Below are 54920 nucleotides of genomic sequence, written 5' to 3' on the forward strand. Positions count from 1 at the left end.
AGTGTCACGCCACTCTCGAGCCGCACCCGCACTTCACCGCCAGGTGGGGTAAACCGCAGCGCGTTATCCAGCAGATTCGACAAGGCCCGGCGCAACATACCGCGATCGCCCATCGTATGGGCGCTGCCCTCGCGCACCAGCCTCACCTGTGCGTCCTCCGCCAGCAGGGTAAAGAACTCCAACAGTGCGTCGACCTCATCGCCCAAATCCAGAGCTTCACGGCTGGGCATCAGCAAGCCGTGGTCAGCTTTGGCCAGGTACAGCATGTCGTTGACCAGTTGCGCCATCCATTGCAGCTCTTCCAGGTTGCTGTGCAGCGCCTCGCGGTAATCCTCCAGCGGGCGCGGTTGGGTGAGGATGACTTGGGTCTGGGTCAGCAGGTTGGACAGCGGTGTGCGCAGTTCGTGGGCGATATCCGCGCTGAAGGCGGACAGGCGCTGAAAGGCGTCGTCCAGGCGCGCCAGCATGGCGTTGACGGCCTGGGCCAGTTCCGCGAGTTCCACCGGCATTTGCTCTTGGGGTAAGCGTTGTGTGAGGGAGTGGGCGGAGACGCTGGCGGCCACTTCACCCATGCGCCGCAGTGGCCGCAACCCGCTGCGCGCAGCCCAGGCGCCGAGCAGGGCGGTGGCCAGGGCCGAGAGGCTCACGGTCAGCCAGATCAAGCGTTGCATGCGTTGTAGAAAGTGCTGGTGGTGAGTGATGTCGAGGATCAGGGTCAGCTGTGGCGAATCCAGTTGGCTGGGCGTCAAGGGTGCGATGAAGACGCGGTAGTCGGTGCCTGCGTATTGCAGGCTGTGCAGGCCGGGTGCTTGGGGCAAGGGAAGGTGTGGCGCGCCGTCCAGCCAACGTTGACCCGCCCCGGTGATGCGCAAGGTGAGGTCGGGCTGGTGATCGAGTTCGGCACGCAGTTGAGGGGTGCGCTGGGCGAGGTCTTCCCGTGAGGTGACACCCTGCAAGGTGCTGCGCAGGGCCACCAGTTTGCTTTCGAGCTGTTGCTGGTCCAGCTCCATGAAGTGCGCCTCGCTGGCCCGGTTGAACAACACCCCGGCGATCAACGAGACCACCGCCGTGCAGGCGGCAAACAGCAGCGCCAGGCGGCTGGTCAGGGACAGGCGCTTGATCACGTGAACCGTTCCTCCAGCACGTAACCCATGCCTCGCACGGTGTGGATCAGTTTGTTGGGGAAATTGTCGTCGACCTTCAGGCGCAGGCGGCGAATGGCGACTTCGATGATGTTGGTGTCGCTGTCGAAATTCATGTCCCACACCTGGGAGGCGATCAGCGTCTTGGGCAGCACTTCGCCCTGGCGGCGTAGCAGCAGCTCCAGCAAGGCGAACTCCTTGGCGGTGAGGTCGATGCGCTGGCCGCTGCGCTCGACGCGGCGGCGGATCAAGTCCAGGCTCAGGTCGGCCAGTTGCAGCGTGGTGTCCTGCGGCGTGCTGCTGCCACGGCGCAACAAGGTGCGCACCCGCGCCAGCAGTTCGGAAAAGGCGAAGGGTTTGACCAGGTAATCGTCGGCGCCCAGCTCCAGGCCATGTACTCGGTCTTCTACGGCATCGCGAGCGGTGAGGAACAGCACCGGGATGTCCAGGCCGGCACTGCGCACCGCCTGCAGGATTTGCCAGCCATCGCGGCCGGGCAGCATCACATCGAGGATCAACAAGTCATAGTCGCCCGTTAGCGCCAAGTGCTGGCCACAGGTGCCGTCGGCCACCAGTTCGGTGGTAAAGCCCGCTTCGGCCAGGCCCTGACGCAGGTAATGACCGGTTTTGGGTTGGTCTTCGACGATCAGCAGTTTCATGTAGGGCTCTTGGTCAAGGTGGACGCCGGCCTTTATACCCTGGGCTCCGGGGTATGGGCGCAAGCTGACAAAGTTGTAATCTAGCAGTCAGCTGACTGGCAGCGAGGCCATCTTAAAGTGTTGCCCAAGCTGGATACCTATTTTGGAGAGTGAAAGATGGCGTTGCGTACACCCCAGTTATTGGCGGGCTGCCTGTTGGCGTTGAGTTTCAATGCACTGGCGGATGCGACTCACACCTACGCGTTCGGACAGCCGGCCCCGGCGGATAAAGCCACGCGCACCGTTGAAGTCACGCTGCGGGACATTGCCTTTGAGCCCAAGTCCCTGGACGTCAAGGCCGGTGAAACCGTGCGCTTCGTGCTAGTCAACAAAGGCCAGTTGCTGCATGAGTTCAACCTGGGTGACGCGGCCATGCATGCCGCCCACCAGAAAGAGATGTTGCAGATGCAAGCCAGTGGCATGCTCACCGCCACCGGCATGGGCAAGATGGATCACAGCGCCATGGGCCACGGCGACATGGGCGGCATGAAGCACGACGATCCCAACAGTGTGCTGGTGGAGCCGGGCAAGACGGCCGAGCTGACCTGGACGTTCAAGCAGGCCACGGGCCTTGAGTTCGCCTGCAACCTGCCTGGGCATTACCAGGCAGGCATGGTCGGCAAACTGACCGTTGAGTGAGGCGTTTGTTAAGGGCGGGGGCAAAGGCTGGTAGACTGGCGCGGTTTATTTAGCCAGGTTTCCGCCATGCATCCCGCAGCCGAACATTCGCCGCTGGGCAAGTCCAGTGAATACATCAGCACTTACACGCCTTCGTTGCTGTTCCCGATTCCACGCGCCGCCAAGTGGGCCGAGCTGGGCCTGAGCGCCGAGACCCTGCCGTACAAGGGCGTGGATTTCTGGAACTGCTTCGAACTGTCCTGGCTGTTGCCCTCGGGCAAGCCGGTGGTAGCCATCGGTGAATTCAGCATTCCGGCCGACTCGCCAAACATCATCGAGTCCAAGTCGTTCAAGCTGTACCTCAACTCGTTGAACCAGACCGCGTTTGCCGACACGCAAAGCCTTGAAGCCACCCTGCGCACCGACCTCAGCGCTGCGGCCGGCAAGCCCGTGAGCGTGCGCATTCGCAGCCTGGCCGATATTGAGGCCGAAGGCGTGATGGCGCTCCCGGGCGTGTGCATTGACGACCTGGATATCAACGTCAGCAGCTACGAACACCCGCGCCCGGAACTGCTGCGTTGCGATGATTCGCGCGTGGTGGAGGAGAGCGTGCACAGCCACCTGCTCAAATCCAACTGCCCGGTGACCAGCCAGCCTGACTGGGGCAGTGTGGTGGTGGAATATCGCGGTGCGGCGCTGGATCATGCCAGCCTGCTGGAATATATCGTCAGCTTTCGCCAGCACTCGGATTTTCATGAGCAGTGTGTGGAGCGGATCTTCTTGGACTTGCAGCGCTTGCTCAAGCCGGAGAAGTTGACGGTGTATGCGCGGTATGTGCGCCGGGGTGGGTTGGATATCAACCCGTACCGCAGCACTGAGAACACCCAGTTCCTGAACGTGCGCCTGGCGCGCCAATAAGCCTTCATACAAAAAACTGTGGGAGCTGGCTTGCCTGCGATTGCGATCTTTCAGTCATTCATCAAGTGACTGATACACCGCTATCGCAGGCAAGCCAGCTCCCACATTTGGTTGTGTGTTTGGCTTGGGATTGGGTTAGATGCCGATATTGCCCAGGGTGATCATAATATTGCGCAAGGTCCCAGAAATGACTGGATGTTCAGCATCAAACTCTATGGCCGCTTGATTCACATCGTCGGAAATACTGGGTGTCTGTGTCGCCGGTTCCAATTCAAGTTGCATTTCGAACTTGGCAATCAGCGCCTCCAGCGCTTCACGTTTCTCTACTGGCAGCGGTGGGTCCTGTTCCAACTGCCCGCGCAGGATCTCGACCTGTTCTTCCAGTTTTTTGCGATCAGGCATGACGTTCTTTCCTTTTATCGATAGGCACTGGCATAGACCGCGGCGCGCCGTGAAAGGTCTACGGGCTGACCTGTAGATTAATCCACTGGGGCCAACTGTGCATGATCTCGATCAGGGCTTCTCGCCCTTGAGCTGGCGCAGGCGGATGTCGGCCAGGCAGGTGCCGAGTTCGCCCAGGTGGTCGATCACCGAGTGCACGCCCAGGCCATAGAGTGCCACCGTGGCCTTGCCACGCTTGTGTTCGCGTTGCTGCTCGGTCAGCGCCTGCCATTGCTGGGGCGACAGGCCGCAGAGCGAACCGCATGAGGCCAGGCCGATGGTCCACAAACCGGCGTTCAGGCCCGATTGCAGCAGGCGCGGCTCGCCGCTGACCAGTACGCAGCCTTCCAGGCGTTCGATGTTCAACTCCATCAGGGCTTGCCAGCAGGCGTGGGGCGCGGGCCAGCGAATGGAGGAGGGTGAGGCGGCCTTGAGCCAGCCAGGCAGGCCGGCGCACAGTGGCGTGGTCACGGCGGGAGGCAGTTCGTCCAGCCAGGCGCAGGGCACGCCTTGTTCTTTGAGGCTGCGCAGGATTTTCAATGCGCCCGGCGTGGCCTCGGCATCCGCGCACGGTGAGTCGGTGCGCGCCAGGGAACCAAAATCCACCAGGCAACCACTCAGGCCAAATAACACGGCGGTCAATGAGGGGGCTGCGGCGACGGCAATCTCGGCGTGTGGCATCTGAACGTCCCTGAAATAGCTGCCACGCTATCGGGGCGGCATGACAAGGGGATGACACTGTCGATATTTGTAGGAATTTTGTGCATTTTACGTAAGACGATTCTAGGTAGCTGCCTAAATCGGCACTTCCGTCATATACTGACGGCCTTATTCAGGGCATAGCGCCCATGACAGACCATTCAAGGAGCAAAAGCTATGCGCTGGAGCCAGTACTTCGCTCAGCTATCGGTGTGTGCCACCATCCTGTTGGCGCCTTTCGCTGCCCAAGCGGCCTCGGAAGATGACCCATGGGAAAGCGTCAACCGCCCCATCTTCACCTTCAACGACACCGTTGACACCTATGCCCTCAAGCCAATCGCCCAGGGCTATCAGTTCGTCACCCCACAATTTGTGCAGGACGGCGTTCACAACTTCTTCCGCAACATCGGTGATGTCGGCAACCTGGCCAACAACGTGCTGCAACTCAAGCCGCACAATGCAGGCGTCGACACTGCGCGCCTGTTGGTCAACACCACGTTTGGCGTCCTGGGCTTTATCGACGTCGGCACCAAAATGGGGCTGCAGCGCAGCGATGAAGACTTCGGCCAAACCCTCGGCTACTGGGGTGTGGGCAGTGGCCCGTACGTGATGATCCCGTTGCTGGGCCCAAGCACCTTGCGTGATGCGCCGTCCAAATACGTCGACAGCTACACCCAACCGTACCGCTACATGAACGACATCGGCTGGCGTAACAGCACCTTCGGCCTCAACGTCGTCGACGTGCGCGCCAGCCTGCTCGACAGTGAAAAGCTGATCAGCGGCGACAAGTACACCTTCATTCGTAACGCTTACCTGCAGAACCGCGAGTTCAAGGTCAAGGACGGCAAGGTCGTTGACGACTTTTAAGCTGTGACGTTTTGAAATGAAAAAGGCGACCTTTATAGGGTCGCCTTTTTTGTGCGCGCTGATCGTTCCCCACGCTTCGCGTGGGAACGCATCCCGTGACGCTCCGCGTCACCCTTGCGCAGGGGCTGGATGCTGCGTTAGCGCATTTTCAGAATCTTGAGGCCCAGATGCTGGTCATCGCCTACTGCCTTGGTCCACACCACCTCGGTATCCGCTTCAAGACCCCTGAGCGCAGCGTGTTCTGAATCAATGCGCACGGTCAGCAGGTCACCCACCGTGAACTGGCGAGGTGCCTGCACTTGCATGCCGGAACTGGAGAGGTCCACGCAGGTACCGGCGATCTCCTGCCCGGCATGGATCAAAGACACATCGGCATCTATTCGCATGCGGATGAAATCGCGTTTTTCGGCGTAGTCGCGCTCGTGTTCGCTCACAGCATCCATCCTTACTTTGCGTTGTGGTTGTGAGGGTTCTTATAACTCCCGGTGATTTGCGGTGTAAAGACGCCCGGCGACCATCGGCATGAGCTTGAAACCCCTCACGGATGGGAGTACCGTCTGCGCCTTAGAAGGGCACCTCTGCTTTACCGTTGTGCATGGGCCAAATCCCAATGCTTTGTAGGACAGAGAGGCTAGAAAGCGAATCCAGTACGTGAGCCCGGCCATTGCCGAGCCGCCTACGCCAACCTAATTCTGGCGCCGTTTGCCCACATGCAAAAAACCAGTGCCACGCTGCTGATAATCGATGACGACGAAGTAGTGCGCGCGAGCCTCGCGGCCTACTTGGAAGACAGTGGCTTCAGCGTCCTGCAGGCCAGTAATGGCCAACAGGGTCTCCAGGTATTCGAGCGCGACAAGCCCGACCTCGTGATCTGCGACCTGCGCATGCCCCAGATGGGCGGCCTGGAGCTGATTCGCCAGGTGACCGACCTTGCCCCGCAAACGCCGGTGATTGTCGTGTCCGGTGCCGGTGTCATGAACGATGCCGTTGAAGCCTTGCGCCTGGGCGCCGCCGATTACCTGATCAAGCCCCTGGAAGACCTGGCTGTGCTGGAGCACTCGGTGCGCCGCGCCCTGGACCGTGCACGCCTGCTCCTGGAAAACCAGCGCTACCGTGAAAAGCTCGAGACCGCCAACCGCGAACTCGAAGCCAGCCTGAACCTGCTGCAGGAAGACCAGAACGCCGGTCGCCAGGTGCAGATGAACATGCTGCCGGTCAGCCCCTGGACCACCGACGAATTCAAGTTCGCCCACCAGATCATCCCGTCGTTGTACCTGTCGGGTGATTTTGTCGACTATTTCCGCGTCGATGAGCGGCGCGTAGCGTTCTACCTGGCCGACGTTTCCGGCCACGGCGCGTCTTCAGCGTTTGTGACCGTGTTGTTGAAGTTCATGACCACACGGCTGTTGTTCGAGTCCAAGCGCAATGGCACCTTGCCGGAGTTCACCCCTTCCGAGGTGCTGGGCCACATCAACCGAGGCCTGATCAGCTGCAAGCTGGGCAAGCACGTGACGATGGTCGGCGGCGTGATCGACGAAGAAACCGGTCTTTTGACCTACAGTATTGGCGGTCACCTGCCGATGCCTGTTTTGTACACTCCTGACAGTGTGCGCTACCTGGAAGGGCGTGGCCTGCCCGTAGGCTTGTTTAACGAAGCCACGTACGAAGACCACATCCTGGAATTGCCGCCGACCTTCAGCCTGACGCTGCTGTCCGACGGAATTCTGGACCTTCTTCCAGAGCCTACACTCAAAGAGAAAGAAGCCGCCTTGCCCCAAAAGGTCAAGTCGGCGGGCGGCAGCCTGGATGGCCTGCGGCAGGTTTTTGGATTGGCCACGCTAGGGGAGATGCCGGATGATATCGCCCTATTGGTGTTGAGCAGGAATCTTTGATGAGTACCGGAAGAATCCAATTCGCCGAGCAAGACGGGACCTTCGTCCTGAAGTTTGTCGGTGAAGTGCGCCTGACCTTGTGTTCGGCCCTGGATGCGACGATCGAGCGGATCTTCACAGCGCTGAACTTCTCGGCGATCGTGATCGACCTGACCGAAACGCGCAGCATCGATAGCACCACCCTGGGCCTGTTGGCCAAGTTGTCCATTCTGTCGCGGCAGAAGGTCGGCCTGTTGCCGACCGTGGTCACCACCCACGAAGACATCACCCGTCTGTTGCAGTCCATGGGCTTTGATCAGGTGTTCAACATCGTTGACCGCCCGATCCCGTGCCCGGAATGCCTCACCGACCTGCCGTCCCAGGACCAGTCCGAGGAAGTGGTGCGGGTCAAGGTGCTGGAAGCGCACAAGATCCTGATGGGCTTGAATGAGTCCAACCGCGAAGCCTTCCACGACCTCGTCAACGCCCTCGAGCGGCACTGACGGTCTCCCTGCCCAAACACACACACAGTCCAATGTGGGAGCTGGCTTGCCTGCGATTGCTTAGTGTCAGTCGATGAAGTGTTGGCTGGCCCACCGCTATCGCAGGCAAGCCAGCTCCCACAGGGGGCGGCGGTGATACCGAGGCAAAAAAAGGGCAGCACCCTCACAGGTGCCGCCCTTTTTGCCGCTATCTGCCTTTACAGCTTGGCCGACAACAACGCCTCCAGCTTCTCTTGGTCCCGAGCAAACTGACGAATCCCCTCCGCCAGCTTCTCAGTCGCCATCGCGTCCTCGTTGGACTCCCAACGGAACTGCGCTTCAGTCATATGCACCCGCGCTTCACCGGCATGCCCTGGCGCCAACTTGCGCTCCAGCTTGCCTTCATCGGCTGCCAGCTTCTCCAGCAGGTCCGGGCTGATGGTCAGGCGATCACACCCGGCCAGCTCTTCGATCTGGCTGAGGTTACGGAAGCTCGCACCCATCACCACCGTCTTGTAGCCGTTAGCCTTGTAGTAGTTGTAGATGCGGGTCACCGACTGCACGCCCGGGTCATCGGAACCGGTGTAATCGTTGCCGTTGGCCTTCTTGTACCAATCGTAGATACGGCCCACAAACGGCGAAATCAGAAACACACCCGCTTCGGCACAGGCCACGGCCTGGGCAAACGAGAACAGCAGGGTCAGGTTGGTCTGGATGCCTTCTTTTTCCAGCTTCTCGGCGGCGCGGATGCCTTCCCAGGTGGAGGCGATCTTGATCAGCACGCGGTCACGGCCAACGCCGGCTTTGTCGTACAGGTCGATCAGACGGTGCGCACGCTTGAGAATAGCGGCCTCGTCGAATGACAGGCGCGCATCCACCTCAGTGGAAATACGGCCCGGCACTACTTTGAGAATCTCTTGGCCCACCGCCACCGCAAAGCGGTCACTGGCCAGGCCCACATCGCCGTTGCAATCCTGCACACACTCATCCAGCAGCTTGGCGTAGCCAGGAATCGACGCAGCCTTGAGCAGCAGGGAAGGGTTGGTGGTCGCGTCTTGCGGCTTGAGCTTGGCGAGGGTGGAAAAATCGCCGGTATCGGCTACGACGGTGGTGAATTGCTTGAGTTGTTCCAGCTTGGAAGTCATGGGCGTGCTCTGTCCTGTGGGTCTAGTGACATTACCCGAGCGCTGGCAGGCGCTCAAGGGCGCAAATGCGTTAGGTCGTTTGCGAGGGCAATAACCTGGAAACAGCCGTTTGAATCACCGGCCGTGGTGCTCAATTGGAGGGCAAAATCGATGGCAGGTTCAACCCAACTGCCCGATAACCACCCCAATCAAACTGTGAGAGCTGGCTTGCCTGCATGACGCCAGCCCGGCCACTGACATTCAGCTGACACACATCAGTCAAACTGTGGGAGCTGGCTTGCCTGCGATGACGCCAGTCCAGCCACTGACATTCACCTGACACACATCGCTCAAAACTGTGGGAGCGGGCTTGCTCGCGAAAGCAGCCTGTCAGCCCCAAATACCCCCACTGACACCCAACCCGTCACCGCCCCTCCAACAAAGCCCCCGCCTGATCCAACAACGCCAACGGATCACTCGCCTTATGAATATCCACCGACAACAACTGCCGAAACTTACGCGCCCCCGGAAAACCGGTCCCCAGCCCCAGAACATGGCGCGTAATGTGATGCATCGCGCCACCTGTCGCCAAGTGCTCGGCTATATACGGACGCAACTGCGCCAACGCCTCAGCGCGGGTGATCACAGGCGCGGTGCTGCCAAACAACAGCTGATCCACCTCCGCCAGCAAATACGGATTGTGATAAGCCTCCCGCCCCAACATCACCCCATCAAACGTCTGCAAATGCTCCTGGCACTGCTCCAACGTCTTGATCCCACCGTTGAGATTAATCTCCAGCTCTGGAAAGTCCCGCTTCAACTGCGCCGCCACGTCATAACGCAACGGCGGAATGTCCCGGTTCTCCTTGGGCGACAACCCCTCCAGAATCGCAATCCGTGCATGCACGGTAAAACTGGTGCAACCGGCATCCTTCACAGTCCCGACGAAATCACACAGCTCGGCATAACTGTCCCGGCCATTGATACCGATACGGTGCTTCACCGTCACCGGGATCGACACCGCATCGCGCATGGCCTTCACACAATCCGCCACCAGGGCAGGGTGCGCCATGAGGATCGCGCCGATCATGTTGTTCTGCACCCGGTCGCTGGGGCAGCCAACGTTCAGGTTCACTTCGTCGTAACCGGCGGCTTCGGCCATACGGGCGCAGGCGGCCAGATCGGCCGGAACGCTGCCGCCCAACTGGAGGGCCAGCGGGTGCTCGGCTTCGTTGTGGCGCAGGAAGCGGTCGTGGTCGCCGTGGAGGATAGCGCCGGTGGTGACCATCTCGGTGTAGAGCAGGGCGTGTTTGGAGAGCAGGCGTAGGAAGAACCGGCAGTGGCGGTCAGTCCAGTCCATCATCGGGGCGACGGAGAAGCGGCGGGAGAGTGGGGCGGTTTGTAGGGACATGGGGGATCTGAGTTGGCAAGGCGAATGGGGCGCAGTTTATCAGGAACGGATCTTGGGTGCCGGTGAGGCAAGTTTTGCGCGCATTACCACTTCGAACGAGGGCGTTGCCGTGTGTGGAATACACCAAGGATCTGCAGTCGATCACCCCGCACTCTATACGGGATCAGATAGGACCAGTTGGGGACTGCCCATTCGCGGGTATGTTTCACCCGACCTTCGCGTCCTATAGAAGGAAACTGAGCCAGCCTGTCGACGCTGGCGAAAATGGCATCCGAGAAGTCGTCAGCGGCTTTTGGATTTTCGAGAGCGATATAATTCGCTTCGTCTTCCAGATTTTTGAGTGCTTTTTCAAGCCACTCAACCCGCATTCCGGCTCCAGCGCCTAGCGCGCATGGCTGCCACTTGGTCATCGGTGGCGAATTTTCCTTCGTCGGCTTCCTTTACTGCCAGCTCGATTTGGGCGGTCAGCGTTTTCTCGTGCTCGATGTAGTCGCGAAGAACGTCCATCGCCAGGTAGCTTGCTGTCTGGCCGTTGGTTTTGGCCAGGTCGGCGAGAGAGTTGGACAGGTCTTCCGGCAGGTTTAGGGATATCCCAGTCATGGCGGTCTCGATGGTGGACGGTTGTGGGGCATCTTACACCTTGATGTGCTTGGTTGACTCAGCAGTCCGTCGTGAGGTGTATCTGGAAGTGAATTGCTTTTCGCTGCCTACTCAAAATTAGGTACCGTAGTCTGGCTTCGATATCTGCCCATGAGTGACGCGGTTCACGTCATCGGCTTTCGTGAAGCCAACAAACTGGGGGGGCAAAAATAATGACCAGAAACTCCCGTTCTGAAAGGGTTGATGCAGTGAACCCGGAATGGCCGGCTGAGGACTTTTCTAAGGCCAAACCAGCGAGCGAGGTGCTTGTGGGATTGTTTGGTAAAGCTCAGGCGAAGGAAATGCTCAAGCCCAAGCGGGGCAATCGGCAGTAACCAAAGAGCACTTCAAAGTTCGTTTTGACGCTGACGTGCTGGAGCGATTCTGCGCTTTCGGGCTAGGCTGGCAAAACGCGAATGAATGCCGCTTGGCCGATTGGCTCAAGACGCCCACGCCAGATGAGCTGAAGGCCTAAGGCAATAAGCCACGGATTTGGCTTATTGCTGTCTCGTGATTAGCTTTTTTCAGCGATAGCATCAATAAATCTGTCCCTTTTTTGTTTAGGTGCCTGATCAAGTTTGAGACCGTGTTATTGCGTTGGCGAGCTGTTCGGCGTTGTTGCGCAATTCAATGAATTTTTCGTTTAGCTCGACATGACCTGGATTCCAAGAAAGGACGCCATCGACATAGCTTTGACCAAGAATGAGATCATTTAATGAGCCCATTCCGCCATAGGCTGATAGTAGATAGTCAATCCCAGAGTAATCAGAATCCAGCAATAGTGCCCTTGCCTTACGCATCCAAAAGCTCCAGTGGGTGTCTCCATCGCTTTCGAGCACGATTGCAAGCTGATCAAGAATGCAGATCAACTCTTCAGTTTTCGGTCCCATTTCTCGACATCGTCCAAAGTGAAACGCGGCATGGGCGGGATGATCCGCTGTTGAGTGTTTCTCGCCGCTAGCAACATAAGCTACTGTTTCGCCATTAGAGTGTCCACGAGCTGTTTTCGGCCGTTATCTGCCTGATGCCGAAGGCGGATAGTCAGGGCGGAGGTATGGATCGAAAGGAGTCCAGTGGTACATAAGTGGTACGAGCTAAAGCTGGGTTAACTGTAGGCCTTTGTTTTAAAGGCTCTTTGGTTTAGTAGTTCCAATCCATCATCGGTGTAACGGATAAAGCAATCTCCTGGAACAGGTCCAAACTTCTAGGAAATATCCCACGCTTTTCTCAGCTTGCCCCTCGGACCTCCCCTAGCTAACCTCCTCAAGCCGCTGGCAATCCAGCGGCCGGATGTGGAAGTCCGACCAAGCTGAAGGCGCTCAAACGCCCATAAACACCTACCGGCGTTTTTTTACGTCTGTATGATTGCTTATGGCGGCTGTGCGCGGGGCACTTCGGTGCGCCGGGTCCTTTAGCCCTGGTCTTCCACACCTGCGTACAGCTGCCACCCCTCATGTGGAAGTGAGATAGGCAGTTCCTTAAACGCTAAAGGAGCTTCGCCATGTACAAGGTCACACCTAATCCGCCTTATGCTTCAAACGCTGCATCTTCTGATCCCAAGCTTCAAGCCGCAGCCCAGCGAGCAATCCATCATCACTTGCCCCCATCCGACGACGCTGCACCCGCCGAAAGCCCAAGCGACAACCTATTCCTCGTAAACCCAACTATCGACCCTGAAACCCTCCTGGCCAACGCCGCCGAAAACCTCGCAGCCGCCAACGAAATGGCCGCCACCTTGGCATTCGATCTCGACGACTCCCAGCGCGCCATCGCCCTGGGCATTCAGCAGTTAATCGAGTTGAGCTCGCTGCTCGTTGACCGAGCCCAGGAACAAGTTGCGCCTCTAACCGCTCCAGTCAAAGCCTGACAACCAACCCCGCCGCCTTACCCAAGGCGGCAACCTGAACTCATGCTGTCCCCCAGCAAAGTTTCATAATTCCCTGCGCCGTTGAGGTCTACGATCCCCTACTGAGAGAGGACCCCAGCGCCTCCAGCCCACAGGGAGTTGAAACCATGATCTCGAACCTCGTCAAAGTTGTGATGATCACCGGCACGTTGCTGTTGAGTGCTTGTTCATCTTCGCCAGCCGTGAGCAGTGACCCGTGCTTTTCAGGTGGATGCCAGGCATTTGGGGACCATAGCCCCAGCAAAGGAGCGAAGATGAATTTTGGTGGCAGTGGGCTGGGGAGTAGTTATGGGGAGTATGGTTCGGGGCTGTTGCATGATGATTGATGGGGGGCAAGCACTAATGCCTGCCAGTTAAGCGTCATCGCCTTCTGTAGGAGCGAGCTTGCTCGCGAAAAACGTCAACGATAACGCGGGCTTCCTGAAGAAACGCGGCGTCTGTAAGTTTTTCGCGAGCAAGCTCGCTCCTACAACTGGAAGCCCCACCTACAGTTTGATCCAGTAGGGCGTTAGTGGCCGCCTTTCATTCGCCGGGCGATCAGGTAGAGACCCAGGCCCACCAGCGCTGTTGCGGCGCCGATGTAGCCGGTGCTGGTCCAGCCGAGGCCGGCAGTGATGGCCATACCACCAAACCACGGCCCCAGCGCATTCGCCAGGTTGAACGCCGCATGGTTCGACGCTGCCGCCAGGCTCGGCGCTTCGTGGGCGATGTCCATCAGGCGAATCTGCAACGGTGCTGCCAGCGCAACCATAGTGCCCACCAACCCCATGCTCAGCAGCACCCCCCACAGCGACGAGGCGGCGAAGGGGAAGAACAGCAGCACGGCCATCGACCATACCAATATCAAACCCACCGCCCGAAACTGCATGCGATCAAACAGCTTGCCACCGGCAATGTTGCCGATGATGCCGCCCACGCCAAAGGCGGCGAGGCCGAAGGGGATCCATTGCGGCGAGACTTTGGTCACTTCCAGCATGGTCGGCGCCAGGTAGCTGAATACGCAGAACATCCCGGCAAAGCCAATCGCGCCGATGGACAGGGCCATCCATACCTGGGGTTTGGTGAAGGCGCGCAGTTCTTTGCGTGGGTCGCTGCGTTGTTCGTCGTGGCGGTGGGGCACGAATTGCCAGACCAGGGCGATGGTGAGCAGGGCGATCACGCTGACCAGGGCGAACGCCGAGCGCCAGCCCAGGTGTTGGCCGAGGAAGGTGGCGATGGGGTTGCCCAGCAGCATGGCCAGGGTGAGGCCCATCATCACGCGGGCTACGGCGCCGGCGCGTTTGTCGGTGGGCACCATGCTGGAAGCGACCACGGCGGCGATACCGAAGTAGGCGCCGTGGGGCAGGCCGCTGATAAAGCGGAAGGCCACCAGCGAGCCGAAGGTAGGGGTGAAGGCGGTGGCGAAGTTGCCCAGGGCGTACAGGCCCATCAGCAACAGCAGCATGTGTTTGCGCAGCAGCTTGGCGCCGAGGATGGCCAGCAGTGGGGCGCCGACCATCACGCCCAGGGCGTAGGCGCTGATGGCGTGGCCGACTTGAGGTTCGCTCAAGCCCAGGTTCTGGGCGATGTCGGGCATCAGGCCCATGATGGCGAATTCGCCGGTGCCGATCGCGAAGGCGCCTACGGCCATGGCCGCTTCCATTTTCGCGGCGCTGCGCGCGGGCAGTACGTGCCCGGGTGTTTGCTGGATAGTCATGGTTACTCTGTGTGAAAGGTGTGCACGAAGGACGGTCGCCGATGCTACGCAAGCCGCGACGAAGGTGTCTAGAACCGCCATTTTCGGCAGAGTTCCACGCCTGTGACCGCAGGTCGCGGCTGCCAGGCTTGACAGGGGCGCATTAAAAGCCGCGATTTAGGCCTGTCAATTGGCCAAACGGCGCATAAACGCTGTTTAGCGTGATATTCTGCGCGCCGTCTTGGTCTAGTCTTTCTCTGGTGCGTACACCCGTATACGTCCCAGCGGTTGGCTGTTGCCCAGGTAGCTGAGCCAATAATGATAAGAAGTCAGCGCAGAAGGGACATAACAGTGAGGTCGATCCATCGGCCTTGTGTGCCCACCCTGCAGCCTTTATGTGACTGTGCAGACCCCGCGGTACGTTGCCTGACGTAGCGTGAACGAGGGTTACTCATGACCAGGGGCGGTAGGGCGGATGGCGTTTTATCATAGGTGCTACTGATGTTTAAAAAAGTAAACACTGCCCTGCTGGGGCTGGCTTTGTCGATGGGGATCACGTCCGTTCACGCGGAAGAGGCAAAGAAAGTCGATGTGCTGCTGATCGGCGGCGGCATCATGAGTGCGACCCTGGGTGTCTGGCTCAATGAGCTGGAACCGGACTGGTCGATGGAGATGGTCGAGCGTCTCGATGGCGTGGCCGAAGAAAGCTCCAACGGCTGGAACAACGCCGGTACCGGTCACTCGGCCCTGGCTGAGCTGAACTACACCCCGGAAGACAAGAACGGCAACGTTGAGATCCCTAAAGCGGTCGAGATCAACGAAGCGTTCCAGATCTCCCGTCAGTTCTGGTCCTGGCAGGTTCAGCAGGGCGTGTTGAAGAACCCGCGTTCGTTCATCAACTCCACTCCGCACATGAGTTTTGTGTGGGGCGATGACAACATCAAGTTCCTGAAAAAACGCTACGAAGCCCTGAAGGCCAGCCCGCTGTTCGCTGGCATGCAGTACTCCGAAGACCCGGCGCAGATCGCCAAGTGGGTTCCGCTGATGATGGAAGGGCGTGACCCCAACCAGAAAATCGCGGCCACCTGGAGCCCGATCGGCACCGACGTGAACTTCGGCGAGATCACCCGCCAGTTCGTCGCTCACCTGCAAACCACGCCGAAGTTTGACTTGAAACTGTCGAGCGAAGTGCAGGACATCACCAAGAACGCCGACGGTTCGTGGCGCGTGAGCTACAAAAACCTCAAAGACGGCACCAAGACTGAAACCGACGCCAAGTTCGTGTTCATCGGCGCCGGCGGCGGTGCCCTGCACTTGCTGCAGAAGTCGGGCATTCCTGAAGGCAAGGAATACGCAGGCTTCCCGGTCGGTGGTTCGTTCCTGGTGACCGAGAACCCGACCATCGCCGAGCAGCACCTGGCCAAGGCCTACGGCAAGGCTTCGGTAGGTTCGCCTCCGATGTCGGTTCCGCACCTGGACACCCGTGTGCTGGATGGCAAGCGCGTGATTCTGTTTGGCCCATTCGCGACCTTCTCGACCAAGTTCCTGAAGGAAGGCTCGTACCTGGACCTGCTGACCAGCACCACCACCCACAACATCTGGCCAATGACCAAAGTTGGTATTCGTGAATACCCACTGGTCGAGTACCTCGCCGGCCAACTGATGCTGTCCGATGACGACCGCTTCAAGGCACTGCAAGAGTACTTCCCGAACGCCAAGCAGTCCGACTGGCGCCTGTGGCAAGCCGGCCAGCGTGTGCAGATCATCAAACGTGACGAAGAGCAAGGCGGCGTGCTGAAGCTGGGTACCGAAGTGGTCAGCTCTGCCGACAACACCATCGCAGGCCTGTTGGGTGCATCGCCAGGCGCGTCCACCGCGGCTCCGATCATGCTGACCGTGTTGCAAAAGGTGTTCAAGGACAAAGTAGCCAGCCCGGCCTGGCAGGAAAAACTGCACCAGATCGTGCCAAGCTACGGCACCAAGCTGAACGACAGCCCTGAGGCTGTTGCCAAGGAATGGGCCTACACTGCCGGTGTGCTGCAACTGACCCCGCCACCTGCGATCCCGCAGCTGGCTGCTCCAAAGGCTACCGAGGCTGCCAAGCCTACGGCTGAGCCAAGCAAGCCGGTTTCTGACTTGGCGCTGTAAGCAACATCTACGAAAAAGCCCGCTGAACCGGTGACGGTCAGCGGGCTTTTTTGTGTGTATTCAGAGGGTGAACCCCTTTTTGAGTTGTTCATGCAGATGAAGCGCCAAATGGTTTGCGCTATCGGACAACAAGTAGATGTGGTGGCGCGGCAATTCAGGTAGACGAACGCCGGGGATATTTTGAGTCAACCCAACGGTTATTCGACTTTCTTCAATCAGGCCAACGGCCAATCCGCAGAACACTGCGGCTTCTACCGCAGTAGAACTGGCACTTTCCAGCAGGACTCGATAGTAGGCGCCATGCTCTTTCAACGCCCGTATCGCCGAGGCTCGATAGGGGCAGCCGGTTAATTGCACTGCGATAGGTAGCGGCGCCTGTTCTGGTGTTTTGAATTGGTCGGAAACAACCCATACAGGCTGTATCGAACCCAACTGTTCTCCCTGCTCCAAGGGCTGAGCACTGACGATCAATGCCAAATCAATCTGTTCCCGGCTGAACATGGTGAACAGTTCGCCACTGGATCTGGCTTCTATTTCCAACTCAAGCAAGGGATTGTCAGCGATAAGCTGCGGCAGGAAATCGCGCATGAAAGCCGGCGCATAAGAATCGGGAAGCCCCAGGCGAATCCTTCCTTGCATGCGCTGGGAGGTTAAGGAGGCCAGTAAGCGGTCGTGGCTCTTGAGAAAGTCAGTGGTTTCGCTGAGTAGTTTCTTGCCATACATCGTCAGCTCAACACCTTGGTTACTCCGGCTGAACAGGCGTTGGCCGACTAAGTCTTCCAGCTTTTGAATCTGCGTCGTAACGGTCGAAGCGCTCCGATGCACATGGCTCGCTGCTTCATTGAAGCGACGGAAGCGGGCGACCGCATGGAAGGTTCGCAGCAGATCGATATTGAGTTGCTTGCTCATGATTCCTCTTTTGAGGATTAGTGGTGCGGGTTATTCAAATATACAAAATCATGCATGCTGATTAGGCTTTGGGTCAAACAGGTTCGTATGTGCTTTCGCGCCTGACAATAAGAAAAAGGAGCCCATATATGGATATCAATGAGTTGGTAGCGTCATCGCTGAAAAACAACCACGGATATGACGCCCAGATCTGGACGATTGAAAATGCCGAAAAGTACGCATCGACATCTACCGATCTCAAGGATCGAGATCGACAGGTCAGTGAAGAAATCCTTGGTTTGATGACCTCGTTGAATTTGGAGGGTGTGAACCGAGTTGACCTCTGTGCGGCACCCTGCGGCAATGGAGCATTAAGTGAGATTTTACGCGCCGTGGCGGATGATTTGGTCGGTCTGGTAGGTCAAGACCGTTTGCATTACGTCGAATTGGGGCCAGAGCCGATCAAGACGTCCGTGCTGCTTCAGCATCTGCTTGAGAACGGGGTGGAAGCTGCACATTACACGGCGGTTGATATCAACCGGGCCTCACATGACGTAATGCGTCGAGCGGTGGAACCACTGCTGGCAGCGCCTGAGAACTTTCGTTACTTGGCCACCGATTTCCGCGCGTTGTGCCGGGACGATATTGAATGTGGGCAAGACGTGACATTAGTCACGATGCTGGGGTTTCAGGAGGGAAATGAACTGCCCGAAACGATCGGCCAAATCATTCGCAGAATAGGTGGGACACGGACCTATGTCTTGTCAGAAATGCAGCTGTCCATCCCGGATGATGATGCGCATATTCATCGCTTTTATCGGCATCACTGCATGACTCGCTTTTCTGAGCTGGTGGGTTTGAAGCTCGGTTTTGACAAGGTCGGCAGCAATCATGAAGTCGTCGTTTCAGACATTGAAGTCGATGATGACTGGTATCGCGTAGCGGCAACCTTGCTTCCTGTTCTCAGCGGTAAAGATGAAGGTTATTTGTTGACCAATGTGTGCTTGAAGTACACCCGCGAGCAATTTAGCCGCGTGCGTCAGGATTACGGTGGATGTCGCGTCATTGGTGAGTATTGCAGCGGTGACGGCAGCGTTCTCTACCAGTTATCGGAGTACCGAATGGATCACGGTATAGCCAATTGAGAGAGGAAGTCACGATGAAACAGCAAAGTGAGCTACCCGTATTCGCACAAGGGGCTGCACGCCTGAAGTCAGCCCTGCAAGCATCACTGGTTCCCGCATCCCGATGTAAGCATCCCGGGGCCCTGCTCGACACGTTGCAACACTGGAGTGACAGTTATTTGCGCAGTGATGGCCCATGCCTCACAGGTCATCGCAGCTTAGCGAACCTGGGGTACATGAGGTCGCCACTAGTAATTGCCCAGCCCGAGCAGCTGACGGCAGTGGCTCAGGTCTCGGGGCTGTTCAATGAGCAGGGCATCGCCGAGTTGAGGCGAGCGTGTTATCAGCTGGAGGCGGGGTCCAGCACCAGCGACTGGATTATCTCTAACCGTACCCGTGCGGCAACGCGGTCATCGACGCTTATCCGGGAGATGATGGACAGTCGGGCGTTCCTGCTGGCGGTGTCAAAAATTGCAGGTGTGCCGCTGGTTCCGCACCCTTTCTTGCGCGCCCGTTCCCAGGTCAATTACTTCTACCCGCCCCAGGCTCAGCACGATAGGGCACAGATCGGTATGTGGCATACCGATGGAACCAGCTTTGTGCTGAACATAGTGCTGTCTGAGCCCAGCGAGTACGAAGGTGGAGAGTTCGTTTATTTTGAGGGCCCTGTGGAGCGCTTTGATGTCGCAAGCCTCAATGACAACGTGCGAAGCTGTGGTGTGAAAGCCAGTGGCGATGCGGTGTATATCTACGGCAGTCGAGTGTTTCATGGCGTGCGCCCACTCACTCAAGGCCGGCGCATGTCGTTGGTGTTGTCGTTTCACTGTCCTTACAGTCAGGCGGATGTAAATAAGTTCTGGCACTTGGCATCTGACGATGGCGTGCTGCGTACCATCAGGCCTTGGTTCCAGCTCAAGTGTGACCTGATACGACCCGCCAGCGAGCAATATCGGCGTTTGGGGATTGACCCCATCACGTTTGGCGAACTCGTGCCGTTGCAATTGCAGGGGGCACGATGACGGCTCGTATTGGCTACACGCGTTTGTTACTGCTGCAGGTCGTCTTTGTCCTGTCTTGGAGTTCCGGCTTTATAGGTGCCAAGTTAGGCGCGCAGAGTGCTGGAGCCTTCAACCTTTTGTTCTGGCGTTTTTTGTTGGTTTCGTTATGCCTGGCGCTGTTTTTGAACAGACGGTTGCTGAGGGTTTCCTGGCAGCAGATCCGTCATCACGCGGTTGTCGGGTTCCTGTCGCAGTTCCTGTATTTGAGTTGCCTCTACGTGGCGATCCAGAACGGTCTACCGCCCGGGATCGCGGCGATCATTGCGGCGTTGCAGCCGTTGATGACCGCGGCATTGTCGACGGGCATGGCGTCCGAGCGCAGTGGCGGCTGGCAGTGGTTGGGGTTGATGATCGGCTTTGTCGGTGTGTCGATTGTGATTGCCGGGCAGTATGGCGGTGGCGGGCAGGGTGTCGGGCTGGTCATGTATCTCTTGCCTCTGGTGTCGGCACTTGGGCTGACACTGGCGACTTTGTACGAGCGTCGCTCGGTGCAGGCCCAGGACAGCGGGTTGGTATTGCCGCTGTTTATCCAGTCGCTGTTGACCTTGATAGGTTTTACCGCGGCCGTGATCTACACCGACACCCTGAGTATTCCCCATGACACCAACGTACTGATCTCGATTGTGTGGCTGACGGTGTTCTCCACCTTCCTCGCCTATTTGAGCCTGTGGATGCTGCTGCGGGTGATGACTGCCACCCATGTGGCGGCGCTGGTGTACCTGGAGCCGCCGGTGACTCTGGTGTGGGCCGCGTTGATGTTTGGTGATGTGATCCACGCATCGACCTACGCGGGCATTGCTGTAGTCGTGGCGGGGTTGGTGCTGGTGCGCCTGAAGCGACCGACTGTCGCCTGTACTTCCTGAGGCTGTTAGGTTCAGCAACCCGACAGACACCGCCTGTTAAAAAGTACCCAGGGCCAAGCAGGAGCGTGGCTGAAACAAGGGGGGATTTTTACCAGTGCAGGTGTTGGGCGTTCGCGCCCGAGGGTTTTGTATGTTGCTACGTTATGCAGCATTGGCCGCCATGGTGGTCGCGGCTTCCGGGTGTGTACAAGAGCGTGTGGTGCATGAACGCAGGCCGGTGCAACGTGAGTATGTTGATGTGGTGGCGCCGCAACCGCCGCCGGTGCAGGTGATAGAAGTCGAACCGGCGGTACGCGAGGGTTATATCTGGTCACGCGGTTACTGGCGTTGGGAAGGCGGGCGTTATGTAGCAGTGCACGGCCATTGGGAGCCGGTGCGCCAGGGCTATCGTTATGTACACCCGCACTGGGTGCAGCGTAATGATGGCTACCACTGGCAGATCGGCGGCTGGGTTCGCTGACCAAACCTCCTCACCCTTTCCTCTGTAGGAGCGAGCTAGCCGAGCCGTTTCATCCCCGCTGCCTTGGCCGCGTTCAGATCAAAGGTGGCGGTGTACTCGCACCCCGCCGCGTGGCCACAGCGTTCAACCAGGCAGTCGGCAAAGTCGGCTTTGCCTGCGCTGAACTTGCGCAATGCCTGCCAGATGATATCGGCGTGCTCGACGGTCAGCTCCCGCGTGTGCAACAAGGTTTCCAGCACCATTACCACGTCGCCTTTGGCCGACTGGTAACAGGACTGCAACACCCACACCAACTCCGTAAGCGTCACCAGGCTGACAAAGCCTGGCGAGGCGGCGGAGAGCGATTCGATCAGTTGGGACGCCTTGGCTGATTGAACCGGGTCGTCCTGGGTCAGATAACGCACCAGCACGTTGGTATCCAGGCCGATCATCCAGCGGTTGCTCCCTGGGCCGCGATGGCGCGGTTCATGTCTTCGATAGACACGGCATGGGCAGGCTTGCGGATCAAACCCTTGAGGTCCTTGACGGTTTTGCTCGCGGCAATCATGGAAAACGTGCCGTCTTCCATTTCGACGAACTCCACCCGGTCGCCTGTTTCCAGGCCCAGGGCCGTTCTGACCTGCACAGGGATGGTAATTTGCCCTTTTGAAGTGAGTGTGGCGGTGGCCATAGTGAAGATCTCCATCGTGATATTCCTTACCTTAGGGTAAGGAATGACAGAGGACAATGTCCGTTGGTCCATAGATCGCTCGCTGAGGTGAATGAGTCGGAATAGTAAAACCCTAGTCCGAACTCTCGAGCCTCACACGCCGGGCCATGCCCCAAACGGATACAAACTATGACTGACCGCCGCGGGCTTATTGCACCACGCGATAGCACGGCACATAGGCCGCGCCGCCTGGCAACTTCATGCGGTGCTGGGCCACGAATGCCTTCAACAGCTCATCCAGCGGTTTCATGATGGCCGGGTCACCGTGAATCTCATACGGGCCGTTTTCTTCGATCAGGCGAATGCCCTTGTCCTTGACGTTACCCGCCACGATCCCGGAGAACGCCCGGCGCAGGTTGGCCGCCAGTTCATGGGCCGGCAGCGCGTGGTTGAGTTGCAGGCTGGCCATGTTTTCGTGGGTGGGGTCGAATGGGCGCTGGAAGCCTTCGTCGATCTTCAGCAGCCAGTTGAAGTGGAACGCGTCGTTACGCTCGCGGCGGAACTGCTTCACCGCCTTGAGGCCGGTGGTCATCTGGCGGGCCACTTCGGCCGGGTCGTCGATGATGATCTGGTAATGCTTCTGTGCCGCTTCGCCCAGCGTGGCACCGACAAACGCGTGCAATTGTTCCAGGTAAGGCGCGGCATGTTTGGGCCCGGTAAGCACCACCGGGAACGGCACGTCGCGGTTGTCCGGGTGCATGAGGATGCCCAGCAGGTACAGGAACTCCTCGGCCGTACCGGCGCCGCCGGGGAAGATGATGATGCCGTGGCCGACACGCACGAAGGCTTCCAGGCGTTTTTCGATGTCCGGCAAAATCACCAGCTCGTTGACGATGGGATTCGGCGCTTCGGCGGCGATGATGCCTGGCTCGGTCAAGCCCAGGTAACGGCCATTGGTGATGCGTTGCTTGGCGTGGGAAATGGTCGCGCCCTTCATCGGGCCTTTCATTACGCCGGGGCCGCAGCCGGTGCACACGTCGAGGCTGCGCAGGCCCAGTTCGTGCCCGACTTTCTTGGTGTATTTGTATTCTTCGGTGTTGATCGAATGGCCGCCCCAGCACACCACGATCTTCGGCTCCACACCCGGACGCAGCGTACGGGCGTTGCGCAGCAGGTGGAACACGTAGTCGGTGATGCCTTGGGAGTTGCTCAGGTCGATACGCTGGCTGTCCAGCTCGTTCTCGGTGTAGACGATGTCGCGCAGGGCGCTGAACAGCATTTCGCGGGTGCTGGCGATCATTTCGCCATCGACGAAGGCATCGGCGGGGGCGTTGAGCAGTTCCAGGCGTACGCCGCGGTCTTGCTGGTGAATACGCACTTCAAAGTCTTTGTAGGCGTCGAGGATGGTCTTGGCGTTGTCGATATGCGCGCCGGTATTGAGAATCGCCAGGGCGCATTGGCGGAACAGGGTGTAGATGCTGCCGGTACCGGCTTCGCTCAGTTGCTGCACTTCACGTTGGGACAGGGTTTCGAGGCTGCCCTTGGGGCTGACGGAGGCATTGATGACTTGACGTTGGGGCATTCTGATTCCTTGAAAGCATAGCCACCGCGCCCGCTTGGGGGCGATGGCTTGAGAATGGTGAGCGCCAATTAAGGTCGCACGAGACGGTTATTTACCTCAGGCGCAAGGCCCAGCGCAAATGCCGTCCAACACCATCATGCCGCAGAACTTACTGAATCAGCTTCCAGTTTTTGTAGAAAACCCGACGCAGGGTAAAGACCAGGCCGGCAAACCCTGCGATCACGGCGTTGAGCACCGAGGGCAGCAGGGTCGGGCGCACAATATCAATGAACAGGCAGTAGCGTTTGGCGTCGTTTTTGTTGAAGGAGGCGTGCATCAGCGTGTCATCGAAGATAAACAGCGGGTCGTCGTGCCAGTAGTGCTTGTGCTTGCCCACCTGGATATACACGCCCTCATGGTGCGGTGCCGGCGCCATGTTGTAGAGCACACGGAACATCATGCGCAGGGGGCCGAAGTGGAACGACGTCGAGCGGTTCTCGTTGAACACCGAGACACCGATGGTTTTCACGAACGGCAGTTTCTTGCGCAGTTGCGGGATATCCAGGGTGGTTTCGATCGGGCGACCGTACCACTGGAAGAACAGCATGCCGCGTTTCTTCTCGGCCATGCGCTCGTCCAGGTAGCTGATGATTTCATCCTTGCGAGCCATTGCGTCGTCGATCACCTTTTGCAGGTCTTCGCGCCAGGCCGGTGGCAGGTCGTTCATGGTGTAGACATGTCGGTTGCGGCTGCTGAGCAAGTCGAGCAGGGTGTTGAACGGTGCCAGCACCCAGGTATTACGGCCGTTGCCGATAAAATACTTCTTGATGGTGTCGCGGTCGTACAGGCCGTTACGCAGGAAGTCATAAACGCCGCAGCACACCACCAACAGCAGAAACACCAGGCAACTGCGCGGGAAACAATAGATCAACAGCAGAACGCCGAGCACCCACGCCAGGGATACCAGCTTTTTGCCGACAGCATTTTTGCTCATGAAACGAGGCTCCAAAGCCGAAACATATTGAAACAATATCGTCATCATAGGGGTTTATGAGGCTCGCAGGCGTTTTTAAATAGGGTGAAATTGTGAAGCCGCTGCACAATTTGTAACCGTTGCCGTGCAGGCTCCGACGTTTTGTGGATTGAATTTTGAGAACAGAAGATTTGCGACTATCGTGACGCTTCGGTTTTTCAGGCGTCATAGACCGGTACGATTGAAGTTGAATGGCCACTATTGGCCTTCGGCACCTTGGAAGAGGCAGAAATTTTTATGATCATCAAACCGCGGGTTCGTGGCTTTATCTGTGTGACCGCTCACCCTGTTGGCTGTGAAGCGAACGTCAAAGAGCAGATCGACTACGTAACCAAAAACGGCGTCATCGAAGGCGGCCCTAAAAAGGTGCTGGTCCTCGGTGCCTCCACCGGCTACGGCCTGGCCGCGCGCATCAGTGCTGCGTTTGGCTGCGGCGCCGACACCCTGGGCGTGTTTTTTGAGAAAGAAGGCGAAGAAGGCAAGCTGAGCTCCGCCGGCTGGTACAACAGCGCGGCGTTCGAGAAGTTTGCCGTGGAAAAAGGCCTGTACGCCAAGAGCATCAACGGCGACGCGTTCTCCGACGAGATCAAGCGCCTGACCATCGAGACCATCAAGAAAGACCTGGGCAAGATCGACCTGGTGGTCTACAGCCTGGCCGCGCCACGCCGTACCGACCCGCAAGGCGTGGTGCACAACTCCACCCTCAAGCCAATCGGCAAGGCCGTGACCCTGCGCGGTATCAACACTGACAAGGGCGTAGTGGTAGACACCACCCTTGAGCCTGCAACCCAGGAAGAAATCGACGGCACCGTGAAGGTCATGGGCGGCGAAGACTGGCAGCTGTGGATCGACGCCCTGCGTGACGCCGACGTACTGGCCGAAGGCGCCAAGACCACCGCGTTCACCTACCTCGGTGAGAAGCTGACCCAGGACATCTACTGGAACGGCTCCATTGGCGAAGCCAAGAAAGACCTGGACAAGAAAGTTTTGACCCTGCGCGAAAACCTCGCTGCGCTCAAGGGCGACGCCCGCGTGTCGGTGCTCAAGGCGGTGGTCACCCAGGCCAGCTCGGCCATCCCGATCATGCCGCTGTACCTGTCGCTGCTGTTCAAGGTGATGAAAGAGCAGGGCACTCACGAGGGCTGCATCGAGCAGGTCTACGGCCTGTTCAAGGACAGCCTGTACGGCAGTCAGCCGAAACTCGACGCCGATGGCCGCCTGCGTGCCGACCTGGCCGAGTTGGAGCCGAAGGTCCAGGACGCCGTGGCCGCGCTGTGGAATCAGGTGACCGACGACAACGTCAACGAGATCAGCGATTTTGCCGGTTACAAGGCTGAGTTCCTGCGCTTGTTCGGCTTTGAAGTCGACGGCGTGGATTACGACGCGGATGTGAACCCGACCGTCAAAATCAACGGCCTGATCCAGGCTTAAAACGCGGCCAATAAGGTGGGAACTGGCTTGCCCTGATGTCAGTCAGTTAACGCAAATCCCTTGTGGGAGCGGGCTTGCCCGCGAAGGCGGTGTGTCAGTCGCAGCATCTGAGGCTGTACGACCGCTTTCGCAGGCAAGCCAGCTCCCACATTTGATCTTCATTGCTTTGAGCATTGCGTTCGCTTAATGAGGCCATGCCTTCTCCCACCTGTCTTTTCAGACACTTCTTACGCCCCGGCGCGCGCCTCCCTCTTGTAGATCTGTCAGACTCCAGCTGCTATCAAGCCACGCTAACGGAGGATCTGATGACGATTCGTGCAGTAGTTTTTGATTTCGGCGGTGTCCTGTTCGACTGGAGCCCGCAGCACCTGTACCGCAAGCTGATCGCCGACGACGTCGAGCGCCAATGGTTCCTCGACACCATCTGTACCCAGGACTGGAACACCGAGCAAGATGCCGGTCGCTCCTTGGCTGAGGCCACCCGCACCCTGATTACCCAATACCCCGAACACAAGGCCCTGATCCAGGCTTATTACGAGCGCTGGCCAGAAATGCTGCGTGCCGAATTACCCGAGGGTGTGGCGATTCTCGAGGCCTTGCACCAAGTTGAGATGCCGCTGTTCGGGCTCACCAACTGGTCGGCAGAAACCTTCCCTTATGCCCGGGCCAACTACCCGTTCCTGCAGCGTTTTCGCAACATCGTCGTGTCCGGCGAATTGAAACTGATCAAGCCTGACCCGGCGATCTACCACGCCAGCCTGAGTCAAGTGCGTGAACACTTGCCAGACATCCAGGCCAGTGAAGTGGTGTTTATCGACGACGTCGCCGGCAATATCGAGGCCGCCATCGCATTGGGCTGGCAGGGCATCCACCATGTGTCGGCTGAGCGCACCGCCACGCGCTTGCGTGAGTTGGGCGTGGCGTTCTAGCGCGCCCATTTCTCCATCACAAAGTCGACGAACGCCCGCAGCTTGGGCAGGCGGTAGCGGTCCTGGCGATACATCAGGTGCATCGGGCGGCTGGGTAGTTTATAGGTGGTCAGCAAGGCCACTAGCTTGCCGCTGTCCAGGTCCGGTTGCACCAGGGCATCGGCCAGCATGGTGATGCCCATGCCGTTGATGGCGGCCTGGCGCAAGCCTTGGGAGCTGTTGATGGTCAATGAGCCAGACACCGGCACCTGCACCTCACCTTCATCGCCCGTCATGCGCCACAGTTTGTCGGTGTCGCGCCAGTTGTCGTTGGCGGGGTAGGCGAATGCCAGGCAGTCATGCTGCTGCAGGTCGGCCGGGGTTTGCGGTGCGCCGCGTCGCGCCAGGTAGGCGGGGGAGGCGCAAAGGGTGAGGGTGTAGGCCTGCAAAGGCCTGGCGATCAGGCTGGAGCTTTCCAGTTCGCCGAGACGGATCGCCACGTCAAAACCGCTGTCGACCAGGTCCATGCGTTCATTGCTCATCACCACGTACAGGTCGATAAGGGGGTAGCGCTGGGCGAACTCACTCAAGGCCGGTACCAGGCGTTCGGTGCCGAACACCGGCGGCGCGGTGATGCGCAGGCTGCCTTTGGGGGTTTCGCTGTGGACCTGCTCGGCCAGTAGCTCGGAGTCGGCCACCAGCCCCAACACTTCCAGGCAGCGCTGATAATACTGACCGCCAAATTCGGTGAGGTTCTGCTTGCGCGTGGTGCGTTTGAGCAGGCTGACGCCAAGCCGTTGTTCCAGAGCCCGCAGATGGTTGCCCACCATGGTGGTCGAGATCCCGCATTCCTGCGCGGCGGCGGTCATGCTGCCGGTTTCGACGACTTTCACATACACCGACATTGCCTGGAACAGGTCCATTATCAAGCCCTGGTTTAAAGTTATTGCAGCGATTCTACGTTTATCCAGCAAGGGTGGTTAACCATACTGGATCCACCCCAACGATGCACTGGAGCCGCCACCATGACCGCCGCCTGCCTGATGAGCACTTATCAACCCCTGGCCCTGAGTTTCACCCGCGGCCTGGGCACGCGCCTGTGGGACCAACAGGGCCGCGAATACCTGGACGCCGTGGCCGGCGTGGCGGTGACCAATGTCGGCCATTCCCACCCAAGGTTAGTGGCCGCCATCAGCGAACAGGCCGGCTTGCTGCTGCACACCTCCAACCTCTACAGCATCGACTGGCAACAACAATTGGCCCGGCGCCTGGCCCAACTGTCCGGGCTGGACCGTGCGTTCTTCAACAATTCCGGCGCCGAAGCCAACGAGACGGCGCTGAAACTGGCGCGTTTGCACGGCTGGAAAAAAGGCATCGAACAGCCCTTGGTGGTGGTGATGGAGAACGCCTTTCACGGCCGCACGCTGGGCACCATGGCCGCCAGCGACGGGCCTTCGGTGCGCCTGGGGTTCCAGCGCCTGCCCGGCGATTTCATCAAGATTGGGTTTGGCGACATGGCGGCCCTGGAGGCGCTCACCGCACAGTTCGGCACGCGCATTGCGGCGGTGTTGCTGGAGCCGATCCAGGGTGAAAGTGGTGTGTTAGTGGCGCCGTCGGGCTACCTCAAAGCCCTGCGCGAGCACTGCACGCGCCACGGCTGGCTGATGATGCTTGACGAAATCCAGACCGGCATCGGGCGCACCGGCACCTGGTTTGCCTTCCAGCACGAAGGCATCGTGCCGGACGTGATCACCCTGGCCAAAGGCCTGGGCAATGGCGTACCCATCGGCGCCTGCCTGGCCCGCGCCGCCGTCGCGGAGCTGTTCACCCCAGGCAGCCATGGCAGCACCTTTGGCGGCAACCCGCTGGCGTGTCGCGTCGGGTGTACGGTGCTGGAGATTATCCAGGAGCAAGGCTTGCTCGAAAATGCCGCACGCCAGGGCGAACACTTGCTGGCGCGCTTGCGCATGGAGTTGGAGGAGCATCCGCAAGTGCGGGCGATTCGTGGCAAGGGCTTGATGATCGGCATTGAGCTGGCCAGCCCTTACCGCGACCTGGCCCAACGGGCGGCGCAGGAGCATGGGCTGTTGATCAATGTCACGCGGGGCAAGATTATTCGCCTGTTGCCGCCGCTGACGTTGGAGCGCAAGGAAGTGGAGATGATCGTACGGGCCATCACCCGCCTACTGGACTGAAAAAGTGCGGAAGGGGGCGATGCTCGTTCCCACGCTCTGCGTGGTAACGCCTCCTGTGACGCTCTGCGTCACGCCTTAAGAGCGGACGCGGAGCGTCCAGGGCAGCATTCCCACGCGGAGCGTGGGAACGATCAGAGGGAGGGGCCATTGAGCCATTCCTGGTTCATGGTCTCCGTATCGCCCAGGTACTCCAGCAACCACGCCATGGCCGGCGACAGCTTGTTCTGCGCCCACGCCACACACGACGGGCTGGCCGGAAATGGCCGGCTCAATTGCAGCGCCACCAACTCCCCGCGCTCGATCGATGGCAATACCTGATGGGCCGGTGCCATTCCTACACACAGGCCATCGCGCAGGCAATCCAGGGCCGACGCCCAGTTGGGCACCACCAGGCGGCGCTGGTTATCCAGGGTCCAGGTGTCGCGTTTGGGCAGGTTGCGCGAGGTGTCGGTCATGCACAGCGAGGCAAAGGGGCGCAGTTGGTCATCACTGAGCAAACCTTGCACCGCCGTCAGCGGGTGCCGGGCGCTGACCACGCACAGCCAGTTCAACAGGCCCATGTCACGGAAGCTGAAGTGGCTGGCCACCGGCACTGCGCTGGTGGCGCCGATCACGATGTCGGTGCGTTCATCCGCCAGCGCATCCCACACGCCGTTGTACACCTCGTATTCGAGCAGCAATTCCACTTCGGGAAACTGCCGATAAAAGTCGAGCACCAACTGCCGGCAGCGCTGGGGTTTGACGATGGAGTCCACGGCCACCTTCAACTGGCCGCTCCAGCCATTGGCCACCTGCTGGCACAGGCGTCGGGTGCCGAGCATTTTTTTCATCACGCCGCGGGCTTCGTCGATGAATAAACGCCCGGCGGGGGTCAGTTCCACGTCGCGATGCCGGCGCACAAACAACGGCACGGCCAACCATTCTTCGAGCTGACGCACGGTGTAGCTGATGGCCGACGGTACGCGGTGCAGTTCCTGGGCGGCGGCGCTGAAGCTGCCGTGACGGGCGACGGCGTCGACCACATCCAGGGAATATTCCGACCACATGGGCGCTGCCTTCAAAATTATTGATGAGAATGTCCAATTATTATCGCTTCACACAGATATTGTCAGCTTCATAATGGGCGCCAGTCAGCAAATAGTTTGATGGCAGTATCTACAAGGCTTCGATGAAAAATTCTTTTGGTTTTACCTGGTACCTGGCGGGGCTGAGCATGCTCGGTTATCTGGGCATGGACATGTACTTGCCGGCGTTTGGCGCCATGGGCGAGCAGTTGAATATCGGTGCTGGCGCGGTGGGCGCCAGCTTGAGTATTTTCCTTGCAGGCTTTGCAGTGGGGCAGTTGCTGTGGGGGCCGCTCTCGGACCGCCTGGGGCGCAAGCCCATCCTGCTCGCGGGCCTGAGCCTGTTTGTGCTCGGCTGCCTGGGCATGTTCTGGGTCGAAACCGCGCCGCAACTGTTGGCCCTGCGCTTTATGCAAGCGATTGGCGTGTGTGCCGCCGCCGTGAGCTGGCAGGCGCTGGTGATTGACCGCTACCCGGCCGACAAGGCCCACCGCGTCTTCGCCAGCATTATGCCGTTGATGTCGCTGTCTCCGGCCTTGGCACCGCTGTTGGGTGCCATGGTGCTGAATCACTTTGGCTGGCAGGCGATCTTCGGCGTGTTGCTGGTGGTGTCGTTGTTGCTGCTGGTGCCGACGTTGTTCCTGCGCAACATGCCCAAGCGTTCGGAGCACAAGGGCAGCCCGGTGCGCCTGGGGTATGGGCAATTGCTCACCTCACGGGTGTTTACCGGCAATGTGATGATCTTCGCCGCCTGTTCGGCCAGCTTTTTCGCTTGGCTGACCGCCTCGCCGTTCATTCTCGGTGGCATGGGCTACAGCCCGAATGACATCGGCCTCAGCTACGTATTGCCGACCCTGGCGTTTCTCGTCGGCGGCTACAGTTGCCGCAGCGCCTTGCAGCGCCTGTCGGGTAAAACCCTGTTGCCGTGGTTGCTGGTCGCCTATTGCTTGAGCATGGTGGCGTTGTACCTGGTGGCCACCTTGAGTGTGCCGACCCTGACCACCTTGTTGATCCCGTTCTGCCTGATGGCGCTGTGCAACGGCGCCAGCTACCCGATTGTGGTGGCAAATGCGCTGATGCCCTTTGCGGAAAATTCCGGCAAGGCGGCGGCTCTGCAAAATACCCTGCAGTTGGGCCTGTGCTTCCTGGCCAGCCTGTTGGTGTCGTCGATGATCGAGCAACCGCTGTTGATTACGGTGATTGTGATGCTGGCGACGGCGCCGTTGGCGGTATTGGGGTATTGGCTGGCACGGCCGAAGGGCAATTCTTCCGAACTGGCCAGCGCCTGAGCTGACAATGCGATCAAACTGTAGGAGCTGGCTTGCCTGCGATAGCAGTGTATCAGTGCCAGATGGGCTAACTGACAGACCGCTATCGCAGGCAAGCCAGCTCCCACATTTTTTGCGTATCTTCAGTTAGAACGTCACTTCCATGTTCAGCGTAGGCGTTGAGGTGCGGCTGCCGCGCCCACCGTCCACCCCGAACTTGTTATGCCAGTACTCATAGCCCACTCCTAAATACAGGTTCGGCTTGACGCTTTTACCCGGTCGCACCGCCACCATCAGCGCTGTACGCATCAGCGCTTCCGCTGCGGTATCGCGGCCATGGTAATCCTCGCCTTTCTCTCCGACGTAGTTAATGAACCCCTGAAATTTCGCTGCATGGTTGCCGACTTCGAATGGGCGCATCCACGTCAGGTTGAGCATGTAGGTCGCGTCGAACGTGTGGTTCGACTCTTGCGCGCCGGGGATGCCGGTGTGGTTCTTTTCCTTGTAGTACATCAGACTCAGGTCCAGCACGCCGACGGTGTTGAACTTCAACGTGGGGCCGATCACCAGCGCGCGCTTCTTGGCGGAAGCGAAGTTGTTGTTGCGGTTGGCATCGAAGCCCAGAGTCAGCGCGTAATCCTTGATCAGCCCCGTGCCCTGCGGCAGGTCGAACACACGTGAGGCATACAGTTGATGCCGGTACACGGCGTAAACCTCGCTGCCACCGTGGTCGGTGCCCTTGCGCGGGTCGCTGCTGTCGGACAGGAACACATCGAGGTTGAGGAAATTGCTGCCGTAACGGTAGCCGCTGGCGTGGGTAAAGCTGTAGATGCGCTTGCTGAAGTCGTCGGGGTTGTTGGGGTTGGTGAAGTGCTGCCCGTAGCGAAACCCGACGCTGTTGTTCATCCACTCCACCGCAACAGCCTCCCCGCCGCCGAGAAGGGTTAGTGCGACGGTGGCGCCCTGTAGTGCCTTTTTCATTCTTTTTGTCCTTTGGCGTTCTGGCTCGTGACGGCCGGATTGTTTTTGTAACGCCGTTGGAGGGTATCTTGTTCGATTGATTGTATACAACTCTATGGACATACAGTCTGAACATTGCATACAGTGAGCGCACAACAAAAACAGAGAACCCCTCACCATGACTATCCCGAAGGCGTCACCGCAGCGGCCCGAAGATGAAAATCTGGGCGTCGCCGCCAACATGGCTTACGGCCTGCAGCATGTGCTCACCATGTATGGCGGTATCGTCGCCGTGCCGTTGATCGTCGGCCAGGCAGCCGGGTTGTCGCCGGCGGATATCGGCTTGCTGATCGCTGCATCGCTGTTTGCCGGTGGCCTGGCCACGCTGCTGCAAACCCTGGGCCTGCCGTTTTTCGGCTGTCAGTTGCCGCTGGTGCAGGGCGTGTCGTTCGCGGGTGTGGCGACCATGGTGGCGATTGTCGGCAGCGACGGTGCCGGTGGTGTGCCAGCGATACTCGGGGCGGTGATGGCCGCATCCTTTATCGGTTTGTTGATCACCCCGGTGTTCTCAAGGATCACCAAGTTTTTTCCGCCGCTGGTAACGGGCATTGTGATTACCACCATCGGCCTGACCCTGATGCCCGTGGCGGCGCGCTGGGCCATGGGCGGCAACAGCCGGGCGGCGGATTTTGGCAGCATGTCCAACATCGGCCTGGCCGCGCTGACCCTGGTGCTGGTGCTGCTGCTGAGCAAGATCGGCAGCGCAACCATCTCGCGTCTGTCGATCCTGCTAGCCATGGTGATTGGCACGGTGATCGCGGTGCTGCTCGGCATGGCGGACTTCTCCGGTGTGATGCAGGGGCCGATGTTCGGCTTCCCTGCGCCGTTCCACTTCGGCATGCCCACCTTCCATGTGGCGGCGATCATTTCCATGTGCATCGTGGTGATGGTGACGCTGGTGGAGACTTCGGCGGATATCCTGGCGGTGGGTGAGATCATCGACACCAAGGTGGACTCCAAGCGCCTGGGCAACGGCCTGCGTGCTGACATGCTGTCGAGCATGTTCGCGCCGATCTTCGGCTCGTTTACCCAGAGCGCATTCGCCCAGAACGTCGGCTTGGTGGCGGTGACGGGGGTCAAGAGCCGGTTCGTGGTGGCCACTGGCGGGGTGTTCCTGGTGGTGCTCGGCCTGCTGCCGTTCATGGGGAGGGTGATCGCGGCGGTACCGACCTCTGTGTTGGGCGGCGCCGGGATTGTATTGTTCGGCACGGTGGCGGCCAGCGGGATTCGCACGCTGTCCAAGGTGGATTACCGCAACAACATGAACCTGATCATCGTTGCCACGTCCATCGGCTTCGGCATGATCCCCATCGCCGCGCCGAGCTTCTACGATCAGTTTCCAAGCTGGTTCGCGACCATCTTCCACTCGGGCATCAGCTCGTCGGCGATCATGGCGATTCTGCTGAACCTGGCGTTCAACCACTTCACCGCCGGCAACTCCGACCAGCAGTCAGTGTTCGTGGCGGGGACTGAGCGCAGCTTGTGCTTTCGCGACGTGGCTGCGTTGCGTGACGGTGATTACTACCGGGGTGGGAAGCTGTTTGATGCCGAGGGCAAGGAAATTCCCTTGGTAGCAGATACCTCAAAGAAAGCCGCAAAACCCGAAACCACTGAGGTTTAAACAGGTAGGAGCGAGCTTGCTCGCGAAAAACGTCAACGATGACGCGTGCTTCCTGAATAAACACGGCGTCGATGAGTTTTTCGCGAGCAAGCTCGCTCCTACAGAGGGCGGATTTCAGCCGGCCTTGAGGGCTTTGTGCGGCAACGAACACGCCTCATCCAGAAACTTCACCACTGTCCCCATGCACGCCTGGCGTTCTTCCACGTGGGGCATGTGGCTGGAGTCTTCAAACAGTGCCCAGCGCACGTCCGCTATCTCATCCAGGAACGGCTTGACCACCAACGGTGTGGCTTCGTCATGCCGGCCGGAAATCACCAGGGTTGGCACCTTGATGGCTGACAGGCGGCCGATCACGTTCCAGTCTTTCAAGCTGCCGATTACGTGGAATTCGGTCGGGCCGCTCATGGCGTGGTACACCGTCGGGTCGGCATCCACCTGGGCGAAGGTGCGCGCCACTTCTTCGGGCCACGGGTTGACCCGGCACACGTGCTGGTCATAGAAAATCCGTGAGGCCGCCAGGTATTCCGGGTCTTGGTAGGTGCCGGCCTGCTCGTGCTTGAGCAGGGTTTCATGCACGCCTTCAGGCAACAGCTTGCGCAGGCGGTTGGCTTCGCTGACCCAGGTGCGCATGCAGGTGGGGGAGTTGGCAGGGATAAACGCGCGCAGGCCCTTGGGTTGCAAGATCGCGTGTTCGCTGCCGAGCATGCCGCCCCAGGATTGCCCGAGGATCGCGTAGTTCTCGCTGATTTGCAGGTGGTCCAGCAGGTTGTTCAACTCGTCGAGGAACAGGCCGATGGTCCAGAACGACGCGTCTTTTTCCGGCAAGTGCGTGGAGCGGCCGTTGCCCAACTGGTCGTAGTGGATGACCGCATGGCCGCTGGCGGCGACGTCTTTGAAGGCGTCGACGTAATCGTGGGTGCAACCAGGGCCGCCATGGATGATCACCAAGGGCGTGCGGCCTGTGCTCAGGTCACCCGTGACGCGATACCAGGTCTGATAGGCGCCAAAGGGCGCGTAGCCTTCGCGAACTTTTTCGATGAATTCCATTTCGTACCCTGCTCTGAAAAAAAAGGATCAGGGTTACGATAGTCTGAACAAAAAGTTTAGGTAACTAGCAAAACAGATAGGTTTTTGCCCAAAGCTCAACCTTCCAGCAAGCGGTAATGGGTGGCGCGAACCACCGCCTGGACACGGTTTTTGGCCCCCAGTTTGTGCATCGCCGAGGCCAGGTGCAGGGTCACCACCGCCAGGGAGCGGCTCAATTGCGTGGCGATTTCAGCGGCGGTTAGGCCTTCAGCCGCCCATTTCAGGCATTCGCGCTCGCGCTTGGTCAGCCGGATGTGCGGATAAGCCCGCATCTCCTTGCTGAACAGCGGGTACGCCGCTTCCTGGAGGGCATGGGTAATCAGGCTGAAATCGGCCAGCGTATGCTGGGCGTCCTTCAATACCGTGCGCGCCTTGCCGGTGCGTAAGCCGGTGAGCGAGGCAAAACCGCCCTTGGGCAGATGAATCGGCACACTGACGCCGCAGGTCAGCTGGCGTTCATGCAGGTAGGAGGAAACGGGGGCGTGGCAGGGGTCGATGATCTTTTGCAGGGCCGTCTCGGTCTTGGCCTCATAGGACCAGACAAACGGTGATACCGAACTCAGTGCCAGGTGTTGCACCGGGTCGATCTGGTAAAACCCTTCGCTGCACCATAAGGCGTGCCAGTCGGCCGGTGTGTTGCGCAGTTGCAACAGCGAGGGGGTGATCAGTGTGCCATTGAGGTCGATGGGCACCGGGCTGTAGTCATACACCAGGGCATCGAAGCCCAGTTGTTGGGCAAGGATAAACGTATTGTCCATCTGTTCATCCAGGCTCCTGCCCGGTATGAGGCGATTATTGAAGGCGGTCAGCTTGGCCAGCATCCGTTCTGCTCCCGAATTCATTTGAATCTCCACTTGCTGCAAGTAGAATGCCACGCCCCGGCGAAGGACTGCCAGGCCAAACCTATAAGAAATACTAGGTTATGGACGCACGGCATCCTCGGTAGTGTTGACCTGATAAACGGCCGCTACCCGCCAGGCCGATACAACACAAGGAATGTATGCATGTGGCGTGAAATTGCCCCCGACCAGCAGTACAACGTGCAAGTCGACGGCCATAACCTCGTGGTCTACAGCTTTGGCGAAGGCGATGAGGTGCTGCTGTGTCTCAACGGCGGGCCGGGCCTGCCGTGTGACTATCTGCGTGACGCCCATGGCTGGCTCAAAGCACATAACCTGCGAGTGGTTGCATTCGACCAGCTTGGCACAGGCGCATCAGCCAGACCGACCGATGCCGCACTGTGGGAAATCCGCCGTTATGTCGAAGAAGTCGAGACCGTGCGCCAGGCGCTGGGTCTGGGCCGCGTGCATTTGCTCGGGCATTCCTGGGGCGGTTGGCTGGGCATCGAATATGCCGTGCATTATCCCGGTGCGCTCAAAAGCCTGATCCTGGAAAACACCGTCGGCGACATTCCCCACCTGTCCCAGGAACTGGAGCGCCTGCGCGGCGCCCTGGGCAGCGAAACCGTGGCCATGATGCAACGCCACGAAGCCATGGGCACCCTCGACCACCCGCAGTACCAGGCCGCCATCACCTTGCTCAACTACCGCCACGTGTGCCGGCTCGACGAATGGCCGGAGCCGGTCAAGCGCTCCCTGGGCGACTGGAACATGGGGCCTTACGAAACCATGCAAGGCCCCAACGAGTTCCTCTATATCGGCAACCTCAAGGACTGGAACCGCCTCAAGGAAATGGCCGAGTTCACGATGCCGATCCTGATCACCACCGGCCAGCACGACGAACTCACCCCCGCCTGTGCGATGCGCATGAAACTTGCAGCACTCCATGCCGAGTTGCATGTGTTCCCCAACAGCAGCCATATGCCGTTTTACGAGGAGCCGCAGGCGTACTTCCCGGTGCTGCTGGACTTTCTCGCTCGCCACCGAGGCTGACGCATGAACCTGGCGCGCTACCGTTTTGTGTTGTCCCGGCCCCTGCAATTGCTGCCGGTGCTGCTGGGCATCAGCCTGATCACCTTCGTGTTGGTGCGCTCGATTCCTGGCGACCCGGCGCGCGCCTTGCTGGGTTCGCGCAGCACGCCGGATGCGCTGCTGAAGATCCGCGCCCAGTTCGGCCTCGACCAACCCTTGTGGCTGCAATACTTTTACTTCCTGAAAAACCTGCTCAAGGGCGACCTCGGCCAATCGCTGCTGTACAAGGTCGACGCCCTCAAACTGATCGTCACCCGCATCGAGCCGACCCTGGTGCTGGTGCTGGGCAGCGTGGTGCTGGCTTTGTTGATAGCGCTGCCACTGGCAACGATTGCGGCGCGCCAGCAAGGCTGTTGGGCGGACAAGCTGATCCGCGTGTTCACCACGGTCGGCCTGGGCATGCCGGCGTTCTGGCTGGGGTTGATGCTGATCCTGCTGCTCAGCGTGAAATGGGGCCTGTTCCCGGTGTCTGGTTACGGGCGCACCTGGCTGGACAAAGCGCACCATATGCTCTTGCCATGCCTGACCATCGCCCTGGCGCTGTCGGCGGTGCTGGTGCGCAACCTGCGGGCGAGCATGTTGATGGAGTTGCAGGCAGACCATGTCACCGCCGCACGTGCGCGCGGGCTGCCTGAAGGCGCGGTGTTTCGCCGGCATGTGCTGCCCAACGCTCTGGTGCCGGCGGTCAACCTGCTGGCGGTCAACATCGGTTGGCTGATCAGCGGCACGGTGGTCATCGAAAGCCTGTTCGCGATTCCAGGCATCGGCCAGTTGCTGGTACGCGGCATTTTCACCCGTGACTACATGGTGGTGCAGGGCGTGGCGATGGTGCTGGCCTGTGCCACGGTGGTAGTCAACTTCCTGGCCGACCTGGTAACCGTGGCCCTCGACCCACGGGTGAAGATGCAATGAGCAGTCGCCCCCTGATCGCCCCGTGGCGCTTGCGCCTGCGCTTTGGTTTTCGCAATGGCCGGCTGACCGCCGCATGGGGTTTGTTGATCCTGTTCGCGTGGTTGGCCCTGGCGCTGTTTGCGCCGTGGGTCGCGCCCTACGACCCCATCGCGCAGGACACCAGCATCAGTTTGCTGGCCCCCAGCCTTGCCCATCCGTTGGGTACGGACAATTACGGCCGGGATATCCTCTCGAGGGTGATCTGGGGCGCGCGCATCGACCTGCAACTGGCGGTGATCGGAGTGATCTTCCCGTTCATCATCGGCACCTTTATCGGCGCGGTTTCGGGTTACATCGGCGGGCGTTTCGACAGTGTCTGCATGCGCGTGATCGATGTGGTGCTGGCGTTCCCGTTCCTGGTGCTGATGCTGGCGATCATGGCCATCCTCGGGCCGGGCTTGCAGAGTTTTTACATCGCCATGGCGCTGGTGGGTTGGGTGTCGTACGCACGCCTGATTCGCTCGCAGATCCTGGTGCTCAAGGAAAGCGAGTTCGCCCTGGCCGCCAAGAGCCTGGGCTTTGGCCATGGACGCATTCTGTTCCGGCATTTGCTGCCCAATGCGCTGTTTGGCTCCATTGTGTTTTCCATGTCTGACGCGGTGCTGGTGCTGCTCAACGGCGCCGCCGTCAGTTACCTGGGCCTGGGCGTGCAACCACCGACCGCCGAATGGGGGACGATGGTGGCCGAAGGGCAAGCCTTTATCACCACCGCCTGGTGGATCTGCACCTTTCCGGGCCTGGCCATCGTGACCTTGGCCATGGGCTTCAGCCTGTTGGCCGATGGTGTTGCGCAGGTATTGGGGGAGCGCTCATGAGCCTGTTGCAGGTGCGCGACCTCAGTGTGATCGCCAACAATGCCGGGCGTGATATCACCTTGGTGGACAGGGTGTCGTTCGACCTGGCCGAAGGTGAAATCCTTGGCTTGGTGGGTGAGAGCGGTTCGGGCAAGACCATGGCTTGTCGTGGCCTGATGCGTCTGTTGCCGTCGTCCAATCTGCGCGTGCAGGGCGGCGCGGTGCGGTTGGCCGGCCAGGACCTGCTGGCGCTGGATGATGCCGGTATGCGCGCCGTGCGCGGCGGGCAGTTGGGCATGGTGTTCCAGAACCCCAGCAGCCACCTCGACCCGTTGATGCGCATCGGTGAGCAGATCGCCGAGGGCATCCGCCTGCATCAAGGCGCGTCGAAAAAAGACGCGCGCGTGCAGGCGATCGAGGTGTTGCGTCAGGTCGGGATTCCCGACCCGCAGGCGCGGGTCGACAACTACCCCCATGAGTTTTCCGGTGGCATGCGCCAGCGCGCCATGATCGCCGTAGCCCTGGGCTGCAACCCGAAGGTGCTGATCGCCGACGAGCCGACCACGGCCCTGGATGTGACGGTTCAGGCGCAAATCCTGCGGTTGTTGCTCGACCTGCGCGACCAGCGTGGCCTGTCGATCATCATGATCACCCATGACCTGGGCGTGGTGGCGCAAACCTGCGATGCCATCGCCGTGATGTACGCCGGGCGCCTGTGCGAGCACGGCAGCAAATACGAGTTGCTGGCCCAACCGCAACATCCGTACACCGCAGGCCTGATCGACTGCCAGCCGGCCCACAGCAGCGGACATGCGTTGTTGCGCACCATTGCTGGCCAGCCGCCGTTGCTCGATGCATTGCCCGACGGCTGCCGCTTCCACCCGCGTTGCCCACAGGCCGGCGCCCTGTGTACCGAGTTGCTGCCGCAAGGCGCACGCGTGGCCTGTCACTATCCGTTGGGAGGGCGTCCATGAGCCTGCTGCAGATCAAGGATCTGGAGGTGCGCTTTGCCGCGTCCGGCAGCGGCCTGCTGGGCCTCAACCGCCAGTGGGTGAGGGCGGTGAACGGGGTGTCCCTGAACCTCGCCGCCGGTGAAACCCTGGGTTTGGTGGGCGAGTCCGGCAGTGGCAAGAGCACCCTGGGCCGGGCCATTCTGCACCTCAACCCGATCAGCGCCGGGCAGGTGTTGTTCGACGGTATCGACATGGCCCATGGCAGCGCCATCGACATTGCCCGGTTGCGGCATGAAACCGCGATGATTTTCCAGGACCCCTACGCCGCGCTCAATCCACGGCACAGCATTGGCGAAACCATCGCCGAGGTACTGCGTGTGCAGCGTAAGGTGGCGGCGCAGCAGATTCCTGATCGTGTGAATGAATTGCTCGAACTGGTCGGCTTGCGTCCTGAGCTGGCTTCACGCAAGCCCGGCTCCCTCAGTGGCGGCCAGTGCCAGCGCGTGGGTATCGCCCGGGCGCTGGCGGTGGAGCCGCGCCTGATCATTGCCGATGAATGCGTGGCGGCGCTGGATGTGTCGATCCAGGGCCAGATCATCAACCTGCTGCTGGAACTGCAACAACGCATGAACCTGGCGATCCTGTTTATCGCCCATGACCTAGCCATCGTGCGACGCCTGTGCGACCGCGTGGCAGTGATGTACCTGGGCAAGATCGTCGAGGAAGGCCCGGTGGAGGCGGTGTTTACCACGCCCCGTCACCCGTATACGGCCGCGCTGATCCAGGCCATCCCGGAGATCGATCCGCATCGGCCATTGCCTGCGCAGCCATTGCCCGGCGAACCGCCGAGCCCGCTGAATCTGCCGACAGGCTGTGCCTTTCATCCGCGTTGCCGGTATGCGCAAGCCAAGTGTTCCTCGGTATTGCCCCCCACCCATTTCCTGCACGAGCATCGGTACAGTTGCGTGCGTGAAGACCCTTTGCTTTGACCCTCTGCCATTCATTAACAAGGAGTTGTGATATGCACTCGCGCCACTTGAAATTGCTCGCCGCCGCTACCCTCACGGCCTGGTCGCTGACCGCCGGCCTGGCCCAGGCCGCCGGTGTGCTCACCATCGGCTGCCGTGAAGACAGCACCACCTTCGACCCGATCAAAAGCGCGCAAAACCGCGACACCTGGGTATTTGCCAACGTCTACGACACCCTGGTGCGCGTGGATAACCTGGGCACCAAGATGGAACCGGGCCTGGCCGAAAGCTGGGACATTTCCAAGGATGGCCTGACCTACACCTTCAAGCTGCGCGAGGCGAAGTTCTCTGACGGCTCGCCGATCACCGCCGCCGACGCCGCGTTCAGCCTGCTGCGCATCCGCGACAACAAGGCCTCCTTGTGGAGCGACCCGTTCAGCCTGATCAACACCGCCACGGCCAGCGATGCCAAGACCCTGGTGGTCACCCTGAAAACCCCGGCGGTGGCCTTCCTTTCGCAACTGGCGTCGCCGACGGTGTCGATCCTGTCGGAAAAAGCCATGACCAAGATGGGCGAAGACGCCTACTCGGAAAACCCGGTGACTTCCGGCGCGTTTACCGTGGACGAGTGGCGCAAGGGCGACCGCGTGATCCTGAAGAAAAACCCGAATTTCTGGCAGGCCGGCAGTGTGAGCCTGGACGGCGTGGAGTGGGTGTCGGTGACCGATGACAACACGCGCATGCGCATGGTGCAGAGCAACGAACTCGACACGGCGATCTTCGTGCCGTTCTCCCGCGTGGAAGAGCTGAAAAAAGACCAGAACGTGGTGATCCACGCCGACCCGTCCACCCGTGAAGATCACCTGTTGATCAACCACGAGCACGGGTTGTTGGCCAAGCCGCAAGTGCGTCAGGCCCTGGACATGGCCATCGACAAGCAATCGCTGGTCAAAGCGGTCACTTACGGTCAAGGCACCGTGGCTTATTCCTACATTCCCAAGGGCTCGCTGTACCACTACGCCAACAACCTGCAACGCCCGTACGACCCGGCCGAAGCCAAGAAGCTGCTGGCCGCTGCGGGTGCCCAGGACTTGAAGCTCAACTACGTGGTCAACGCTGGCAACGAGGCCGACGAGCAAATCGCGGTAATCATCAAGGACCAGTTGGCCAAGGTCGGCGTGACCGCCAACCTGCAAAAAGTCGACCCGACCCAAAGCTGGCAGATGCTGGTGGACGGTGAGTACGATATTTCGGTGATGTACTGGACCAACGACATCCTTGACCCCGACCAGAAAACCACCTTCGTGCTGGGCCACGACACCAACCAGAACTACATGACCCGCTACAAGAACGACCAAGTCAAGGCCTTGGTGGCGGCCGCGCGGATCGAGGCAGACCCGGCCAAGCGCGAGCAAATGTATGTGGAGTTGCAGAAGCTGGCCAAACAGGATGTGAACTGGATTGACCTGTACTACAGCCCGTACATCAACATCTCACGCAAGAACGTGAGCAACTTCCTGCAGAACCCGTTGGGGCGTTTCACCCTGGAGGAAGTGGTCAAAAACTGAGTATTTGAGTACACCACAAAGCAATGTGGGAGCTGGCTTGCCTGCGATGGCGATGGAACATTCACCACCGCTATCGCAGGCAAGCCAGCTCCCACCTTTGTTTTGCGGTGTGTCAGGGCTTATTGCGCATCGAATGCCTGGCCATTGATGCCCGCACTGTCCGGCCCCATCAGGTAAAGGTACACCGGCATGATCTCTTCCGGCGCCGGCCTTTCCATCGGGTTCTCCCCTGGGTACGCCTGGGCGCGCATGCTGGTGCGGGTGCCGCCCGGGTTGATGCTGTTGGCGCGCACTGCGGCCACGTCTTCCAGCTCATCGGCGAGGGTTTGCATCAGCCCCTCGGTGGCGAACTTGGACACGCCATAGGCACCCCAATAAGCACGGCCCTTGCGCCCGACGCTGCTGGAGGTGAACACCACCGACGCATCCTGGGACAGCTTGAGCAACGGCAGCAACGTGCTGGTCAGCATGAACATCGCGTTGACGTTCACATGCATCACCCGCATGAAGTTCTCGCCGGACAACTGCTCGATGGGCGTGCGCGGGCCGATGATCGAGGCGTTGTGCAACAGGCCGTCGAGGTGGCCGAATGCCTTTTCGATCATCGCGGCCAGCTCATCGTATTGATGGGGCAGGGCGGTCTCCAGGTTGAACGGGATCACCACCGGCTGCGGGTGGCCGGCGGCTTCGATCTCGTCATACACCTGGGCCAGGTTGGCTTCGGTCTTGCCCAGCAACAGCACGGTGGCGCCATGGGCGGCATAGGTTTTTGCCGCTGCCGCACCAATCCCGCGACCGGCGCCGGTTACCAGGATGGTCCGGCCTTTGAGCAGTTCTGGCGGTGCAGAGTAATCAAACATAAACAACCTCAGATTTGAAAACGCTGAATCTCCCTGTGGGAGCGGGCTTGCTCGCGAATGCGGTGTGCCAGTCACTGAATCTGATACTGAAACACCGCATTCGCGAGCAAGCCCGCTCCCACATTTGGATCTCCATCGGTCAGTAAAGTCGGTGAGCCATCAGCAACTGCACAGCGCGTTATCCAGCACCTTGCGCAACTCCAGCGGGTGATCCACCACCACATCCGCGCCCCAGTGGCGGGGGTTGTCGTCCGGGTGGATATAGCCGTAGGTGACCGCCGCCGTGCGCGTGCCGGCGTCGCGGCCGGATTCGATGTCGCGCAGGTCATCGCCCACGAACAGCACGCTGGCCGGGTCCAGGTCGAGCATCTTGCACGCCAGGATCATGGGCTCCGGGTCGGGCTTGCTGTTTTTTACGTGGTCCGGGCAGATCAGCACGGCCGAACGCTCGGCCAGGCCCAGCCGTTGCATGATCGGTTCGGCAAAGCGCACCGGCTTGTTGGTGACCACGCCCCAGATCAGCTTGGCTTTCTCGATGTCTTCCAGCAGTTCGGCCATGCCGTCGAACAGTTTGCTGTGCACTGCGCAATCTTTGAGGTAACGCTCCAGGAATTCCTGGCGCAGTTCCTCAAAGCCCGGCGACTCGGGGTCCATCGAGAAGGTCACGGCAACCATCGCCCGGGCACCGCCGGAGATTTCATCGCGGATGTGCTGCGGGTTGATCGGTTCCAGGCCTCGGTCGGCGCGCATGGCCTGGCAGATGGCGATAAAGTCCGGCGCGGTATCCAGCAGGGTACCGTCCATGTCGAAGAGAACCGCTCGCAACTTCACAGGCTTACTCCTCGCGCAGGGTCTGGATCATGTAGTTGACGTCAACGTCGTTGGCCAGCTTGTAGTGCTTGGTCAGCGGGTTGTAGGTCAGGCCGATGATGTCCTTGACGGTCAGCCCGGCCTGGCGGCTCCACGCACCCAGCTCGGAAGGGCGGATGAATTTCTTGAAATCATGGGTGCCGCGCGGCAGCAGCTTCATGATGTATTCGGCGCCGATGATCGCGAACAGGTAAGCCTTGGGGTTGCGGTTGATGGTGGAGAAGAACACCTGGCCGCCGGGCTTGACCATACGAAAGCACGCACGGATCACCGAGGACGGATCCGGCACGTGTTCGAGCATTTCCAGGCAGGTGACCACGTCGAACTGCTCGGGCATTTCCTCAGCCAGGGCTTCGGCGGTGATCTGGCGGTACTCCACGCTCACGCCGGATTCGAGCTGGTGCAACTGGGCTACGGCCAGCGGCGCTTCGCCCATGTCGATGCCCATGACGGTGGCGCCGCGCTGGGCCATGGCTTCGCTGAGAATGCCGCCGCCGCAACCGACGTCCAGCACCTTCTTGCCGGCCAGGTTGACGCGCTCGTCAATCCAGTTGACCCGCAGTGGGTTGATGTCGTGCAGGGGTTTGAATTCGCTCTCACGGTCCCACCAGCGGTGGGCCAGGGCTTCAAACTTGGCGATTTCGGCGTGGTCGACGTTGCTCATGGTCAATCCTCTGAATCTGATAAGTCGGTTTGTCGTTGCTGAGCTCATGGGTTCAGCAATGGCGTTATTCGCTGTGCCCGCTGATGCGTTGGCCCCAGGCAATGGCCGTGGCGGTCAACTGTTGTTCATCCATGCGGGTCAATTGCCTGTCGTCGAGCAATGGCTTGCCGGCGACCCAAAGGTGTTTCACACAATCGCGTCCGGTGGCATATATAAGCTGTGAGACCGGATCGTAGATCGGTTGTTGCGCCAGCCCGGAAAGATCAAAGGCGACGATGTCTGCCGCCTTGCCGACTTCCAACGAGCCAATCTGGCTGTCCAGGCCCATCGCCCTGGCACCGTTGAGCGTAGCCATGCGCAAGGCGCGGTGGGCATCCAGCGCAGTCGCCGAGCCGGCCACGGCCTTGGCCAGCATCGCCGCCGTGCGGGTTTCGCCGAGCAAATCCAGGTCATTGTTGCTGGCAGCGCCGTCGGTGCCGATGGCCACGTTGACGCCAGCCTGCCACAAGCGCTCCACCGGGCAAAAGCCGCTGGCCAGTTTCAGGTTCGATTCCGGGCAGTGAATGACGCTGGTGTTGCTTTCTACCAGTAAAGCCAGGTCGTCTTCGCTGATTTGGGTCATGTGCACGGCCTGAAAACGCGGGCCCAGCAGGCCAAGGCGAGCCAGGCGCGCCAATGGCCGCTCGCCGGTCTGCTCGACGGCTTGCTGCACTTCGAAGGCGGTTTCGTGAACGTGCATATGGATCACGGCGTCCAGCTCTTCGGCGATTACCCGGATCTTTTCCAGGTTGGCATCGCACACGGTGTAGGGCGCGTGAGGGCCGAAGGTGATCTTGATGCGCGGGTGGTGCTTGAGGTCGCCGAACAGCTCGATACCCTGGCGAATCGCCTCGTCGGCACTGCTGGCGCCGGGGATCGGGAAGTCGAGGATCGGCAACGCGATCTGCGCACGCATACCGCTGTTGTGCACGCAGTCACTGGCGACCTTGGGGTAGAAATACATGTCCGAGAAGCAGGTGATGCCGCCCTTGATCTGCTCGGCAATGGCCAGGTTGGTGCCGTCGCGCACAAACGCTTCATCGACCCACTTGGCTTCAGCCGGCCAGATATGTTTTTCCAGCCAGGTCATCAGCGGCAAATCGTCGGCCAGGCCGCGGAACAGAGTCATGGCGGCATGGCCGTGGGCATTGACCAGGCCAGGGCTGAGCAGCATACCGGGCAGTTCGCGCACCTCGCGCGCCGCCAGCTTCAACGCCGCGTCCCGTGGCCCGATAAAGGCAATGCAGCCATCGCGAATGCCCAGGCCATGCTCCTTGAGCACCACGCCAGCGGGCTCGACGGGTACCAGCCAGGTCGGCAGCAGCAACAAGTCGAGCGGGGCGGCAGTGTAGGTCATCGCAGGCTTCTTCCCAGGCAGCTATAAAAGAAGGGCGAAGTATACCCGAGCGCCCTGGCTGGCGGATCGCTATAATCGGCGGCTTTTGTTCATGAGTGCGGGGTAAGGGATGCGCGACCGACTGTTGGCTGCAGAGAAAGTGAAGGCCATCCAATGGCGTGATGGCGCGCTGCACCTGCTCGATCAGCGTGTTTTGCCGTCCCATGAGAGCTGGGTAGCCTGCGTTACCGTTGAAGCAGTGGCCGACGCCATTCGCACCATGGTGGTGCGGGGTGCACCGGCCATCGGCATCTGCGCCGCCTATGGCTTGGTGCTGGCCGCCCGTGAGCGCATCGCCGAGGGCGGTGACTGGCAGGCCGCATGGGAAGAAGACTACGCCTTGCTGGCTCATACCCGACCGACCGCATCGAATTTGTTCTGGGCCTTGCAGCGCATGCGCGACCGCCTGGACCGCCTCAAACAGCACGCCGACCCGCTGGTGGTGCTGGAAGCCGAAGCCGTGGCGATCCATGAAAGCGACCGGGAGGCCAATGTGGTCATGGCCCAGTTGGGCATGGAGCGGATTCGCAAGCACCAGGGCAATGCCCAGGCGATCCTCACCCATGGCAACGCCGGCGCGCTGGCTTCCGGCGGCGTTGGCACAGCCCTCGGGGTGATTCATGCAGCGTATCTGGAGGGCTTGGTCGAGCAGGTCTATGTCAATGAAACCCGCCCATGGCTGCAAGGCTCGCGCCTGACGGCGTGGGAGTTGGCGGGCCAGGGCATCCCGGTGGCAGTGAATGCCGACTCCGCCGGGGCGCATATCCTCAAGACCAAAGGCGTGACGTGGGTGGTGGTCGGTGCTGACTGTATCGCGGCCAATGGCGATGTGATCAGCAAGATCGGCACTTATCAGCTGGCCGTGTGTGCCATGCACCATGGCGTGCGCTTTATGGTGGTGGCGTCGAGTTCGACCCTGGATTTGATGATGGCTACGGGGGAGGATGTTGCGCTGGAGCAGCGCGATAGTGGCGAGTTGCTTGAGGTGGATGGGCAGCGGTTGGATGTCGCGGCGTTTAACCCTGTGTTTGATGTGACGCCTGCCGATCTGATTGATGTGATCGTGACTGAAAAGGGCGTGGTGGAGCGGCCGGATGTGGCCAAGTTGGCCAAGTTGATGTGCCGTAAGCGCCTGCATTGAGTGTGTGGGCGCTTGTGGGGGCGCTATCGCAGGCAAGCCAGCTCCCACATTTAACGGTGTTCACAAATCAAAGGTGGGAGCGGGCTTGCTCGCGAATGGAGCTTGATGTCAACAAAACGTCTGCATTCCACCCTCAAAAAAAAGCACCACCGCGCCTCTGAGCCCCTCTCGTCCCCTTCAAGCCTGTCATCCGTCAAATTACTAGCCTCCATGCGCATCAGGGGGATAGGTGCGTGGCGGCGATTGTGATAACATCCGGCGGTTTCCAGGGCTGCCCCGAGGGGTGGCCTATAACGTGCAGATCCGTGTCATAACTCGTTGATTTGTCGTAAGTCGTTGTCAGGCACCGTGCCGGCAGCGGCGAGCTTCGTTCGTCCCGAATGGATGTGACGAGGTTTCACCCGAAAAAGGAATCAGGCTTCTCATGGGCGAACTGGCCAAAGAAATCCTCCCGGTCAATATCGAAGACGAGCTGAAACAGTCCTACCTCGACTACGCGATGAGCGTAATTGTCGGTCGGGCACTGCCTGATGCGCGCGATGGCTTGAAGCCCGTGCACCGGCGTGTGCTGTTCGCGATGAGCGAGCTGGGTAACGACTGGAACAAGCCGTACAAGAAATCTGCCCGTGTTGTCGGTGACGTGATCGGTAAGTATCACCCTCACGGCGACACTGCGGTGTACGACACCATCGTTCGGATGGCACAGCCGTTTTCCCTGCGCTACCTGCTGGTAGACGGCCAGGGTAACTTCGGTTCGGTGGACGGCGACAACGCCGCGGCCATGCGATACACCGAAGTGCGCATGACCAAGCTGGCGCACGAGCTGCTGGCCGACCTGCACAAAGAAACCGTGGACTGGGTGCCGAACTACGACGGCACCGAAATGATCCCGGCGGTCATGCCAACCCGTATTCCCAACCTGCTGGTCAACGGTTCCAGCGGTATCGCCGTGGGCATGGCCACTAACATCCCGCCGCACAACCTCGGTGAAGTCATCGACGGTTGCCTGGCCCTTATCGACAACCCTGAGCTGACCGTCGATGAGCTGATGCAGTACATCCCCGGCCCGGACTTCCCGACCGCGGCGATCATCAACGGTCGCGCCGGCATCATCGAAGCCTACCGCACCGGTCGCGGGCGCATTTACATGCGTGCCCGCTCGATGATCGAAGACATCGACAAGGTCGGTGGCCGCCAGCAGATCGTCATCACCGAACTCCCGTACCAGCTGAACAAGGCGCGCCTGATCGAGAAGATCGCCGAGCTGGTTAAAGAGAAGAAGCTGGAAGGCATCACCGAGCTGCGCGACGAGTCCGACAAAGACGGTATGCGCGTGGTAATCGAGCTGCGCCGTGGCGAAGTGCCTGAGGTGATCCTCAACAACCTCTACGCCCAGACCCAGCTGCAAAGCGTGTTTGGTATCAACGTGGTTGCCCTGATCGATGGCCGCCCGCGCATCCTGAACCTCAAGGACCTGCTGGAAGCCTTCGTGCGTCACCGTCGCGAAGTGGTTACCCGCCGTACCGTGTTCGAACTGCGCAAGGCCCGCGAGCGCGGCCATATCCTGGAAGGCCAGGCGGTTGCGCTGTCGAACATCGACCCGGTGATCGCCCTGATCAAGGCCTCGCCAACCCCGTCGGAAGCCAAGGAAGCGCTGATCAGCACGCCTTGGGAATCCAGCGCCGTGGTCGCGATGGTTGAGCGCGCTGGCGCCGATTCGTGCCGCCCGGAGACCCTGGACCCGCAATACGGTCTGCGTGAAGGCAAGTACTTCCTGTCGCCAGAACAGGCCCAGGCCATCCTGGAGCTGCGTCTGCACCGCCTCACCGGCCTTGAGCACGAGAAGCTGTTGGCCGAGTACCAGGAGATCCTCAACCAGATCGGCGAGTTGATCCGCATCCTCAGCAGCGCCGTGCGCCTGATGGAAGTGATCCGCGAAGAACTGGAAGTGATCCGCGCCGAATACGGCGACGTGCGCCGCACCGAAATCCTCGATGCGCGCCTGGACCTGACCCTGGGTGACATGATCCCGGAAGAAGAGCGCGTGGTGACCATCTCCCACGGCGGCTATGCCAAGACCCAGCCATTGGCTGCGTACCAGGCCCAGCGTCGTGGCGGTAAAGGTAAATCGGCTACCGGCGTGAAGGATGAGGACTACATCGCTCACCTGCTGGTCGCCAACAGCCACACCACGCTGCTGCTGTTCTCCAGCAAAGGCAAGGTGTACTGGCTCAAGACCTACGAAATCCCGGAGGCCTCCCGCGCTGCCCGTGGTCGTCCGTTGGTCAACCTGCTGCCGCTGGACAGTGATGAGTACATCACCACCATGCTGCCGGTCGAGGAATACACCGAAGGTCACTTCATCTTCATGGCCACCGCCAAAGGCACCGTGAAGAAGACCCCGCTGGAATCCTTCAGCCGTCAACGCAGCGTGGGCTTGATCGCCCTGGAGCTGGATGAGGGCGACGTACTGATTTCTGCCGCCATTACCGATGGCGAACGTGAAGTCATGCTGTTCTCCGATGGCGGTAAGGTCACCCGCTTCAAGGAATCCGACGTGCGTGCCATGGGCCGTACCGCCCGCGGTGTACGCGGCATGCGCCTGCCAGAGGGGCAGAAGCTGATTTCGATGCTGATCCCGGAAGAAGGCAGCCAGATCCTCACCGCTTCCGAGCGTGGTTATGGCAAGCGCACCGCCATCAGTGAGTTCCCGGAGTACAAGCGTGGCGGCCAGGGCGTGATCGCCATGGTCAGCAACGACCGCAACGGCCGTCTGGTCGGCGCGGTGCAGGTGCTCGACGGCGAGGAGATCATGCTGATTTCCGACCAGGGCACCCTGGTGCGTACCCGTGTGGCGGAAGTGTCGAGCCTGGGCCGTAACACCCAGGGCGTGACCCTGATCAAGCTGGCCAAGGACGAAAAACTGGTCGGCCTGGAGCGTGTGCAGGAGCCTTCGGAAGTCGAAGGTGAAGAGCTCGAAGGTGAGGAATTTGAAGGCGAGGTGATCGCAGCCGGCGATGACAACGTTGACGAGCCAACCCTCGACGCTGCCGCAGACGAAGAAGAACCGCAGGAATAAGCGGACACACAGGGGGCGGATGAAGATTCGCCCCCTTGTTGTTTGTCCCGTATGAAATACAGCGCCCTTTGCCTGGACGCGGTCCATGTGGGAGCTGGCTTGCCTGCGATACAGGCGCCTCGGTCATTCAGTGATACCGCGGCGCTGCTATCGCAGGCAAGCCAGCTCCCACAGATGTCCGCTCCGGAACGAGGGCGTTGCTGACATGATTGCAGCCCCACCAGATCAGAGTGAGATTGGATGTGAGCAAGAGAGCCTATAACTTCTGTGCCGGTCCCGCGGCGCTTCCTGAAGCAGTCCTGCAGCGTGCGCAGGGTGAACTCCTCGACTGGCATGGAAAAGGCCTCTCCGTGATGGAAATGAGCCATCGCAGCGATGAGTTCGTGTCCATCGCCAACAAGGCCGAGCAGGACCTGCGCGACTTGCTGGGCATCCCATCCCATTACAAAGTGCTGTTCTTGCAGGGTGGTGCGAGCCAGCAGTTCGCCCAGATCCCGCTGAACCTGCTCCCCGAAGGCGGCACTGCCGACTATATCGACACCGGTATCTGGGGGCAGAAGGCCATTGAAGAAGCCTCGCGCTACGGCCATGTCAACGTGGCAGGCACCGCCAAACCCTACGATTACTTCGCCATTCCCGGTCAGAACGAGTGGAAGCTGTCCAAGGATGCGGCCTACGTGCACTACGTCGCGAACGAAACCATCGGCGGCCTGGAATTTGACTGGGTACCTGAAGTAGGTGACGTGCCACTGGTGTGCGACATGTCCTCGGACATCCTCTCGCGCCCGATCGACGTGTCCAAATACGGCATGATCTACGCCGGCGCGCAGAAGAACATCGGCCCGAGCGGCATCCTGGTCAATATCATCCGCGAAGACCTGCTGGGCCGCGCCCGTTCCCTGTGCCCCACTATGCTCAACTACAAGGTCGCGGCCGATAACGGCTCGATGTACAACACCCCGCCGGCGTTTGCCTGGTACCTGTCGGGCCTGGTGTTCGAATGGCTCAAGGAGCAGGGCGGTGTCGCGGCCATGGGCAAGCTCAACGAAGAGAAGAAGCGCGTCCTGTACGACTTCATCGACGCCAGCGGCCTGTACAGCAACCCGATCAACCTCACCGACCGCTCGTGGATGAACGTGCCGTTCCGCCTGGCTGACGACCGCCTCGACAAGCCGTTCTTGGCTGGTGCCGACGCGCGCGGCCTGCTGAACCTGAAGGGCCACCGCTCGGTGGGCGGCATGCGCGCCTCCATTTATAACGCCGTCGACATCCACGCCATCAATGCGCTGGTTGCCTACATGGCAGAGTTCGAGAAGGAACACGGCTAATGTCTGAGCAAGAACTCAAGGCCCTGCGCGTACGCATTGACAGCCTGGACGAGAAAGTCCTGGAGCTGATCAGTGAGCGTGCGCGCTGCGCCCAGGAAGTGGCCCGGGTGAAAATGGCGTCGCTGGCGGAAGGCGAAGTGCCGGTGTTCTACCGCCCCGAGCGTGAAGCCCAGGTGCTCAAGCGCGTGATGGAGCGCAACAAGGGCCCGTTGGGCAACGAAGAGATGGCGCGGTTGTTCCGTGAAATCATGTCCTCGTGCCTGGCGCTGGAGCAGCCACTGAAAGTGGCCTACCTCGGCCCTGAAGGCACCTTCACCCAGGCCGCAGCCATGAAGCACTTCGGCCACGCGGTGATCAGCAAGCCGATGGCGGCTATCGACGAAGTCTTCCGTGAAGTCGCGGCCGGTGCGGTGAATTTTGGCGTGGTGCCGGTGGAAAACTCCACCGAAGGCGCGGTCAACCACACGCTGGACAGCTTCCTCGAACACGACATGGTGATCTGCGGTGAGGTGGAGTTGCGTATCCACCACCACCTGCTGGTGGGTGAAAACACCAAGACCGACAGCATCAGCCGTATCTATTCCCACGCCCAGTCCCTGGCCCAGTGCCGCAAGTGGCTGGACGCCCATTACCCGAATGTCGAGCGCGTGGCGGTGTCCAGCAACGCTGAGGCGGCCAAGCGGGTCAAGGGTGAGTGGAATTCGGCGGCGATTGCCGGCGATATGGCCGCGGGCCTGTACGGCCTGACGCGCCTGGCCGAAAAAATCGAAGACCGCCCGGATAACTCCACGCGCTTTTTGATGATCGGCAGCCAGGAAGTGCCGCCCACCGGCGACGATAAGACCTCGATCATCGTTTCCATGAGCAACAAGCCCGGCGCGCTGCATGAGCTGCTGGTGCCGTTCCACGATAACGGGATTGACCTGACGCGCATCGAGACTCGTCCTTCGCGCAGCGGTAAGTGGACCTACGTGTTCTTTATCGACTTCATCGGCCATCACCGCGACCCACTGGTCAAGGGTGTGCTGGAGAAGATCAGTCAGGAAGCCGTGGCACTCAAGGTGCTGGGCTCTTACCCGAAAGCGGTTTTGTGAGGCTTTGACATGAGTGGCAACTTCCTCGCCCTGGCACAGCCGGGCGTGCAACAACTCTCGCCTTACGTTCCAGGCAAGCCTGTGGACGAGTTGGCCCGCGAGTTGAATCTGGACCCGTCCAAGATCGTCAAACTGGCGAGTAACGAAAACCCGCTGGGCCCGAGCCCCAAAGTGTTGGCGGCGATTCGTGAAGAGCTGGCCGAGCTGACCCGTTATCCCGATGGCAACGGTTTTGCGCTCAAGTCTTTGCTGGCGGACAAGTGCCGGGTCGAGTTGAACCAAGTGACCCTGGGCAATGGCTCCAACGACATCCTTGAACTGGTCGGCCGTGCCTACCTGGCGCCAGGTTTGAACGCGGTGTTCAGCGAACACGCGTTTGCGGTCTATCCGATCGTGACCCAGGCAGTGGGGGCGGATGCTCGCGTGATTCCTGCCAAGGATTGGGGGCACGACCTGCCGGCGATGCTGGCGGCCATCGATGCCCAGACTCGCGTGGTGTTTATCGCCAACCCGAACAACCCGACCGGCACCTGGTTTGACGAGCAGGCACTGAACGAATTCCTGCAGGACGTGCCCGAGCATGTGCTGGTCGTGCTGGACGAAGCCTACATCGAGTACGCCGAAGGCAGCGACCTGCCCGACGGCCTGGATTTCCTTGCGGCTTACCCGAACCTGCTGGTGTCGCGTACGTTCTCCAAGGCTTATGGCCTGGCGTCGTTGCGGGTCGGTTATGGCTTGTCCACCCCCGTGGTGGCCGATGTGCTGAACCGCGTGCGCCAGCCGTTCAACGTCAACAGCCTGGCCCTGGCGGCCGCCTGTGCGGCGGTGAAGGATGCCGAATACCTGGAAGAAGGCCGTCGCCTCAACGAAAGCGGCATGCTGCAATTGCAGGAAGGCTTTCGTGAGCTGGGCCTGGGCTGGATTCCGTCCAAGGGCAACTTCATCTGTGTCGATCTCGGCCAAGTGGCCGCGCCGGTGTTCCAGGGCTTGCTGCGCGAGGGCGTGATTGTGCGCCCGGTGGCCAACTACGGCATGCCGAACCACCTACGTATCACCATCGGTTTGCCGGCTGAGAACAGCCGCTTCCTTGAGGCGCTGGCCAAGGTTCTGGCCCGTGGTTGATGTCACTGCATTGCAACCTGCTGTGCCTATGATCGGTCGCCTGGTGGTGGTCGGCCTGGGGTTGATCGGTGGCTCCTTCGCCAAGGGCCTGCGTGAAAGCGGGCTGTGTGGCGAAGTGGTGGGCGTGGATCTCGACCCGCAATCGCGCAAGCTGGCGGTGGAATTGGGTGTGGTGGATCGCTGTGAGGCGGACCTGGCCGTTGCGTGCCAGGGCGCGGATGTGATCCAGCTTGCCGTGCCGATCCTGGCCATGGAGAAACTGCTGGCGGTACTGGCGGGTATGGACCTCGGGCAAGCGATCCTTACCGATGTGGGCAGCGCCAAAGGCAACGTGGTGCGCGCGGCACGATTGGCGTTTGGTGGCATGCCGCCGCGCTTTGTGCCGGGCCATCCCATCGCGGGTTCCGAGCAGAGCGGGGTGGAGGCCTCCAATGCGCAGTTGTTTCGTCGGCATAAGGTCATCCTGACGCCGCTTGCGCAAACCGATCCAACGGCACTCGCAGTGGTGGATCGTCTCTGGCGCGAGCTGGGCGCCGATGTGGAGCATATGCAGGTCGAGCGTCACGACGAAGTGTTGGCGGCTACCAGTCACTTGCCGCACCTGCTGGCATTTGGCTTGGTGGATTCGTTGGCCAAGCGCAACGAGAACCTCGAGATTTTCCGTTACGCAGCCGGTGGTTTTCGCGATTTCACGCGGATTGCCGGCAGCGATCCGGTGATGTGGCACGACATCTTCCTCGCCAATCGCGAAGCGGTGTTGCGCACCCTGGACACCTTCCGCAGTGACCTCGACGCCTTGCGCGACGCGGTGGATGCGGGAGACGGCCATCAACTGCTCGGCGTGTTCACCCGGGCACGGGTGGCGCGTGAACATTTCAGCAAGATCCTCGCACGCCGGGCCTATATGGAAACCGCAGTGAACACCGATGACCTGACCTTCATCGCCAGCCCGGGTGGCCGCTTGAGCGGGCGCATCCGCGTGCCGGGTGACAAGTCGATCTCTCACCGTTCGATCATGTTGGGGTCGTTGGCCGAGGGCGTGACCGAGGTGGAAGGCTTCCTTGAGGGTGAAGACGCCCTGGCGACCTTGCAGGCCTTTCGCGACATGGGCGTGGTGATCGAGGGCCCGCACCATGGGCGCGTGACCATTCACGGTGTCGGCCTGCAGGGCCTGAAGGCAGCGCCGGGGCCGATCTACGTGGGCAATTCCGGCACGTCGATGCGCCTGTTGGCCGGTGTATTGGCGGCGCAGCGCTTCGACAGCGTGTTGACCGGCGATGCCTCGCTGTCCAAG

The 54920-nt window shown here is 60.1% G+C and carries 54 protein-coding genes and 1 pseudogene (2 of these 55 cut by a window edge); 30 read left to right on the forward strand and 25 right to left on the reverse strand.

What is annotated here, in order from left to right:
• A protein-coding gene (locus TX24_RS18730; protein WP_057710856.1) for a heavy metal sensor histidine kinase crosses the window boundary here: on the reverse strand, positions 1 to 1124 show its 5' portion. Its footprint begins 226 nt before the window's first position; 1124 of the gene's 1350 nt are visible here — the first part of the coding sequence; its start codon is at positions 1122 to 1124; the stop codon falls past the left edge of the window.
• A complete protein-coding gene (locus TX24_RS18735) occupies positions 1121 to 1801 on the reverse strand; it encodes a heavy metal response regulator transcription factor (RefSeq protein WP_057710857.1) in 681 nt (226 codons plus the stop codon). Before TX24_RS18735 ends, TX24_RS18730 begins: the two co-directional genes overlap by 4 nt.
• Positions 1802 to 1957: 156 nt before the next feature.
• Between TX24_RS18735 and copI the strand changes: the two genes are divergently transcribed.
• Together copI and queF are read left to right on the forward strand one after the other, a co-directional pair.
• Entirely contained in the window at positions 1958 to 2479 is a 522-nt protein-coding gene (gene copI / locus TX24_RS18740) for a copper-resistant cuproprotein CopI (RefSeq protein ID WP_003189683.1), read from the forward strand.
• Between the two features lie 66 nt (positions 2480 to 2545).
• Positions 2546 to 3376 (forward strand): NADPH-dependent 7-cyano-7-deazaguanine reductase QueF, encoded by an 831-nt coding sequence (gene queF, locus TX24_RS18745; RefSeq protein ID WP_003189684.1) that lies wholly within the window; start codon positions 2546 to 2548, stop codon positions 3374 to 3376.
• A 135-nt stretch (positions 3377 to 3511) separates the two neighbouring features.
• On the opposite strand, the gene TX24_RS18750 is transcribed toward queF, so the two are convergent.
• Together TX24_RS18750 and TX24_RS18755 are read right to left on the reverse strand one after the other, a co-directional pair.
• Positions 3512 to 3778 (reverse strand): DUF4404 family protein, encoded by a 267-nt coding sequence (locus tag TX24_RS18750; protein WP_057013347.1) that lies wholly within the window; start codon positions 3776 to 3778, stop codon positions 3512 to 3514.
• A 111-nt stretch (positions 3779 to 3889) separates the two neighbouring features.
• A complete protein-coding gene (locus TX24_RS18755; RefSeq protein ID WP_003189687.1) occupies positions 3890 to 4498 on the reverse strand; it encodes an HAD superfamily inactivated hydrolase PcrP in 609 nt (202 codons plus the stop codon).
• 195 nt (positions 4499 to 4693) lie between these two features.
• Between TX24_RS18755 and TX24_RS18760 the strand changes: the two genes are divergently transcribed.
• A complete protein-coding gene (locus TX24_RS18760; protein WP_003189688.1) occupies positions 4694 to 5383 on the forward strand; it encodes an MlaA family lipoprotein in 690 nt (229 codons plus the stop codon).
• A gap of 137 nt (positions 5384 to 5520) precedes the next feature.
• Here TX24_RS18760 and TX24_RS18765 read toward each other — a convergent pair whose 3' ends face one another.
• Positions 5521 to 5817, reverse strand: coding sequence for a PilZ domain-containing protein (locus TX24_RS18765; protein WP_003189689.1), 297 nt, complete (start codon positions 5815 to 5817; stop codon positions 5521 to 5523).
• A gap of 276 nt (positions 5818 to 6093) precedes the next feature.
• Here TX24_RS18765 and rssB point away from each other — a divergent pair, with 276 nt between their 5' ends.
• Together rssB and rssC are read left to right on the forward strand one after the other, a co-directional pair.
• On the forward strand, positions 6094 to 7275 hold the full coding sequence (gene rssB, locus TX24_RS18770; protein WP_003189691.1) for a two-component system response regulator RssB: 1182 nt from the start codon (positions 6094 to 6096) through the stop codon (positions 7273 to 7275).
• A complete protein-coding gene (rssC, locus tag TX24_RS18775; RefSeq protein ID WP_003172602.1) occupies positions 7275 to 7757 on the forward strand; it encodes an anti-sigma factor antagonist RssC in 483 nt (160 codons plus the stop codon). Before rssB ends, rssC begins: the two co-directional genes overlap by 1 nt.
• Positions 7758 to 7954: 197 nt before the next feature.
• Here rssC and tal read toward each other — a convergent pair whose 3' ends face one another.
• From tal to TX24_RS18795, 4 genes are all read right to left on the reverse strand, one after another.
• Positions 7955 to 8881, reverse strand: a complete 927-nt coding sequence (gene tal / locus TX24_RS18780) for a transaldolase (RefSeq protein WP_019818234.1) — start codon at positions 8879 to 8881, stop codon at positions 7955 to 7957.
• 403 nt (positions 8882 to 9284) lie between these two features.
• On the reverse strand, positions 9285 to 10271 hold the full coding sequence (dusA, locus tag TX24_RS18785) for a tRNA dihydrouridine(20/20a) synthase DusA (protein WP_057710858.1): 987 nt from the start codon (positions 10269 to 10271) through the stop codon (positions 9285 to 9287).
• Positions 10272 to 10354: 83 nt separating this feature from the next.
• On the reverse strand, positions 10355 to 10639 hold the full coding sequence (locus TX24_RS18790; RefSeq protein ID WP_057710859.1) for a type II toxin-antitoxin system RelE/ParE family toxin: 285 nt from the start codon (positions 10637 to 10639) through the stop codon (positions 10355 to 10357).
• Positions 10629 to 10871, reverse strand: coding sequence for a CopG family ribbon-helix-helix protein (locus tag TX24_RS18795; protein WP_032902648.1), 243 nt, complete (start codon positions 10869 to 10871; stop codon positions 10629 to 10631). The genes TX24_RS18790 and TX24_RS18795 overlap by 11 nt, the downstream gene beginning before the upstream one ends.
• A 400-nt stretch (positions 10872 to 11271) precedes the next feature.
• On the opposite strand from TX24_RS18795, the pseudogene TX24_RS32815 reads away from it, so the two are divergent.
• Positions 11272 to 11385: pseudogene (locus TX24_RS32815) on the forward strand (BrnA antitoxin family protein); the annotation flags it as partial.
• Between the two features lie 97 nt (positions 11386 to 11482).
• Here the strand turns inward: TX24_RS32815 and TX24_RS18800 are convergent.
• Complete coding sequence (locus TX24_RS18800; protein WP_057710860.1) at positions 11483 to 11800, reverse strand: DUF6966 domain-containing protein; 318 nt, start codon at positions 11798 to 11800, stop codon at positions 11483 to 11485.
• Between the two features lie 611 nt (positions 11801 to 12411).
• On the opposite strand from TX24_RS18800, the gene TX24_RS18805 reads away from it, so the two are divergent.
• Entirely contained in the window at positions 12412 to 12777 is a 366-nt protein-coding gene (locus TX24_RS18805) for a DUF6124 family protein (RefSeq protein ID WP_057710861.1), read from the forward strand.
• A 146-nt stretch (positions 12778 to 12923) separates the two neighbouring features.
• Positions 12924 to 13142: a hypothetical protein gene (locus tag TX24_RS31045; protein ID WP_080765584.1), complete on the forward strand. Its 219-nt coding sequence runs from the start codon at positions 12924 to 12926 to the stop codon at positions 13140 to 13142.
• A 182-nt stretch (positions 13143 to 13324) separates the two neighbouring features.
• Here TX24_RS31045 and TX24_RS18810 read toward each other — a convergent pair whose 3' ends face one another.
• Positions 13325 to 14512 carry an MFS transporter gene (locus TX24_RS18810; RefSeq protein ID WP_014717589.1) on the reverse strand — a complete coding sequence of 396 codons (1188 nt, stop codon included), beginning with the start codon at positions 14510 to 14512 and terminating at the stop codon, positions 13325 to 13327.
• Between the two features lie 480 nt (positions 14513 to 14992).
• Between TX24_RS18810 and mqo the strand changes: the two genes are divergently transcribed.
• A complete protein-coding gene (gene mqo / locus TX24_RS18815) occupies positions 14993 to 16639 on the forward strand; it encodes a malate dehydrogenase (quinone) (protein ID WP_057710862.1) in 1647 nt (548 codons plus the stop codon).
• A gap of 60 nt (positions 16640 to 16699) precedes the next feature.
• On the opposite strand, the gene TX24_RS18820 is transcribed toward mqo, so the two are convergent.
• Positions 16700 to 17548 (reverse strand): LysR family transcriptional regulator, encoded by an 849-nt coding sequence (locus tag TX24_RS18820; RefSeq protein ID WP_057710863.1) that lies wholly within the window; start codon positions 17546 to 17548, stop codon positions 16700 to 16702.
• A 128-nt stretch (positions 17549 to 17676) separates the two neighbouring features.
• Between TX24_RS18820 and TX24_RS18825 the strand changes: the two genes are divergently transcribed.
• From TX24_RS18825 to TX24_RS18840, 4 genes are all read left to right on the forward strand, one after another.
• Positions 17677 to 18672, forward strand: coding sequence for a hypothetical protein (locus TX24_RS18825; RefSeq protein WP_003189717.1), 996 nt, complete (start codon positions 17677 to 17679; stop codon positions 18670 to 18672).
• A 14-nt stretch (positions 18673 to 18686) separates the two neighbouring features.
• The gene (locus tag TX24_RS18830; RefSeq protein ID WP_003189719.1) at positions 18687 to 19670 is read left to right on the forward strand and encodes a 2OG-Fe(II) oxygenase family protein; all 984 of its coding nucleotides are present in this window, start codon (positions 18687 to 18689) and stop codon (positions 19668 to 19670) included.
• Positions 19667 to 20572, forward strand: coding sequence for a DMT family transporter (locus tag TX24_RS18835; protein WP_003189721.1), 906 nt, complete (start codon positions 19667 to 19669; stop codon positions 20570 to 20572). Before TX24_RS18830 ends, TX24_RS18835 begins: the two co-directional genes overlap by 4 nt.
• A 130-nt stretch (positions 20573 to 20702) precedes the next feature.
• On the forward strand, positions 20703 to 21032 hold the full coding sequence (locus tag TX24_RS18840; protein WP_034135113.1) for a YXWGXW repeat-containing protein: 330 nt from the start codon (positions 20703 to 20705) through the stop codon (positions 21030 to 21032).
• A 35-nt stretch (positions 21033 to 21067) separates the two neighbouring features.
• Here the strand turns inward: TX24_RS18840 and TX24_RS18845 are convergent, their stop codons facing one another.
• The 4 genes from TX24_RS18845 to TX24_RS18860 all read right to left on the reverse strand — a co-directional run bounded on the left by TX24_RS18845 (position 21068) and on the right by TX24_RS18860 (position 24236).
• Positions 21068 to 21463 (reverse strand): PIN domain-containing protein, encoded by a 396-nt coding sequence (locus tag TX24_RS18845; RefSeq protein WP_057710864.1) that lies wholly within the window; start codon positions 21461 to 21463, stop codon positions 21068 to 21070.
• Positions 21460 to 21717: an AbrB/MazE/SpoVT family DNA-binding domain-containing protein gene (locus TX24_RS18850; protein WP_003189727.1), complete on the reverse strand. Its 258-nt coding sequence runs from the start codon at positions 21715 to 21717 to the stop codon at positions 21460 to 21462. The genes TX24_RS18845 and TX24_RS18850 overlap by 4 nt, the downstream gene beginning before the upstream one ends.
• 172 nt (positions 21718 to 21889) lie before the next feature.
• Positions 21890 to 23263 (reverse strand): nucleotide 5'-monophosphate nucleosidase PpnN, encoded by a 1374-nt coding sequence (gene ppnN, locus TX24_RS18855; protein WP_003189728.1) that lies wholly within the window; start codon positions 23261 to 23263, stop codon positions 21890 to 21892.
• Positions 23264 to 23411: 148 nt separating this feature from the next.
• Complete coding sequence (locus TX24_RS18860; RefSeq protein ID WP_057710865.1) at positions 23412 to 24236, reverse strand: aspartyl/asparaginyl beta-hydroxylase domain-containing protein; 825 nt, start codon at positions 24234 to 24236, stop codon at positions 23412 to 23414.
• Positions 24237 to 24512: 276 nt separating this feature from the next.
• Here TX24_RS18860 and fabV point away from each other — a divergent pair, with 276 nt between their 5' ends.
• Both fabV and TX24_RS18870 read left to right on the forward strand, forming a co-directional pair.
• Positions 24513 to 25706, forward strand: coding sequence for an enoyl-ACP reductase FabV (gene fabV, locus TX24_RS18865; RefSeq protein ID WP_003189732.1), 1194 nt, complete (start codon positions 24513 to 24515; stop codon positions 25704 to 25706).
• 305 nt (positions 25707 to 26011) lie between these two features.
• Positions 26012 to 26635: an HAD family hydrolase gene (locus tag TX24_RS18870; protein ID WP_034135116.1), complete on the forward strand. Its 624-nt coding sequence runs from the start codon at positions 26012 to 26014 to the stop codon at positions 26633 to 26635.
• Here TX24_RS18870 and TX24_RS18875 read toward each other — a convergent pair.
• A complete protein-coding gene (locus TX24_RS18875; protein ID WP_003189735.1) occupies positions 26632 to 27537 on the reverse strand; it encodes a LysR family transcriptional regulator in 906 nt (301 codons plus the stop codon). The two genes, TX24_RS18870 and TX24_RS18875, sit on opposite strands and share 4 nt — an antisense overlap.
• 102 nt (positions 27538 to 27639) lie before the next feature.
• On the opposite strand from TX24_RS18875, the gene TX24_RS18880 reads away from it, so the two are divergent.
• The gene (locus tag TX24_RS18880; RefSeq protein ID WP_003189736.1) at positions 27640 to 28809 is read left to right on the forward strand and encodes an aspartate aminotransferase family protein; all 1170 of its coding nucleotides are present in this window, start codon (positions 27640 to 27642) and stop codon (positions 28807 to 28809) included.
• Between the two features lie 131 nt (positions 28810 to 28940).
• Here TX24_RS18880 and punR read toward each other — a convergent pair whose 3' ends face one another.
• Positions 28941 to 29855: a DNA-binding transcriptional activator PunR gene (gene punR / locus TX24_RS18885; protein WP_057710866.1), complete on the reverse strand. Its 915-nt coding sequence runs from the start codon at positions 29853 to 29855 to the stop codon at positions 28941 to 28943.
• 122 nt (positions 29856 to 29977) lie between these two features.
• Between punR and punC the strand changes: the two genes are divergently transcribed.
• Complete coding sequence (gene punC, locus TX24_RS18890; RefSeq protein WP_034135118.1) at positions 29978 to 31162, forward strand: purine nucleoside transporter PunC; 1185 nt, start codon at positions 29978 to 29980, stop codon at positions 31160 to 31162.
• Between the two features lie 126 nt (positions 31163 to 31288).
• On the opposite strand, the gene TX24_RS18895 is transcribed toward punC, so the two are convergent.
• Positions 31289 to 32122 (reverse strand): hypothetical protein, encoded by an 834-nt coding sequence (locus TX24_RS18895; RefSeq protein WP_057710867.1) that lies wholly within the window; start codon positions 32120 to 32122, stop codon positions 31289 to 31291.
• Between the two features lie 157 nt (positions 32123 to 32279).
• Here TX24_RS18895 and TX24_RS18900 point away from each other — a divergent pair, with 157 nt between their 5' ends.
• Positions 32280 to 33782 (forward strand): nucleobase:cation symporter-2 family protein, encoded by a 1503-nt coding sequence (locus tag TX24_RS18900; RefSeq protein WP_003189745.1) that lies wholly within the window; start codon positions 32280 to 32282, stop codon positions 33780 to 33782.
• Between the two features lie 114 nt (positions 33783 to 33896).
• Here the strand turns inward: TX24_RS18900 and TX24_RS18905 are convergent, their stop codons facing one another.
• On the reverse strand, positions 33897 to 34829 hold the full coding sequence (locus tag TX24_RS18905; protein WP_034135120.1) for a proline iminopeptidase-family hydrolase: 933 nt from the start codon (positions 34827 to 34829) through the stop codon (positions 33897 to 33899).
• Between the two features lie 95 nt (positions 34830 to 34924).
• Positions 34925 to 35689 carry a LuxR family transcriptional regulator gene (locus tag TX24_RS18910; RefSeq protein ID WP_003189749.1) on the reverse strand — a complete coding sequence of 255 codons (765 nt, stop codon included), beginning with the start codon at positions 35687 to 35689 and terminating at the stop codon, positions 34925 to 34927.
• A 183-nt stretch (positions 35690 to 35872) separates the two neighbouring features.
• Here TX24_RS18910 and TX24_RS18915 point away from each other — a divergent pair, with 183 nt between their 5' ends.
• Genes TX24_RS18915 through TX24_RS18940 form a run of 6 tightly spaced genes read left to right on the forward strand, consistent with a single transcriptional unit; the run spans position 35873 to position 42033 of the window.
• A complete protein-coding gene (locus TX24_RS18915) occupies positions 35873 to 36760 on the forward strand; it encodes a proline iminopeptidase-family hydrolase (RefSeq protein ID WP_057710868.1) in 888 nt (295 codons plus the stop codon).
• A 3-nt stretch (positions 36761 to 36763) separates the two neighbouring features.
• A complete protein-coding gene (locus TX24_RS18920; protein ID WP_057710869.1) occupies positions 36764 to 37711 on the forward strand; it encodes an ABC transporter permease in 948 nt (315 codons plus the stop codon).
• Positions 37708 to 38565, forward strand: coding sequence for an ABC transporter permease (locus tag TX24_RS18925; protein WP_003189754.1), 858 nt, complete (start codon positions 37708 to 37710; stop codon positions 38563 to 38565). The genes TX24_RS18920 and TX24_RS18925 overlap by 4 nt, the downstream gene beginning before the upstream one ends.
• Complete coding sequence (locus TX24_RS18930) at positions 38562 to 39518, forward strand: ABC transporter ATP-binding protein (protein ID WP_057710870.1); 957 nt, start codon at positions 38562 to 38564, stop codon at positions 39516 to 39518. Before TX24_RS18925 ends, TX24_RS18930 begins: the two co-directional genes overlap by 4 nt.
• The gene (locus TX24_RS18935) at positions 39515 to 40486 is read left to right on the forward strand and encodes an ABC transporter ATP-binding protein (protein WP_057710871.1); all 972 of its coding nucleotides are present in this window, start codon (positions 39515 to 39517) and stop codon (positions 40484 to 40486) included. Before TX24_RS18930 ends, TX24_RS18935 begins: the two co-directional genes overlap by 4 nt.
• Before the next feature lie 32 nt (positions 40487 to 40518).
• Positions 40519 to 42033, forward strand: a complete 1515-nt coding sequence (locus TX24_RS18940) for an ABC transporter substrate-binding protein (protein ID WP_057710872.1) — start codon at positions 40519 to 40521, stop codon at positions 42031 to 42033.
• Between the two features lie 119 nt (positions 42034 to 42152).
• Here the strand turns inward: TX24_RS18940 and TX24_RS18945 are convergent, their stop codons facing one another.
• From TX24_RS18945 to TX24_RS18960, 4 genes are all read right to left on the reverse strand, one after another.
• Positions 42153 to 42893 (reverse strand): YciK family oxidoreductase, encoded by a 741-nt coding sequence (locus TX24_RS18945; RefSeq protein ID WP_003189758.1) that lies wholly within the window; start codon positions 42891 to 42893, stop codon positions 42153 to 42155.
• A 159-nt stretch (positions 42894 to 43052) separates the two neighbouring features.
• Complete coding sequence (mupP, locus tag TX24_RS18950; protein ID WP_034135125.1) at positions 43053 to 43724, reverse strand: N-acetylmuramic acid 6-phosphate phosphatase MupP; 672 nt, start codon at positions 43722 to 43724, stop codon at positions 43053 to 43055.
• 4 nt (positions 43725 to 43728) lie between these two features.
• On the reverse strand, positions 43729 to 44427 hold the full coding sequence (gene ubiG / locus TX24_RS18955; RefSeq protein WP_003189760.1) for a bifunctional 2-polyprenyl-6-hydroxyphenol methylase/3-demethylubiquinol 3-O-methyltransferase UbiG: 699 nt from the start codon (positions 44425 to 44427) through the stop codon (positions 43729 to 43731).
• Positions 44428 to 44491: 64 nt separating this feature from the next.
• Positions 44492 to 45823, reverse strand: a complete 1332-nt coding sequence (locus TX24_RS18960) for a TRZ/ATZ family hydrolase (protein ID WP_057710873.1) — start codon at positions 45821 to 45823, stop codon at positions 44492 to 44494.
• Between the two features lie 109 nt (positions 45824 to 45932).
• On the opposite strand from TX24_RS18960, the gene mtnA reads away from it, so the two are divergent.
• The 6 genes from mtnA to TX24_RS18990 all read left to right on the forward strand — a co-directional run.
• Positions 45933 to 47003 (forward strand): S-methyl-5-thioribose-1-phosphate isomerase, encoded by a 1071-nt coding sequence (gene mtnA, locus TX24_RS18965; RefSeq protein ID WP_057710874.1) that lies wholly within the window; start codon positions 45933 to 45935, stop codon positions 47001 to 47003.
• Between the two features lie 424 nt (positions 47004 to 47427).
• The gene (gene gyrA, locus TX24_RS18970; RefSeq protein ID WP_003189765.1) at positions 47428 to 50082 is read left to right on the forward strand and encodes a DNA gyrase subunit A; all 2655 of its coding nucleotides are present in this window, start codon (positions 47428 to 47430) and stop codon (positions 50080 to 50082) included.
• A gap of 242 nt (positions 50083 to 50324) precedes the next feature.
• Positions 50325 to 51410 (forward strand): 3-phosphoserine/phosphohydroxythreonine transaminase, encoded by a 1086-nt coding sequence (gene serC, locus TX24_RS18975; protein WP_003189767.1) that lies wholly within the window; start codon positions 50325 to 50327, stop codon positions 51408 to 51410.
• Positions 51410 to 52504, forward strand: a complete 1095-nt coding sequence (pheA, locus tag TX24_RS18980) for a prephenate dehydratase (protein WP_003172650.1) — start codon at positions 51410 to 51412, stop codon at positions 52502 to 52504. The genes serC and pheA overlap by 1 nt, the downstream gene beginning before the upstream one ends.
• 9 nt (positions 52505 to 52513) lie before the next feature.
• The gene (gene hisC / locus TX24_RS18985; protein ID WP_003189769.1) at positions 52514 to 53626 is read left to right on the forward strand and encodes a histidinol-phosphate transaminase; all 1113 of its coding nucleotides are present in this window, start codon (positions 52514 to 52516) and stop codon (positions 53624 to 53626) included.
• Positions 53627 to 53654: 28 nt separating this feature from the next.
• A protein-coding gene (locus TX24_RS18990; protein WP_057710875.1) for a bifunctional prephenate dehydrogenase/3-phosphoshikimate 1-carboxyvinyltransferase crosses the window boundary here: on the forward strand, positions 53655 to 54920 show its 5' portion. 945 nt of this gene lie beyond the right edge of the window; only the first 1266 of its 2211 coding nucleotides appear in the window; its start codon is at positions 53655 to 53657; its stop codon lies off the right edge, out of view.

The organism is Pseudomonas lactis (assembly GCF_001439845.1).
Classification (GTDB): domain Bacteria; phylum Pseudomonadota; class Gammaproteobacteria; order Pseudomonadales; family Pseudomonadaceae; genus Aquipseudomonas; species Aquipseudomonas lactis.

What these genes read in the sequence shown, in the direction of transcription:
- punC (WP_034135118.1), top strand. Translation starts at nt 29,978, where the DNA reads ATGAAAAATTCTTTTGGTTTTACCTGGTACCTGGCGGGGCTGAGCATG.
- TX24_RS18925 (WP_003189754.1), top strand. Translation starts at nt 37,708, where the DNA reads ATGAGCAGTCGCCCCCTGATCGCCCCGTGGCGCTTGCGCCTGCGCTTT.
- TX24_RS18850 (WP_003189727.1), bottom strand. Translation starts at nt 21,717, where the DNA reads ATGGAGATCTTCACTATGGCCACCGCCACACTCACTTCAAAAGGGCAA.
- ubiG (WP_003189760.1), bottom strand. Translation starts at nt 44,427, where the DNA reads ATGAGCAACGTCGACCACGCCGAAATCGCCAAGTTTGAAGCCCTGGCC.
- hisC (WP_003189769.1), top strand. Translation starts at nt 52,514, where the DNA reads ATGAGTGGCAACTTCCTCGCCCTGGCACAGCCGGGCGTGCAACAACTC.
- TX24_RS18810 (WP_014717589.1), bottom strand. Translation starts at nt 14,512, where the DNA reads ATGACTATCCAGCAAACACCCGGGCACGTACTGCCCGCGCGCAGCGCC.
- TX24_RS18895 (WP_057710867.1), bottom strand. Translation starts at nt 32,122, where the DNA reads ATGAAAAAGGCACTACAGGGCGCCACCGTCGCACTAACCCTTCTCGGC.
- ppnN (WP_003189728.1), bottom strand. Translation starts at nt 23,263, where the DNA reads ATGCCCCAACGTCAAGTCATCAATGCCTCCGTCAGCCCCAAGGGCAGC.
- TX24_RS18760 (WP_003189688.1), top strand. Translation starts at nt 4,694, where the DNA reads ATGCGCTGGAGCCAGTACTTCGCTCAGCTATCGGTGTGTGCCACCATC.
- TX24_RS18805 (WP_057710861.1), top strand. Translation starts at nt 12,412, where the DNA reads ATGTACAAGGTCACACCTAATCCGCCTTATGCTTCAAACGCTGCATCT.
- copI (WP_003189683.1), top strand. Translation starts at nt 1,958, where the DNA reads ATGGCGTTGCGTACACCCCAGTTATTGGCGGGCTGCCTGTTGGCGTTG.
- queF (WP_003189684.1), top strand. Translation starts at nt 2,546, where the DNA reads ATGCATCCCGCAGCCGAACATTCGCCGCTGGGCAAGTCCAGTGAATAC.
- rssB (WP_003189691.1), top strand. Translation starts at nt 6,094, where the DNA reads ATGCAAAAAACCAGTGCCACGCTGCTGATAATCGATGACGACGAAGTA.
- TX24_RS18900 (WP_003189745.1), top strand. Translation starts at nt 32,280, where the DNA reads ATGACTATCCCGAAGGCGTCACCGCAGCGGCCCGAAGATGAAAATCTG.
- TX24_RS18910 (WP_003189749.1), bottom strand. Translation starts at nt 35,689, where the DNA reads ATGCTGGCCAAGCTGACCGCCTTCAATAATCGCCTCATACCGGGCAGG.
- TX24_RS18960 (WP_057710873.1), bottom strand. Translation starts at nt 45,823, where the DNA reads ATGACCTACACTGCCGCCCCGCTCGACTTGTTGCTGCTGCCGACCTGG.
- rssC (WP_003172602.1), top strand. Translation starts at nt 7,275, where the DNA reads ATGAGTACCGGAAGAATCCAATTCGCCGAGCAAGACGGGACCTTCGTC.
- punR (WP_057710866.1), bottom strand. Translation starts at nt 29,855, where the DNA reads ATGTGGTCGGAATATTCCCTGGATGTGGTCGACGCCGTCGCCCGTCAC.
- dusA (WP_057710858.1), bottom strand. Translation starts at nt 10,271, where the DNA reads ATGTCCCTACAAACCGCCCCACTCTCCCGCCGCTTCTCCGTCGCCCCG.
- TX24_RS18905 (WP_034135120.1), bottom strand. Translation starts at nt 34,829, where the DNA reads ATGGAATTCATCGAAAAAGTTCGCGAAGGCTACGCGCCCTTTGGCGCC.
- TX24_RS18945 (WP_003189758.1), bottom strand. Translation starts at nt 42,893, where the DNA reads ATGTTTGATTACTCTGCACCGCCAGAACTGCTCAAAGGCCGGACCATC.
- TX24_RS18825 (WP_003189717.1), top strand. Translation starts at nt 17,677, where the DNA reads ATGGATATCAATGAGTTGGTAGCGTCATCGCTGAAAAACAACCACGGA.
- TX24_RS18830 (WP_003189719.1), top strand. Translation starts at nt 18,687, where the DNA reads ATGAAACAGCAAAGTGAGCTACCCGTATTCGCACAAGGGGCTGCACGC.
- TX24_RS31045 (WP_080765584.1), top strand. Translation starts at nt 12,924, where the DNA reads ATGATCTCGAACCTCGTCAAAGTTGTGATGATCACCGGCACGTTGCTG.
- TX24_RS18870 (WP_034135116.1), top strand. Translation starts at nt 26,012, where the DNA reads ATGACGATTCGTGCAGTAGTTTTTGATTTCGGCGGTGTCCTGTTCGAC.
- mtnA (WP_057710874.1), top strand. Translation starts at nt 45,933, where the DNA reads ATGCGCGACCGACTGTTGGCTGCAGAGAAAGTGAAGGCCATCCAATGG.
- TX24_RS18920 (WP_057710869.1), top strand. Translation starts at nt 36,764, where the DNA reads ATGAACCTGGCGCGCTACCGTTTTGTGTTGTCCCGGCCCCTGCAATTG.
- TX24_RS18820 (WP_057710863.1), bottom strand. Translation starts at nt 17,548, where the DNA reads ATGAGCAAGCAACTCAATATCGATCTGCTGCGAACCTTCCATGCGGTC.
- TX24_RS18800 (WP_057710860.1), bottom strand. Translation starts at nt 11,800, where the DNA reads ATGGGACCGAAAACTGAAGAGTTGATCTGCATTCTTGATCAGCTTGCA.
- TX24_RS18845 (WP_057710864.1), bottom strand. Translation starts at nt 21,463, where the DNA reads ATGATCGGCCTGGATACCAACGTGCTGGTGCGTTATCTGACCCAGGAC.
- TX24_RS18935 (WP_057710871.1), top strand. Translation starts at nt 39,515, where the DNA reads ATGAGCCTGCTGCAGATCAAGGATCTGGAGGTGCGCTTTGCCGCGTCC.
- fabV (WP_003189732.1), top strand. Translation starts at nt 24,513, where the DNA reads ATGATCATCAAACCGCGGGTTCGTGGCTTTATCTGTGTGACCGCTCAC.
- TX24_RS18880 (WP_003189736.1), top strand. Translation starts at nt 27,640, where the DNA reads ATGACCGCCGCCTGCCTGATGAGCACTTATCAACCCCTGGCCCTGAGT.
- TX24_RS18840 (WP_034135113.1), top strand. Translation starts at nt 20,703, where the DNA reads ATGTTGCTACGTTATGCAGCATTGGCCGCCATGGTGGTCGCGGCTTCC.
- TX24_RS18835 (WP_003189721.1), top strand. Translation starts at nt 19,667, where the DNA reads ATGACGGCTCGTATTGGCTACACGCGTTTGTTACTGCTGCAGGTCGTC.
- TX24_RS18940 (WP_057710872.1), top strand. Translation starts at nt 40,519, where the DNA reads ATGCACTCGCGCCACTTGAAATTGCTCGCCGCCGCTACCCTCACGGCC.
- TX24_RS18755 (WP_003189687.1), bottom strand. Translation starts at nt 4,498, where the DNA reads ATGCCACACGCCGAGATTGCCGTCGCCGCAGCCCCCTCATTGACCGCC.
- TX24_RS18790 (WP_057710859.1), bottom strand. Translation starts at nt 10,639, where the DNA reads ATGCGGGTTGAGTGGCTTGAAAAAGCACTCAAAAATCTGGAAGACGAA.
- TX24_RS18860 (WP_057710865.1), bottom strand. Translation starts at nt 24,236, where the DNA reads ATGAGCAAAAATGCTGTCGGCAAAAAGCTGGTATCCCTGGCGTGGGTG.
- TX24_RS18930 (WP_057710870.1), top strand. Translation starts at nt 38,562, where the DNA reads ATGAGCCTGTTGCAGGTGCGCGACCTCAGTGTGATCGCCAACAATGCC.
- TX24_RS18750 (WP_057013347.1), bottom strand. Translation starts at nt 3,778, where the DNA reads ATGCCTGATCGCAAAAAACTGGAAGAACAGGTCGAGATCCTGCGCGGG.
- TX24_RS18795 (WP_032902648.1), bottom strand. Translation starts at nt 10,871, where the DNA reads ATGACTGGGATATCCCTAAACCTGCCGGAAGACCTGTCCAACTCTCTC.
- TX24_RS18735 (WP_057710857.1), bottom strand. Translation starts at nt 1,801, where the DNA reads ATGAAACTGCTGATCGTCGAAGACCAACCCAAAACCGGTCATTACCTG.
- TX24_RS18875 (WP_003189735.1), bottom strand. Translation starts at nt 27,537, where the DNA reads ATGGACCTGTTCCAGGCAATGTCGGTGTATGTGAAAGTCGTCGAAACC.
- mqo (WP_057710862.1), top strand. Translation starts at nt 14,993, where the DNA reads ATGTTTAAAAAAGTAAACACTGCCCTGCTGGGGCTGGCTTTGTCGATG.
- tal (WP_019818234.1), bottom strand. Translation starts at nt 8,881, where the DNA reads ATGACTTCCAAGCTGGAACAACTCAAGCAATTCACCACCGTCGTAGCC.
- gyrA (WP_003189765.1), top strand. Translation starts at nt 47,428, where the DNA reads ATGGGCGAACTGGCCAAAGAAATCCTCCCGGTCAATATCGAAGACGAG.
- pheA (WP_003172650.1), top strand. Translation starts at nt 51,410, where the DNA reads ATGTCTGAGCAAGAACTCAAGGCCCTGCGCGTACGCATTGACAGCCTG.
- TX24_RS18915 (WP_057710868.1), top strand. Translation starts at nt 35,873, where the DNA reads ATGTGGCGTGAAATTGCCCCCGACCAGCAGTACAACGTGCAAGTCGAC.